Origin of the sequence: Leifsonia sp. Root1293, from assembly GCF_001425325.1 — a bacterium.
Taxonomy (GTDB): domain Bacteria; phylum Actinomycetota; class Actinomycetes; order Actinomycetales; family Microbacteriaceae; genus Orlajensenia.
Genome location: NZ_LMEH01000002.1, coordinates 1021634 through 1079304, shown reverse-complemented (window position 1 = coordinate 1079304; position 57671 = coordinate 1021634). Strand labels below are relative to the sequence as shown.

General features: G+C 68.8%; 53 protein-coding genes and 2 tRNA genes (2 of these 55 running past the window's edge). 11 read left to right on the top strand and 44 right to left on the bottom strand.

Annotated elements, in window-relative coordinates; all coding sequences use genetic code 11:
• The 11 genes from argC to infC form a co-directional block, all read right to left on the bottom strand.
• Positions 1-352, bottom strand: partial view of an N-acetyl-gamma-glutamyl-phosphate reductase gene (argC, locus tag ASC59_RS16835; RefSeq protein WP_055825362.1) — the beginning only. Its footprint begins 692 nt before the window's first position; the window shows 352 of its 1044 coding nt (coding positions 1-352); its start codon is at positions 350-352; the stop codon falls past the left edge of the window.
• A 345-nt stretch (positions 353-697) separates the two neighbouring features.
• Positions 698-3217, bottom strand: coding sequence for a phenylalanine--tRNA ligase subunit beta (gene pheT / locus ASC59_RS16830; protein ID WP_055825359.1), 2520 nt, complete (start codon positions 3215-3217; stop codon positions 698-700).
• A gap of 2 nt (positions 3218-3219) precedes the next feature.
• Entirely contained in the window at positions 3220-4260 is a 1041-nt protein-coding gene (gene pheS, locus ASC59_RS16825) for a phenylalanine--tRNA ligase subunit alpha (RefSeq protein ID WP_055825356.1), read from the bottom strand.
• A gap of 57 nt (positions 4261-4317) precedes the next feature.
• Positions 4318-5241, bottom strand: a complete 924-nt coding sequence (locus ASC59_RS16820; RefSeq protein ID WP_055825353.1) for an amino acid ABC transporter permease — start codon at positions 5239-5241, stop codon at positions 4318-4320.
• The gene (locus ASC59_RS16815; protein WP_055825350.1) at positions 5238-5885 is read right to left on the bottom strand and encodes an amino acid ABC transporter permease; all 648 of its coding nucleotides are present in this window, start codon (positions 5883-5885) and stop codon (positions 5238-5240) included. The genes ASC59_RS16820 and ASC59_RS16815 overlap by 4 nt, the downstream gene beginning before the upstream one ends.
• Positions 5886-5958: 73 nt before the next feature.
• Positions 5959-6831, bottom strand: coding sequence for a glutamate ABC transporter substrate-binding protein (locus tag ASC59_RS16810; protein WP_055825349.1), 873 nt, complete (start codon positions 6829-6831; stop codon positions 5959-5961).
• A gap of 44 nt (positions 6832-6875) precedes the next feature.
• A complete protein-coding gene (locus tag ASC59_RS16805; protein ID WP_055825347.1) occupies positions 6876-7664 on the bottom strand; it encodes an amino acid ABC transporter ATP-binding protein in 789 nt (262 codons plus the stop codon).
• Positions 7665-7745: 81 nt separating this feature from the next.
• Complete coding sequence (locus ASC59_RS16800; RefSeq protein WP_055825344.1) at positions 7746-8546, bottom strand: TrmH family RNA methyltransferase; 801 nt, start codon at positions 8544-8546, stop codon at positions 7746-7748.
• Between the two features lie 85 nt (positions 8547-8631).
• The gene (gene rplT / locus ASC59_RS16795) at positions 8632-9015 is read right to left on the bottom strand and encodes a 50S ribosomal protein L20 (protein ID WP_055825341.1); all 384 of its coding nucleotides are present in this window, start codon (positions 9013-9015) and stop codon (positions 8632-8634) included.
• A 29-nt stretch (positions 9016-9044) separates the two neighbouring features.
• Positions 9045-9239, bottom strand: a complete 195-nt coding sequence (rpmI, locus tag ASC59_RS16790) for a 50S ribosomal protein L35 (RefSeq protein ID WP_055825339.1) — start codon at positions 9237-9239, stop codon at positions 9045-9047.
• Positions 9232-9876 carry a translation initiation factor IF-3 gene (gene infC, locus ASC59_RS16785; protein ID WP_082468220.1) on the bottom strand — a complete coding sequence of 215 codons (645 nt, stop codon included), beginning with the start codon at positions 9874-9876 and terminating at the stop codon, positions 9232-9234. Before infC ends, rpmI begins: the two co-directional genes overlap by 8 nt.
• A gap of 207 nt (positions 9877-10083) precedes the next feature.
• Here infC and ASC59_RS16780 point away from each other — a divergent pair, with 207 nt between their 5' ends.
• Positions 10084-10458, top strand: a complete 375-nt coding sequence (locus tag ASC59_RS16780; protein ID WP_055825335.1) for a DUF1844 domain-containing protein — start codon at positions 10084-10086, stop codon at positions 10456-10458.
• 43 nt (positions 10459-10501) lie between these two features.
• On the opposite strand, the gene ASC59_RS16775 is transcribed toward ASC59_RS16780, so the two are convergent.
• The 8 genes from ASC59_RS16775 to ASC59_RS16740 all read right to left on the bottom strand — a co-directional run bounded on the left by ASC59_RS16775 (position 10502) and on the right by ASC59_RS16740 (position 20320).
• Entirely contained in the window at positions 10502-11290 is a 789-nt protein-coding gene (locus tag ASC59_RS16775; protein ID WP_055825332.1) for a DNA-formamidopyrimidine glycosylase family protein, read from the bottom strand.
• Between the two features lie 15 nt (positions 11291-11305).
• A complete protein-coding gene (locus ASC59_RS16770; RefSeq protein WP_055825330.1) occupies positions 11306-15853 on the bottom strand; it encodes an ATP-dependent helicase in 4548 nt (1515 codons plus the stop codon).
• An 89-nt stretch (positions 15854-15942) separates the two neighbouring features.
• Positions 15943-16767, bottom strand: coding sequence for an SseB family protein (locus tag ASC59_RS16765; RefSeq protein WP_055825326.1), 825 nt, complete (start codon positions 16765-16767; stop codon positions 15943-15945).
• Complete coding sequence (gene priA, locus ASC59_RS16760; protein ID WP_055825323.1) at positions 16751-17497, bottom strand: bifunctional 1-(5-phosphoribosyl)-5-((5-phosphoribosylamino)methylideneamino)imidazole-4-carboxamide isomerase/phosphoribosylanthranilate isomerase PriA; 747 nt, start codon at positions 17495-17497, stop codon at positions 16751-16753. The genes ASC59_RS16765 and priA overlap by 17 nt, the downstream gene beginning before the upstream one ends.
• A gap of 78 nt (positions 17498-17575) precedes the next feature.
• Positions 17576-18208, bottom strand: a complete 633-nt coding sequence (hisH, locus tag ASC59_RS16755) for an imidazole glycerol phosphate synthase subunit HisH (protein ID WP_055825321.1) — start codon at positions 18206-18208, stop codon at positions 17576-17578.
• Positions 18205-18825 (bottom strand): imidazoleglycerol-phosphate dehydratase HisB, encoded by a 621-nt coding sequence (hisB, locus tag ASC59_RS16750; RefSeq protein WP_055825319.1) that lies wholly within the window; start codon positions 18823-18825, stop codon positions 18205-18207. Before hisB ends, hisH begins: the two co-directional genes overlap by 4 nt.
• Complete coding sequence (locus ASC59_RS16745) at positions 18822-19913, bottom strand: histidinol-phosphate transaminase (protein ID WP_055825316.1); 1092 nt, start codon at positions 19911-19913, stop codon at positions 18822-18824. Before ASC59_RS16745 ends, hisB begins: the two co-directional genes overlap by 4 nt.
• Positions 19914-19963: 50 nt before the next feature.
• Positions 19964-20320, bottom strand: a complete 357-nt coding sequence (locus ASC59_RS16740) for a LysM peptidoglycan-binding domain-containing protein (RefSeq protein ID WP_055825313.1) — start codon at positions 20318-20320, stop codon at positions 19964-19966.
• Between the two features lie 266 nt (positions 20321-20586).
• Here ASC59_RS16740 and lexA point away from each other — a divergent pair, with 266 nt between their 5' ends.
• Positions 20587-21300 (top strand): transcriptional repressor LexA, encoded by a 714-nt coding sequence (gene lexA, locus ASC59_RS16735; protein ID WP_055825310.1) that lies wholly within the window; start codon positions 20587-20589, stop codon positions 21298-21300.
• A gap of 117 nt (positions 21301-21417) precedes the next feature.
• On the opposite strand, the gene metE is transcribed toward lexA, so the two are convergent.
• The 3 genes from metE to hflX all read right to left on the bottom strand — a co-directional run bounded on the left by metE (position 21418) and on the right by hflX (position 26473).
• Positions 21418-23754: a 5-methyltetrahydropteroyltriglutamate--homocysteine S-methyltransferase gene (gene metE, locus ASC59_RS16730; RefSeq protein ID WP_055825306.1), complete on the bottom strand. Its 2337-nt coding sequence runs from the start codon at positions 23752-23754 to the stop codon at positions 21418-21420.
• Entirely contained in the window at positions 23751-24725 is a 975-nt protein-coding gene (locus ASC59_RS16725; RefSeq protein ID WP_055825303.1) for a methylenetetrahydrofolate reductase, read from the bottom strand. Before ASC59_RS16725 ends, metE begins: the two co-directional genes overlap by 4 nt.
• Before the next feature lie 182 nt (positions 24726-24907).
• A complete protein-coding gene (gene hflX / locus ASC59_RS16720; RefSeq protein ID WP_055825300.1) occupies positions 24908-26473 on the bottom strand; it encodes a GTPase HflX in 1566 nt (521 codons plus the stop codon).
• A gap of 61 nt (positions 26474-26534) precedes the next feature.
• Between hflX and ASC59_RS16715 the strand changes: the two genes are divergently transcribed.
• Positions 26535-27146, top strand: coding sequence for a class I SAM-dependent methyltransferase (locus tag ASC59_RS16715; protein WP_055825297.1), 612 nt, complete (start codon positions 26535-26537; stop codon positions 27144-27146).
• Between the two features lie 59 nt (positions 27147-27205).
• Here ASC59_RS16715 and ASC59_RS16710 read toward each other — a convergent pair whose 3' ends face one another.
• The 10 genes from ASC59_RS16710 to topA form a co-directional block, all read right to left on the bottom strand.
• Complete coding sequence (locus ASC59_RS16710) at positions 27206-27958, bottom strand: alpha/beta fold hydrolase (RefSeq protein ID WP_055825294.1); 753 nt, start codon at positions 27956-27958, stop codon at positions 27206-27208.
• Complete coding sequence (locus tag ASC59_RS16705; RefSeq protein ID WP_055825292.1) at positions 27955-28590, bottom strand: isochorismatase family protein; 636 nt, start codon at positions 28588-28590, stop codon at positions 27955-27957. The genes ASC59_RS16710 and ASC59_RS16705 overlap by 4 nt, the downstream gene beginning before the upstream one ends.
• A 76-nt stretch (positions 28591-28666) precedes the next feature.
• Entirely contained in the window at positions 28667-29821 is a 1155-nt protein-coding gene (locus ASC59_RS16700) for an ArgE/DapE family deacylase (protein WP_055825288.1), read from the bottom strand.
• A 27-nt stretch (positions 29822-29848) separates the two neighbouring features.
• The gene (locus ASC59_RS16695) at positions 29849-31306 is read right to left on the bottom strand and encodes a D-alanyl-D-alanine carboxypeptidase/D-alanyl-D-alanine-endopeptidase (protein ID WP_082513762.1); all 1458 of its coding nucleotides are present in this window, start codon (positions 31304-31306) and stop codon (positions 29849-29851) included.
• A gap of 52 nt (positions 31307-31358) precedes the next feature.
• Entirely contained in the window at positions 31359-32342 is a 984-nt protein-coding gene (locus ASC59_RS16690; protein WP_055825287.1) for a Gfo/Idh/MocA family protein, read from the bottom strand.
• Positions 32343-32407: 65 nt separating this feature from the next.
• Positions 32408-32483, bottom strand: a tRNA-Thr gene (locus ASC59_RS16685).
• Positions 32484-32616: 133 nt separating this feature from the next.
• The gene (locus ASC59_RS16680) at positions 32617-34131 is read right to left on the bottom strand and encodes an alpha/beta hydrolase (protein ID WP_055825283.1); all 1515 of its coding nucleotides are present in this window, start codon (positions 34129-34131) and stop codon (positions 32617-32619) included.
• Positions 34132-34187: 56 nt separating this feature from the next.
• On the bottom strand, positions 34188-35363 hold the full coding sequence (locus tag ASC59_RS16675) for a DNA polymerase III subunit delta' (RefSeq protein WP_055825280.1): 1176 nt from the start codon (positions 35361-35363) through the stop codon (positions 34188-34190).
• 30 nt (positions 35364-35393) lie between these two features.
• Positions 35394-36053 (bottom strand): dTMP kinase, encoded by a 660-nt coding sequence (gene tmk, locus ASC59_RS16670; RefSeq protein ID WP_055825277.1) that lies wholly within the window; start codon positions 36051-36053, stop codon positions 35394-35396.
• On the bottom strand, positions 36050-38824 hold the full coding sequence (gene topA / locus ASC59_RS16665) for a type I DNA topoisomerase (protein WP_442915106.1): 2775 nt from the start codon (positions 38822-38824) through the stop codon (positions 36050-36052). The genes tmk and topA overlap by 4 nt, the downstream gene beginning before the upstream one ends.
• Positions 38825-39007: 183 nt before the next feature.
• On the opposite strand from topA, the gene ASC59_RS16660 reads away from it, so the two are divergent.
• Entirely contained in the window at positions 39008-39232 is a 225-nt protein-coding gene (locus ASC59_RS16660; RefSeq protein WP_055825273.1) for a hypothetical protein, read from the top strand.
• Between the two features lie 25 nt (positions 39233-39257).
• Here the strand turns inward: ASC59_RS16660 and ASC59_RS16655 are convergent, their stop codons facing one another.
• The 5 genes from ASC59_RS16655 to ASC59_RS16630 form a co-directional block, all read right to left on the bottom strand.
• On the bottom strand, positions 39258-39677 hold the full coding sequence (locus tag ASC59_RS16655) for an Rv3654c family TadE-like protein (protein ID WP_082513760.1): 420 nt from the start codon (positions 39675-39677) through the stop codon (positions 39258-39260).
• 32 nt (positions 39678-39709) lie between these two features.
• Entirely contained in the window at positions 39710-40024 is a 315-nt protein-coding gene (locus tag ASC59_RS16645; RefSeq protein ID WP_235492763.1) for a TadE family type IV pilus minor pilin, read from the bottom strand.
• A 46-nt stretch (positions 40025-40070) separates the two neighbouring features.
• Positions 40071-40262, bottom strand: coding sequence for a DUF4244 domain-containing protein (locus ASC59_RS16640; protein WP_055825261.1), 192 nt, complete (start codon positions 40260-40262; stop codon positions 40071-40073).
• A gap of 104 nt (positions 40263-40366) precedes the next feature.
• Complete coding sequence (locus ASC59_RS16635) at positions 40367-41317, bottom strand: type II secretion system F family protein (RefSeq protein WP_055825258.1); 951 nt, start codon at positions 41315-41317, stop codon at positions 40367-40369.
• Positions 41314-42381 carry a TadA family conjugal transfer-associated ATPase gene (locus ASC59_RS16630; RefSeq protein WP_235492762.1) on the bottom strand — a complete coding sequence of 356 codons (1068 nt, stop codon included), beginning with the start codon at positions 42379-42381 and terminating at the stop codon, positions 41314-41316. The genes ASC59_RS16635 and ASC59_RS16630 overlap by 4 nt, the downstream gene beginning before the upstream one ends.
• A 460-nt stretch (positions 42382-42841) precedes the next feature.
• On the opposite strand from ASC59_RS16630, the gene acs reads away from it, so the two are divergent.
• Entirely contained in the window at positions 42842-44788 is a 1947-nt protein-coding gene (gene acs / locus ASC59_RS16625; protein WP_055825255.1) for an acetate--CoA ligase, read from the top strand.
• 104 nt (positions 44789-44892) lie between these two features.
• Here acs and ASC59_RS16620 read toward each other — a convergent pair whose 3' ends face one another.
• From ASC59_RS16620 to ASC59_RS16610, 3 genes are all read right to left on the bottom strand, one after another.
• Complete coding sequence (locus ASC59_RS16620) at positions 44893-45780, bottom strand: endonuclease domain-containing protein (RefSeq protein WP_055825252.1); 888 nt, start codon at positions 45778-45780, stop codon at positions 44893-44895.
• 243 nt (positions 45781-46023) lie between these two features.
• Positions 46024-46494: a RidA family protein gene (locus ASC59_RS16615; protein WP_055825249.1), complete on the bottom strand. Its 471-nt coding sequence runs from the start codon at positions 46492-46494 to the stop codon at positions 46024-46026.
• Positions 46494-46721, bottom strand: a complete 228-nt coding sequence (locus ASC59_RS16610) for a hypothetical protein (protein ID WP_055825246.1) — start codon at positions 46719-46721, stop codon at positions 46494-46496. Before ASC59_RS16610 ends, ASC59_RS16615 begins: the two co-directional genes overlap by 1 nt.
• 122 nt (positions 46722-46843) lie before the next feature.
• Between ASC59_RS16610 and ASC59_RS16605 the strand changes: the two genes are divergently transcribed.
• The 3 genes from ASC59_RS16605 (at position 46844) to ASC59_RS16595 (ending at position 50563) form a co-directional block, all read left to right on the top strand.
• On the top strand, positions 46844-49426 hold the full coding sequence (locus ASC59_RS16605; protein ID WP_055825244.1) for a transglycosylase domain-containing protein: 2583 nt from the start codon (positions 46844-46846) through the stop codon (positions 49424-49426).
• 2 nt (positions 49427-49428) lie between these two features.
• Positions 49429-50415: a metallophosphoesterase gene (locus ASC59_RS16600; protein WP_055825241.1), complete on the top strand. Its 987-nt coding sequence runs from the start codon at positions 49429-49431 to the stop codon at positions 50413-50415.
• Positions 50416-50489: 74 nt separating this feature from the next.
• Positions 50490-50563: transfer RNA gene (locus ASC59_RS16595), tRNA-Pro, on the top strand.
• A gap of 63 nt (positions 50564-50626) precedes the next feature.
• Here ASC59_RS16595 and ASC59_RS17340 read toward each other — a convergent pair.
• Positions 50627-50797, bottom strand: coding sequence for a hypothetical protein (locus ASC59_RS17340; protein ID WP_157488209.1), 171 nt, complete (start codon positions 50795-50797; stop codon positions 50627-50629).
• A gap of 164 nt (positions 50798-50961) precedes the next feature.
• Entirely contained in the window at positions 50962-52395 is a 1434-nt protein-coding gene (locus tag ASC59_RS16590; RefSeq protein ID WP_235492778.1) for a sugar transferase, read from the bottom strand.
• A gap of 260 nt (positions 52396-52655) precedes the next feature.
• On the opposite strand from ASC59_RS16590, the gene ASC59_RS16585 reads away from it, so the two are divergent.
• The 3 genes from ASC59_RS16585 to ASC59_RS16575 are packed head-to-tail and all read left to right on the top strand — an operon-like array spanning position 52656 to position 56568.
• On the top strand, positions 52656-53618 hold the full coding sequence (locus tag ASC59_RS16585) for an alpha/beta hydrolase (protein WP_055825235.1): 963 nt from the start codon (positions 52656-52658) through the stop codon (positions 53616-53618).
• 57 nt (positions 53619-53675) lie between these two features.
• A complete protein-coding gene (locus ASC59_RS16580; protein ID WP_055825232.1) occupies positions 53676-55001 on the top strand; it encodes a polysaccharide biosynthesis tyrosine autokinase in 1326 nt (441 codons plus the stop codon).
• 16 nt (positions 55002-55017) lie between these two features.
• Entirely contained in the window at positions 55018-56568 is a 1551-nt protein-coding gene (locus ASC59_RS16575; RefSeq protein WP_055825229.1) for a hypothetical protein, read from the top strand.
• Here the strand turns inward: ASC59_RS16575 and ASC59_RS16570 are convergent.
• A complete protein-coding gene (locus ASC59_RS16570; protein ID WP_055825226.1) occupies positions 56517-57569 on the bottom strand; it encodes a glycosyltransferase family 4 protein in 1053 nt (350 codons plus the stop codon). The two genes, ASC59_RS16575 and ASC59_RS16570, sit on opposite strands and share 52 nt — an antisense overlap.
• On the bottom strand, positions 57566-57671 hold the final stretch of the coding sequence (locus ASC59_RS16565; protein WP_055825223.1) for a polysaccharide pyruvyl transferase family protein. The gene runs 1019 nt beyond the window's last position; the window shows 106 of its 1125 coding nt (coding positions 1020-1125); its start codon lies beyond the right edge, outside the window; it ends in the stop codon at positions 57566-57568. Before ASC59_RS16565 ends, ASC59_RS16570 begins: the two co-directional genes overlap by 4 nt.

The following is a 57671-nucleotide window of genomic DNA, read 5'->3' as shown; positions in this document are numbered from 1 at the left end:
GGTGGTCACCGCCGTAGAACGCCGCCCAGTCGGCCTCGCTCTCGAGTCGGTGATCGGCGCCGCAGTCGATGACGAGGGTGTGGGGGTCCAGCTGCGCCGTCACCTCGCCGGACTTGCCGTGCGGGAGCGCGAGGAACACGACTTCATGGCCGGCGAGGACGTCAGCGGTCGTGGGCTGCAGCACCAGGTCGCCGTAGCTGCGCAGGTGCGGCTGGGCCGCGACCAGCTTCTGGCCGGCGTTCTGGTGCGCGGTGACGGTGCGCACCTCGAGATCGGGATGCGAGGCCAGCAGGCGCAGCAGTTCGCCACCTGCATAGCCGGATGCGCCGGAGACGGCGACCGAGAACGTCATGATTCCACCTTAGGGTCGAGAGCTGTCGAGGCTGATGCGGCGACGCTCACGACCAACGGCTACGCCGTCGGTGCGAGGTCGCCTAGAGTCGGCGCTCGACCCGGCGTCGGGGCAGCACGGAACCCACGCGCGCGGTGCGCGAGACTGTGGGCTGTGCGGTGGGCATGCAGTGACCCTACCGGTCGTCGACACAATCCTGCAAATGGCGCAAGAATCTGGCGTCGATCGTCGCCAAGTCGGAGGAACTGCAGCCTCGGACGGAACAGCGGAAGCGACTGCGCTGTCGAAATCGCGTCGCGCCCTCGAAGTTTCGAGGGCGCGACGCGGATTCGACAGCGCGACGGTTCAGTCCCGGAGGTGCGCCCCGTGCAACTCAGCGGCCCGAGCCGCGCCAGCGAGCTTGGCCTCGGAGGCCTCGGCGGCTGTGAGCGTGCGATCGGCGGCGCGGAACCGCAGCGCGAATGTGAGGCTCTTGGTGCCTTCCGGCAGTCCGGCGCCACGATAGTCGTCGACGAGCCTGGCCTCTTCGAGGAGGTCGCCGGCTCCCTCGACGATGGCGGCGCGCACGGCACCGGCAGGGACATCCGTCGCCACGACGAGGGAGAGATCCTGGGTCGCGGCCGGCTTGGTCTGCACGGGTCGGGCGAGGATCTCGGACCGGCCGAGGCGGATGAGCGCATCGAGGTCGAGTTCGACGGCCGCGACGGTGCGTGGGAGGTCGGCGGATGCAGCGAGATCGGGCAGCAGTTCGCCGGCGAAGCCGACGGTCTCACCGGCTGCGACGATGCGCGCGGTGCGGCCGGGGTGGAACGCCGGGTGGGAACCCTGCTCGACGACGAGGTCGACGTCGAGGGCCGTGCCGAGGCGCCGGGCGACACCGATCGCATCCTGCCAGTCCCAGGCCACGGGAGCCTGGCCCGGCTGCCGAACGATGGCGTTGCCGACGAGCAGTGCTGCGACGTTCCGCGGCTGGCTCGGGATCCCGGCGTCGAGGGCTGCGAGCACATCCGCGTCCGGCCGGGCGTCACCGACGGGCAGGGTGGCACTGCCGAAGCTGCCGGATGCCGTGGGCAGGGTGACGAGTCCGGTCTCGAAGATCGCGAGGTCGGTGATGCCGCGCGACAGGTTGCGGTGCGCGATGTCGGCGAGGCCGGGCAGGAGCGACGTGCGCAGCAGCGGTCGAGCCCCATCGAGCGGGTTCGCCACGCGCACGGGCTGCGCGATCTCTCCCTGGAGGCTGGAGAAGGCTGCGGCATCCGCGGCACTGACGAATGGGTAGGCCAGGACCTCGGTGAGGCCGCCGCCGGCGAGCACGTCAGCGGTGATACGCCGCAGGCGCTGAGCGCGGGTGAGGCCGCGTCCAGGAGGGGCGACGGGAAGCACTGCGGGGATGCGGTCGTAGCCGTTGATGCGGGCGACCTCCTCGGCGAGGTCGGCCTTGCCCACGATGTCGGGGCGCCAGCTCGGCGGCGTGACGGCGAGCCCGCCGTCGACCTCTTCGACCCGGGCACCGATCTCGACGAGCACCGTGCGGATCTCCTCGTCGGTGTACTCGACTCCGATGAGCCCGGAGACGAAACCGTCGGGGAGGAAGACCGAGGCCCGGGCCTCCACGTGGGCCGTGCCGGTGGCTGCATCCTCGACGGTCCCGCCGGCCAATTCGGCGAGCAGCTGGGCCGCGCGGGCTGCTGCAGCCTCGGCGACGGCAGGGTCGACTCCCCGCTCGAAGCGCTTGGACGCCTCGCTCGGCAGCTTGTGCCTGCGAGCGCTGCGGGCGATCGACACGGGGTCGAAGTTCGCGGCCTCGATGAGCACGTTGACCGTGTCGCTGCCGATCTCGGTGCGCGCTCCGCCCATGACGCCGGCCAGGCCGATGGGCCCGGCGCCGTCGGTGATGAGGAGATCCTCGACGGAGAGCACGCGCTCCTTCTCGTCGAGGGTGACGATGCTCTCCCCGGCGCGTGCCCGGCGCACGGTGATGCCGTCGACGAGAGTGTCGAGGTCGTAGCCGTGCAGCGGCTGCCCGAGTTCGAGCATCACGTAGTTGGTGATGTCGACGACCAGGGAGATCGAGCGGATGCCGGCCAACTTCAGCCGCGCGATCATCCAAGCGGGAGTGCGGCGGGTCGGGTCGACACCTCGGACGATCCGGGTGACGAAGGTCGTCGCGCCGACGCGACCACGCACGGGGGCGTCGTCGGCGATCGTGACGGGGAAGGCACTCGAGCCGCTTCCGGCGCCGGCGAGAGCAGGGTCGCGGAAGGCGGCGCCGGTCGCGTGGGCGTACTCGCGGGCGACCCCGCGGATGGAGAACGCGTAGCCGCGGTCGGGGGTGACGTTGATCTCCACGGCGGCGTCGTCGAGCGAGAGCAGGCTGATCGCATCGGTTCCCACGGCGGGATCGAGGTCGAGCTCGGCCAGTCGCAGGATGCCGTCGTGCTCCTCGCCGAGACCGAGCTCGCGGGCCGAGGCGATCATGCCGTCGGAGACGTGTCCGTAGGTCTTGCGGGCGGCGATGGGGAACGGACCGGGCAGCACGGAGCCGGGCAGGGTCACGACGACCTTGTCGCCGACGAAGAAGTTGCCTGCACCGCAGACGATGCCGTGCACGGCGTCGCCGCCATCAGCAGCCGTCTCACCCTCGGGGGCGACGCGCACCTGGCACCAGCGGATGGTCTTGCCGTTGGACTGCGGCTCCTCGACGAACTCGAGAACCTCGCCCACGACGATGGGACCGCTCAGCTCGAAGTCGTGCACGTCCTCCTCTTCGAAGCCGACGCGCACGAGTGCCTCATGCAATGAGCCCGTCGTCGTACCGGGAACGAGGTCGACGTATTCGGCCAACCAGCTCAGGGGAACTCTCACGACTAGACCACCATTCCGAACTGCTGGCTGAACCGGACATCGCCCTCGACGATGTCACGCATGTCCTCGACGTCGTTGCGGAACATGAGCGCACGCTCGATGCCCATGCCGAACGCGAAGCCGGAGTAGACCTCGGGGTCGATGCCGGCCGCCTTCAGCACATTGGGGTTGATCATTCCGCACCCGCCCCACTCGATCCACCGGGCCCCGCCGACGAAGGTGGGGTGCCAGACGTCGAGCTCGGCCGACGGTTCGGTGAAGGGGAAGTAGTTCGGACGCAGGCGGATCTTCGCGCCGTCGCCGAAGAGCGTGCGGGCGAAGTGCTCGAGCGTCCCGCGGAGGTGCGCCATGGTGAGGCCCTTGTCGACCGCCAACCCCTCGAACTGCGTGAACACAGGGGTGTGCGTCGCATCGAGCTCGTCGGTACGGAACACCCGGCCCGGAGCCAGAACGTAGATCGGAACCTCGCGCTCGAGCATCGTGCGCACCTGCACCGGGCTGGTGTGGGTGCGGAGCACGAGGTGCGCCTCGGGCGGGTCGATGAAGAAGGTGTCCTGCATGGCCCGTGCCGGGTGGTCGGCGTCGAAGTTCAGCGCGTCGAAGTTGAACCACTCGCTCTCGAGCTCCGGTCCCTCGGCGATCTCCCACCCCATGCCGACGAAGACGTCGATGACCTGATCCTGCAGGAGGGAGAGCGGATGCCGCGCTCCGGCGGCCTGGCGCACAGCGGCGGCCGTGACGTCGACCCGTTCCGCCTCGAGGCGGGCAGTGGCCTCGGCCTCGACGATGGCGGACTCCCGAGCAGCGAACGCCAGGTTGACCCGACCGCGGGCCTGGCCCACGAGCTTGCCGAGGGCAGCCTTCTGGTCGTTGGGAACGCTCCGCAACTGGCCGTTCAGTCGTGCGAGTGGGGAGGACTCCCCCGTGTGCTCGGTGCGGACCGCCTTGAGGGCTGCGGAGTCGGATGCTGCCTCGATGGCTGCGAGCGCGGCCTCGACGGCGGCGCCGACACTCGCCTCGGTGATTTCGGTGGGTTCAGACACGAGGCACAAGTTTACCGGCGCGATGCGGCGCTCGGGGAACGAGCGGCATCCGGAGGGCTACTGCGTCCTCTCGGACGACCGCGCGAGAGCGGTCGCCTCCGCCATGAGCACGGCCTGATCGAGGTCCGGGGGCGGACCGGCGGGCTTGCCCCGGCGCGTCCCCCCGCTCGCCGTGCGTCGTGACAGCCACCGGGCGAACCACGACAGGCTCAGGTTCATGATCAGGTAGATCACCAGGGTGACGACGAACAGCGAGAACAGGTAGCGGTTTCCGAGAAGGCTCGCGAGGTTGTTCATCGTGGTGCGCAGCAATTCGGGGTAACCGACGATGTAGCCGAGCGAGGTGTCCTTCAGGAGGACGACCAGTTGAGCGACGATGATCGGGAGCATCTGTCGGAAGGCCTGTGGGAATTCGACCAGCATGCGCGACTGGAGCGGCCGCATGCCCAGGCTGAGGCCCGCCTCTCGCTGACCTCTCGGCAGCGCCGCGAGTCCGGCTCGCAGCGCCTCTCCGATAAGGGCGCCGTTGTAGATGATCAGGGCGATCACGACGGCCCAGAACGCCCCTGTCGATCCCACCAGCAGGATGAAGAGCATCATGAGCAGCACGGGCATGCCACGGAAGAATTCCAGGAGCACGGTCGTGGGGATGCGGATCCACGCAGTCGTGGCACTGCGCAGCAGCGAGAAGACGATGCCGAGGGCCACCGCGCCGACGGCAGCAACGGCGGCCGCCTGCAAGGTCGCAAGTGCGCCGAGCCAGATGCGATACCAGACCCGGGGGTCCGCGAAGATGTCCCACCGGCTCGGCGCGAACATGCCGGGAACCGTGATGCCGCCGGACTCACGGGGCGCGGCCAGGATGCTCACGATCCATGCTGCGCCAAGAAGGAGGATGACTGCAGCGATGATCGACAGGATGAGCGAGAGACGCCGCCCCCTGGGGCCTTGAACATCGAAAAGTACGTTGGAGCCGCTCATCGTTGCACCGCTACTCTCTTCTCGATCTGGGCGGCCAGCAGGCCCAGGGGAACGGTGATGATGAGATAGAAGGTCGCAACGCCCAGGAGGACGGCGATGACCGCGTTGCCGTTGGCGTTCGCGAGCTCCTTGCCGACGGTGAACAGCTCGGCTACGAAGAATCCTCCGGCGACCGACGTGTTCTTGGTGAGAGCGATGAACACATTGATCAACGGCGGAATGGTCATTCTGAAGGCCTGAGGGAGGATGACGAGACCGACGCTCTGCCCGAAGCCGAACCCCAAGCTGCGCGCCGCCTCAGCCTGCCCGATGGGGACACCGTTGATGCCCGAGCGCAGCGCCTCCGCGACGAACGGCGAGGTGTAGACGCTCAGGCCGATCGCCGCGAACACCAGATAGGAGAAGTCCGCACCGAGATAAGGAAGGATGATCGCGCAGAAGAACAGCACCAGGGTGAGGGGCGTGTTGCGCACGAGCTCGGTGTAGACGGTGGCGAAGCCTCGGAGGGATGCGACTGGCGAGATGCGCATCGCTGCGATGAGCGTGCCGATGATCATGGCAGCGACTGCAGAGACCACGAGCAGGAGCACGGTCAGCCCGAACCCGGAGAGGTAGCGTGGCAGGTTGTCGATGACGACGTCCATCTCTGTCCTCCCTCCTTTCCATTCAGTGCCGCGCGGGCGGGCCAGTCCCCTGGCCCGCCCGCGCGGGATTCACTCAGTAGCGATCGACTGCCGGCGGATCGACGAACGGAAGCACCGTACCGGCCGTTGCATCCCAAGCCGCTTCGTAGGTGCCGTCCTCGTACGACTCCTCCAGGGTGTCGTTGATGAAGTTCCGGAAGTCCGTGTCGTCCTTGGCGAGGCCGATGCCGTACGGCTCCTCGGTGAACGGTTCGCCGACGACCTTGAACTCTCCCTCGTTCTGAGCCGCGAGGCCGGCGAGGATGACGTTGTCGGTGGAGACCGCGACGACGGCACCCGAGCGCAGTGGCTCGAGGCAGTTGGTGTAGGTGTCCGTGAGCACCGGCTCGGCACCGATCTCGGCGAGCTTCGCAGCCGGGGTGGACCCGGTCACCGAGCAGACCTTCTGCCCGACGAGGTCGTCCTCGCTCTTGATGTCGTCGTTGTCGGCGAGAGTCAGGATCGACTGACCGGCCATGTAGTACGGCCCGGCGAACGAGATGACCTCCTTGCGCTTGTCGTTGATCGTGTAGGTCGCCACGACGATGTCGACCTGCCCGTTCTCGATGAACGGCTCGCGGTTCGCGGAGACGGTCTCGGTCCACTTGATCTTGTCCGGCGCGATTCCGAGCTTCGCGGCGATGATCTTGCCGATCTCGACGTCGAAGCCCTCGGGAACACCATCGAGGTTGACCAGTCCGAACAGCGGCTGGTCGAACTTGGTGCCGATGGTGATGGTGCCGGCCTCCGACAGCTTCTCCATGGTGGATCCGGCCGCGAAGGTCGGTGCTGCCTCGGGTGTCACCGTGGCCTCTGATCCGCCGTCACCGGCGCATCCGGCGAGAGCCAGCGCACCCGCTGCTGCGATCGCGACGAGCGACAGTCGTCTTGTGATTCTCATCTTCATCCTCTTCTCTGTGCTGTGATCTGCGTTCGATCGGGGTGGTCGGCTCAGTGCTCCAGGATCTTGGACAGGAAGTCCTGGGCCCTCTCCGACTTCGGGTTGGTGAAGAACTGCTCCGGGGTCGCCTCTTCGACGATCTCTCCGTCGGCCATGAAGAGCACGCGATCGGCGGCCTTGCGGGCGAAGCCCATCTCGTGGGTGACGACGATCATCGTCATCCCGTCTTTCGCGAGGCCGACCATCACGTCGAGGACCTCGTTGATCATCTCGGGGTCGAGAGCGCTCGTCGGCTCGTCGAGCAGGATGAGCTTGGGATTCATCGCCAGCGAGCGGGCGATCGCGACGCGCTGCTGCTGTCCACCGGAGAGCTGGGCGGGCATCTTCTGCGCCTGGTTGGCCACCCCCACCCGCTCGAGCAACTCCATGGCCTTCTCGACGGCCTGGCGCTTCGGGACCTTCTTGACCTTGATCGGCGCGAGGGTCACGTTCTCGAGCACCGACTTGTGGGCGAAGAGGTTGAACGACTGGAACACCATGCCGACGTCGGCACGGAGCCTCGCGAGATCCGCGCCCTCCTCGGGCAGGTTCACCCCATCGATCGAGATGGTTCCGCTGTCGATGGTCTCGAGCCGGTTGATGGCGCGGCAGAGGGTGGACTTGCCGGATCCACTGGGCCCGATGACCACGACGACCTCTCCGCGATTGACCGTCGTGGAGATGTTCTTGAGCACGTGCAGGTCGCCGAAGTGCTTGTCGACGTCTGAGACGACGACCAGTGGCTCACCTCGACGCACACTGATGTTCGACGTCGCCGGTGCCGCTTCGTTGTCCGCCATGTACCCCACTGTAGGGGGCGAGCCGCAGACGCCGCAGACAAAACGGCCGGTCGGTTACGTGATCGTAACCCGAAGCGGGGCTCAGGACCTGTGGGCGAACGCCGACTCGTAGAGGCAGACCGACGCCGCGGTCGCCAGGTTCATCGACTCGGCGCTGCCGTAGATGGGAACGGAGACCGAGCGGTCGGCCAATGCGAGCTTGTCGTCGGTGAGGCCGCGGGCCTCGTTGCCGAACAGCCAGGCGGTGGGGGCGTCGAGGAGGCCCTCGGTGCGAGCGGCCAGCAGATCGTCTCCCTTGATGTCGGCCGCGAGGATCTGGAGGCCGGCGGCGCGAGCGCGATCCCGGACATCCTCGAGCTCGACGTCGACCGCGATCGGGAGGTGGAAGATCGAGCCCGTCGACGAACGCACGACCTTGGGGTTGTAGAGGTCGACGCTGCGCCCGGTGAAGATGACGGCGTCGGCGCCGGCGGCATCCGCTGCCCGCACGATGGTTCCGGCGTTGCCGGGGTCGCGCACCTCCTCGAGGATGGCGATGAGGCGGGGCTCCGACGCGAAGATGTCCTTCACCGAGGTGGGGAACTGGCGGCAGACGGCGATGAAGCCCTGCGGCGTGACAGTGTCGCTCATGGCCTCAAGGACCTGCTCGGTCACGTATTCGATCTCGATGTCGGCGTCTTCCGCCGCCCGGGCGATGTCGTCGTGACGCTCGAGGGCCGTGGGGGTGGCGAAGAGATCGACCACGAGCTCCGGCTTGAAGGTGATGGCCTCGGCGACGGCCTGCGGACCCTCGAGGAGGAACAGTCCGCTGTCGACCCGGGCGGGCTTCTTGGCGAGCTTGGCGACGGCTCGGACACGGGGCGAGCGCGGGTTCTCAAGCATGGCACCGAGTCTATCGAGCGGATGCGAACGGCCCCGTCACCGAGAGGTGACGGGGCCGTTCGAGGAATCGCTGAGCTGCTGGCGACTAGCGCGCGACCGGCGCGTTGACGTCGGCGGGGAGAGCCTTGCGGGCGGTCTCGACCAGAGCGGCGAAGGTGGCGGGCTCGTTCACGGCGAGGTCCGCGAGGATGCGACGGTCGACACCGACACCCGCGAGGCCGAGGCCCTGGATGAGACGGTTGTACGTGAGGCCGTTCGCACGCGAAGCCGCGTTGATGCGCTGGATCCACAGGCGACGGAAGTCACCCTTGCGGGCACGACGGTCGGCGTAGCTGTAGACGAGCGAGTGGGTGACCTGCTCCTTGGCCTTGCGGTACAGGCGCGAACGCTGGCCGCGGTAACCCTGGGCGCGCTCGAGGATGACCCGACGCTTCTTGTGGGCGTTGACCGCCCGCTTTACTCTTGCCATTTCTCTGTCTTCCTAACGTGTTGCGCGGCTCAGCGGCCGAGAAGCTTCTTGATGACCTTGGCGTCGGCCGGAGCCAGCACCTGGTCCTGGTTCAGGCGGCCCTTGCGCTTCGAGGCCTTGACCTCGAGGTTGTGACGCATGCCGGCCTGCTGCTTCATGATCTTGCCGCTGCCAGTGACCTTGAAACGCTTCTTGGACCCGGAGTGGGTCTTCTGCTTAGGCATTGTTTTCCTCCTGCTTGGACGCCGCCTTGGTGGCGGCCTTGTGTGCGTTGGCCTCGGCCTTTGCCTCTGACTTGTTCTTCAGAGGGCCGATGACCATGACCATGTTGCGACCGTCGATCATCGGGGTCGATTCGACAGAACCGAACTCCGCCACATCTTCGGCGAATCTCTGGAGAAGACGCACTCCCTGGTCGGGACGGGACTGCTCGCGGCCGCGGAACAGGATCATGGCTTTGACCTTGTCGCCGGCCTTGAGGAAGCCCACTGCGCGCTTCATCTTGGTTTCGTAGTCGTGCTTGTCGATCTTCAGACGGAAACGAACCTCTTTGAGGATCGTGTTCGCCTGATTGCGTCGGGCCTCTTTGGCCTTCTGCGCCGCTTCGTACTTGAACTTGCCGTAGTCCATGATCTTGGCGACAGGCGGCTTGGAGTTGGGAGCAACCTCCACGAGATCGAGGTCGGCCTCCTGCGCAAGACGCAGTGCTGCCTCGATCTTGACGATGCCGACCTGCTCACCAGCTGGTCCCACGAGGCGGACCTCGGGAACGCGGATGCGGTCGTTTGTACGGGGATCGGTGATGCGAGTCTCCTCTAATCGTGCTTCAACGCTGTCGCGCGACGGGATGCCGCACGGCATCGAGAGGGGAAATCCACATAGTCCTGGCGTGACTTTCCAGCACGCTGTACTACGGCACCCTGCCTACTTCCCCATCGTGGGACGAGGAAGCGGAGTGCAATCAACCCGGTAACCTAGTGAAGCGGTCAAGCGCGGGTGGGAGAATCTCCACTTTCGTTTCCGACCAGAAATGGCCGGAAGCCTGCATCAGTCTAGCAGAGGATTTCAGTGAGTCACAGTTCCGAGCACGTCAGCCCCTACGACGAGGCCGAGGACGCCTCGATCGGGGCCACCCGCGATATCGCGGAGGTTCCCGCCGTCGAGGTCATCACGACAGCGGCCGTGCACCTGATGAGCGCCGCCGCCGTCAAGGTCGGTCTGGCCGACGACCCCGACTCGCAGCTGGATCTCGATGAGGCACGCAAGCTCATCACCGCCCTGGCCGGGCTGATCACGGCGGGCGCGCCCGAGATCAGCGACATGCACGCCCGGAGCCTTCGGGACGGCCTGCGCTCGCTCCAGCTCGCCTTCCGCGAGGCGTCGATCATCCCCGACCCCATCGGCAAGGGTCCGGGCGAGAAGTGGACCGGCCCGGTCAACTAGGCGACGCTTCGGCCGCGGACTCCGTCCGGGCCGCCGCGAACGGCTAGCTCTGGCAGCGGGGACACCACCAGGTCTCGCGCTGCTCGAGCTCCGTGCGGCCGAGCGTGCCGTGCTGGATGCGCGTTCCGCATCGCCGGCACGGCTTTCCGCCCCGCCCGTACACCCAGAGACGCTGGCCGTTGCGGTCGACGCCCGTCGTCGTCCGCGCTGTCCGCTCGGCATTGGCCGTGATGAGGCGATGGGCCAGCGCGACCAGGCCGGCGGCATCCGGGACCTCGCTCATCGGGCGCTGCGGGCGGATGCCGCGGAGGAAGCAGAGCTCGTTCACGAAGACGTTGCCGAGCCCGGCCAGATTGCGCTGGTCGGCCAGGGCCACCGCAACCGGGACGTCGGGCCTCGCCTCGAGGTTCGAGACGGCCGTGCCGGCGGCCGCGGCGTCCCAGTCGGAGCCGAGCAGGTCGGGGCCGAGGTGACCCACGACCGTGTGCTCCTCGGCCGTGGGAACGACCTCGAGAACGCCGAGCTCGAAGCCGACGGCCACCCACTCGGCCGTCTCGATGATGATGCGGGCCTGGTACGCGGGGCGCTGCCATGGCGTTCCGTGCCTGTAGAGGTGCCAGGCGCCCTCCATCTTGAGGTGCGAGTGCACGACGAGGTCACCGGCGTGCAGCAATAGGTGCTTGCCTCGAGCCACGACATCGTCGACGGTGCGACCCGTGAGGTCGACGGTCGCGAAGGCCGGAACCCTGATGTCGCTGCGAGTGATGAGCTCACCGGCCAGTGCCGCATTCAGGGACCGGGCGGTGCGGAAGACGGTGTCACCCTCAGGCATGCAGCGGGCCGCCGATCAGACTCGCGCGCTCAGGCGCAGCCCACGCGGCGTCTCGCTGAAGCCGGCTCCGCGGAGCGCGAGCCCGGCCGGCGCTCCGAGAACGAACAGTCCGTTGACCGTCTCGACGGCGAGCTTGCGCATGCCGCCCCGTGAGACGGCGGCGGCCAGCGAGGTCGCGGCGGCGGTCAGTACCGTCTCGTCGTCGGTGAAGGCCAGCATCGTCTTGCCTCCACGCTCGACGTAGAGGGCGATCGTGCCATCGACGAGCACCACCAGGGCGCCGGCCTTGCGCGCCGGGCGGTGGGCGGTTCCTTCCGGCAGTGCCGGCCAGGCGAGGGCGGCACCGAACGGATTGGCGGGGTCGGTTGCGGCGAGGGTGAACGCGGCCGGCGCCTGCTGAGTCGAGCCGTCGTCGCGGTCGACGTGACTGCGGAGCCTGTCGACGGCGCCGGGAGCGGCGAACTGGGCAGCGCCCAGCTTGTCGACGAAGTAGCCCCGACGGCTGCGGCCGGACTCCTCGAACTCCCGCAGGGTGCGGTAGACGAGGGCGAAGCCGCCGATGACGCCCTCGGCGACGGCGGCGCCGCGGGTGACGACGCCATAGCGCTCGAGCAGGGTCTCGCCGAGCGCGTGTGCCCGCCTGGTGGCCGAGCCGTCGGGCAGCGGCAGGATCGACCAGCGGCCGGCCACCGTGGGCGGGCCTCCGCGGCTGGGCATCTTCGCGCGCGGCAGCGCCCGGCCTCGATGCATGCGGGCGCGGGGAGCAGCGCGTTGCGGTTTGTGGGCGCTGTGACCCCCTGCGACGAGAGCACGGACGGGCGCGAAGGTGTCGTTGGTGACGAGACCCGACCAGGCGAGGTCCCAGAGGGCCTCGACCAGCGCGGAGTCGTCCTCGGACCCCACGGCATCGGCCAGCTGACGGAAGAAGAATGCTCCGCCGGAGCCGAGACTGGCGAGAACCTCGCGCTGCAGCGGCGTCGTCTCGCTCTCGAGGGAGATGGGCAGGGTCAGCGCCGCCGTATCGGCCAGGTGCAGGCTGATCCAGCCGTCGTCGCCGGCCAGCGCTCCGGAGCCGCACCAGACCACCTCGCCGGTCGCCATCAGCTCATCGAGCATGGCCGGGCTGTAGTCCGAGACCCGAGCCGGAAGCACGAGCGACTCCCACGCCGAGGCCGGCAGGCGGGCGCCCTCGAGCTGCTCGATGACGGATGCCACGCCGTCGAGGCCGCGCAGCCTGCCGCCGACGTGCTGCCACACGGGCAGGAACCGGGCCAGAGCACGCTGCTCGACGGGTTCGATCTCGTGCCGCAGGGCGGCGAGAGAGCGCCGGCGGAGGCGCCGCAGCACCTCGGCATCGCACCACTCCGCTGACGTTCCGTTGGGACGGAACTCCCCCTCGACCAGCCGCCGCGCCTCGACCAGCCGACGCAGCGCGGAGCGCGCGACAGCCGTGCCGATGCCGAGTCGTTCGGCCACCTCCTCGGTGGCGAACGGTCCGTGGGTGCGAGCGTAGCGACTGATCAGGTCGCCGAGCGGGTCGGCAACGGCCTCGAGGTAGGCCTCGGGAACGCCCACCTGGATGGGGACTCCCAGGGCGTCGCGCAGCCGGCCGACGTCTTCGATGGCAGCGAGCCGGTCGGCGCCCGCCAGAGCCGTGCGGACGATGCGCTTGGTCCGCAGAAGCTCGTCGATGTGCCCGGCGACGTCGGGAAGCGTCTCAGCGGTGACCCGTGCGCTGATCTCCTCGACCGACAGCGCTCCCAGCCCGCGCAGCAGATCGGCGATACCTTCGATGCCCTTGGCTCGTCTGTCTGGTGCCAGCCGCTGCAGCTCGCGCTCGGTGTCGTCGATGACGGCAGGGTCGAGGAGCTCGCGCAGCTCCACCCTGCCGAGGAGTTCGGCCAGCAGCGTCGAGTCGATCGCGAGCGCCGCGGCCCGTCGTTCGGCGAGCGGGCTGTCGCCCTCGTACATGAAGGCACCGACGTAGCCGAACAGCAGGGTGCTCGCGAAAGGACTGGGAGTGTCGGTCGTGGTCTCGACCAGACGGATGCCGCGCGAGCCGATCTCGCGGGCGAGCGCGAGCAGCGACGGCAGGTCGTAGACGTCTTGAAGGCACTCGCGCAACGTCTCGAGGATGATCGGGAACGTCGGGAAGGTCCGGGCGACGTCGAGGAGCTGCGCCGACTTCTGACGCTGCTGCCAGAGCGGCGACCTCGTGCCTGGACGGTAGTGCGGGAGGAGGAGCGCGCGGGCGGCGCACTCCCGGAAACGCGACGCGAAGAGTGCCGATCCGCCGACCTCGTCGGTGACGAGCTGCTCGAGCTCGTCGGCCTCGAAGACGAAGAGTTCGGCGCCGGGCGGCTCGACACCGGTGTCGGGGATGCGCACGATGATGCCGTCGTCGCTGGCGATGGAGGCCCCGTCGATGCCGTGGCGCTCGCGCACCCGGGCGCTCACGGCGAGGGCCCAGGGAGCGTGCACATTCATGCCGTAGGGGGAATGCAGGATGACGCGCCAGTCGCCCAGCTCGTCGCGCACGCGTTCGACGACGAGGGTGCGGTCGGTCGGTACCTGCCCCGTCGCAGCCCGTTGGTCGGTCAGGAACGCGATGAGGTTGGTCGCCGCCCGATCGTCGAGGCCCCCGGCACGGATGCGGCTCCGGGCGTCGGCATCCGTCGCCGACGAGACGTCGCGCATGAACTGGCCGAGTGCCCGGCCGAGCTCGGCCGGACGGCCCAGCGAGTCGCCCTTCCAGAACGGGAGGCGGCCCGGCTGCCCGAACGCCGGCGTCACGTTCACGCGATCGTGGGTGATCTCCTGGATGCGCCAACTGGTCGCTCCCAGGGCGAACACGTCGCCGACGCGGGACTCGTAGACCATCTCCTCGTCGAGCTCGCCGACGCGACGGCCGGTGAGCTCGTCGCCTCCGACGAGGAAGACTCCGAACATGCCGCGGTCGGGGATGGTGCCACCGCTCGTCACGGCCAGGCGCTGCGCGCCCGGACGGCCGGTGAGAACTCCCGCTTCGCGATCCCATACGATGCGCGGCCGCAGCTCGGCGAACTGGTCGGACGGGTAGCGTCCGGCGAGGAGGTCGAGGGTGGCCTCGTAGGCCGACCGCGGCAGGGCAGAGAACGGGGCGCTGCGACGCACGGTGTCGAACCAGCCGTCGACGCTCTGCTGATCGAGCGCGACGGCGGCAACGGTCTGCTGCGCGAGGATGTCGAGGGGGTTGGCCGGAATGTGGAGCGTCTCGATAGCGCCGGCGAGCATGCGCTCAGCCGTGACCGCGGCGTGCACGAGATCGGCGCGATGCTTCGGGAAGATGACGCCGCGGGACACCTCGCCCACCTGGTGGCCGGCGCGACCGACACGCTGCAGCCCGCTCGCGACCGACGGCGGCGACTCGACCTGCACGACGAGGTCGACGGCTCCCATGTCGATGCCGAGCTCGAGGCTGGAGGTGGCGACGACGCAGCGCAGCCGACCCGACTTGAGGTCGTCTTCGATCTCAGCCCGTTGCTCCTTGCTGACCGAGCCGTGGTGCGCCCGCGCCAGCAGCGGTTCTGCGCCCTGCATCTGCCCCGCCTGCCCCATGAGTGCTGCTGGAGGACCGGCATCCGTCGATACGGCATCACCCGTGCGTTCCGCGTAGATCTCATTCAGTCGCGCCGTCAGCCTCTCGGCGAGACGCCGCGAGTTCGCGAAGACGATCGACGACCGGTTCTCGAGCACGCGGTCGACGATCGCCTCTTCGACGTGCGGCCAGATGGAGCCCGTCTGCGGCGTGGCGCTGGAGGTGGCGCCCTCGCGCTCCGGCGCGGGTGGGAGATCGGCCATGTCGTCGACAGGCACCACGACGCGCAGGTCGAAGCGCTTCTCGGAAGCCGGTGCCACGATCTCGACGGGCGCACTCGCGCAGAGGAATCGGGCGACCTCCTCCGGCGGCCGCACTGTGGCCGACAGCCCGATGCGCTGGGCCGGCTTGTCGAGGAGGTCGTCGAGCCGCTCGAGCGAGACGGCCAGATGGGCGCCCCGCTTGGTGCCGGCGACGGCGTGGATCTCGTCGACGATGACGGTCTCGACAGTGCGCAGGGTGTCGCGCGCTGCCGATGTGAGCATGAGGAAGAGCGACTCGGGCGTCGTGATCAGGATGTCGGGCGGCGACTTCTGCAGGGTGCGGCGATCGGCTGCCGGGGTGTCGCCGGAGCGCACGCCGACGCTGACGTGCGGCGGCTCGATTCCGAGCCGGTCTGCGACGCGCGCGATGCCCACCAGTGGTGCCCGCAGGTTGCGCTCGACGTCGACGCCGAGGGCCTTGAGCGGCGAGATGTAGAGCACCCGGGTGCCCGGCTCGTCATCTGCCGCCTTCGCGTGCAGGGCGTCGAGCGACGACAGGAAAGCCGCGAGCGTCTTCCCGGACCCCGTCGGGGCGACAACGAGGGCGTGCGACCCCCGACCGATCGCATCCCACGCACCCGACTGGGCGAGGGTGGGCGCGCTGAAGGCCTCGTCGAACCACGTACGCGTGGCGGGCGAGAACCTGTCGAGGGCTGAACCCATGCTTCTATCCTGCCCGCACCCGCCGACACATGGGGTGCCCTCGCCATCGCGGAGCGCGCACGATATGGTCTCGCGGCTGCGAAACCGGTTCAGCGGGAGGCGACCAGCCGCACCGTGAGCGAGTCGACGGCGGTCGCGATGCTGTCGTCCGCTGCCCAGCGGCGCGCGAGCCTGCCGAGGATCGTGTCGAGTTCGCCTCGGTCGAGGCCGTCGACGAGTTCGAGCTCGACGACGAGTTCCGGACCGACAAGGCGGGACTGCGGGTCGCCCGACATCAGCCTGACACCGAGCACCGCGAGTTCGGTCTCGATGGAACGCCCGAACGCTGCGGCGACGAGGTCGGACTCGAAGCTCGGCGCCCACGGCTGACCCTGCGCGACGGCCCAGAGCGCCGGGCGACGGATGGCGAACTCGGTCTCCGACGTCGGATCCAGAACGACGAGCTCGGTGTCCTCACTGGCCGCGGCGAGGGCGACCCTGACGCCGTCGGCTGGAACCGGCCGCGCTGTGGGGTTCCACGCGGCCATGGCGGCCACGGAGCTGAAGACGGGAAGGACGTTCCTGCCGTCGGGCCCGGCCACGGTGACGATGGCCAGCTCCTGGCTCTTGTCGACCGTGTGGCCGTGCTCGTTCAGCCCCGACTCGCCCAACTGTGCGACGAGAGGGATGAGCAGGCGGGAGTCGCGTACCGCGTCGACCACGTCGGCCTGCCCGAGTTCACGTGCCTGGAATCGTCGCAGCGCCTCGATCAGGCGCGGAGGTGCAGTACCGTCGTCGGCCGCACTCGTGTTCGGCTCGAACGATCGCCCGGCCCACGGTTGGCCGGCCGAGTCCGCCAGATGGGCGGGGAGAGACGGCGCTGCTTCTGGGACCGACGGATGCCGCTCCGCGGGAGGGTCAGTCGGCTGCGACATCCAGCGCCTCGGCGAGGGTGAAGGCTCCCGCGTACAGGGCCTTGCCGACGATGGCTCCCTCGAGGCCGAGCGGCACCAGGGCACGCAGGGCCGCGATGTCGTCGAGGCTGGAGATGCCGCCGGAGGCGACGACGGGACGATCGGTCTTCTCCATCACGAGCTTGAGCAGCTCGATGTTCGGCCCCTGGAGAGTGCCGTCCTTGGTGACGTCGGTCACCACGTACCGGGCGCATCCTGCCTCCTCGAGGCGCTCCAGAACCTCCCACAGGTCACCGCCCTCGCGGGTCCAGCCACGGGCCGCGAGCGTGGTGCCACGCACATCGAGGCCGACGGCGATCGCTTCGCCGTACTTCGCGATCACGTTCGCCGCCCACTCCGGGTTCTCGAGGGCTGCCGTTCCGAGATTGATGCGCTTGGCGCCGCTGTCGAGGGCAGCCTCCAGCGAGCGGTCGTCGCGGATGCCGCCGGAGAGTTCGACGTTGATGCCGTGCATCTGCCGCATCACGCGGCGCAGCACGTCGAGGTTGTCGCCTCGACCGAATGCCGCATCGAGATCGACGAGGTGGATCCACTCGGCACCCTGCGACACCCAGTCCTCGGCGGCCTGCACCGGGTCGCCGTAGTTGGTCTCGGTGCCGGCCTCGCCCTGCGTCAGCCGCACCGCCTTGCCATCGGCCACGTCGACGGCGGGAAGCAGTACCAGGTCGGGCATGGTGTGGAAGTCGCTCATGTCATCCTCGGTTCTTCGCGGCGACGGCCGCGCGTTGATGGTACGCCCGGGTGGGCGTGGGGATCGGCTCTGGGAGGATCAGTCGCGCAGCGACCCGATCCAGTTGCCGAGCAGCCGGATGCCGGCCTCACCCGACTTCTCGGGGTGGAACTGGGTGGCTGCCAACGGCCCGTTCTCGACTGCCGCCAGGAAGCGACCGCCGTGCTCCGCCCAGGTGAGGCTCGGCTGCGGAAACGGCGGGATGACGTCGAGGGTCCACGCCTGCGCGGCGTAGGAGTGCACGAAGTAGAACCTCTCGTCCGCGATGCCGTCGAAGAGCACCGAGCCCTCGGCGGCATCGACGGTGTTCCAGCCCATGTGCGGCAGCACCGGGGCATCGAGCTGGGTCACGACGCCCGGCCACTCCCCCAGCCCCTCGGCGTCGACGCCGCGCTCGATGCCGCGCTCGAACAGCACCTGCATGCCGACGCAGATGCCGAGGACCTTGCGGCCTCCGGCGAGCCTGCGGTCGATGAGCTCGTCACCGCGCACGGCCTTCAGGGCGTCCATGACAGCCGAGTACGCCCCGACACCGGGAACGAGCAGCCCGTCGGCATCCATCACGGCACGGCGGTCGTGGGTGATCTGGACTTCGGCACCGGCGAGTTCGACGGCCTTCGCCGCCGAGTGCACGTTGCCCGAGCCGTAGTCGAGGACGACGACCTTCGTCACAGTGCTCCCTTGGTGGACGGGATGCCGACGACGCCGGCATCGAGGGCCTTGGCCTGACGGAAGGCGCGCGCGAAGGCCTTGAACTCGGCCTCGGCGATGTGGTGCGGGTCGCGGCCGCGGACCAGTTCGAGGTGGACGGTGAGTCCCGCTGCGAAGGTGATCGCCTCGAAGAAGTGCCGCACCATCGACCCGGTGAAGTGGCCGCCGATGAGGTGGAACTCGAAACCTGCCGGCTCGCCGACGTGCACCAGGTAGGGGCGACCCGAGATGTCGACGACGGCCTGCGCGAGCGACTCGTCGAGAGGCACGAGGGCATCGCCGTAGCGGGCGATGCCGCGCTTGTCGCCGAGAGCCTCGCGAATGGCCTGGCCGAGCACGATGCCCGTGTCCTCGACCGTGTGGTGCACGTCGATGTCGGTATCTCCGCTGGCGCGCACGGTGATGTCGGTGAGCGAGTGCTTCGCGAAGGCTGTGAGCATGTGATTGAAGAACGGGACCGTGGTCTCGATGTCGCTCGTACCCGTTCCGTCGAGGTTGACCGAGAGGTCGATGCTCGATTCGCTCGTGGAGCGCAGCGAGCGCGCCGTGCGTGGGGTGCGTTGGGTGGTCTCGCTCATGCTGGAATCCTATTCGGCGCGTGGTCGGCGATGGCTTCGAGGAAGGCGGAGGTCTCGGCCTCGGTGCCGGCGCTCACGCGCAGCGTGTTCGGGATGCCGACATCACGCACCAGGATGCCACGCGCCAGGAGCGCCTCGAACACGGCATTCGGGTCGTCGACGCCGCCGAAGAGCACGAAGTTGCTCGAACTGCGGAAGGCCTGGAAGCCGAGCTCGCCGAGTCTGGCGACGATCCGGTCGCGCTGCACCCGGATGTCGGCGACCATGGCCAGCAGCTCCGGCGCGTGGGCCACTGCGGCCGCCGCCGCCGCCTGAGTCAGCGCGGACAGGTGATAGGGCAACCGCACCAGGCGGAGTGCATCGATCACGGCAGGATCGGCCGCGAGGTAGCCCAGGCGAACTCCCGCGTAGGCGAAGGCCTTGCTCATGGTGCGCGAGACGAGCAGGCGCGGCCGCCCCTCGAGCAGCGTGAGGGCGCTGTCCTCTCCGTCGTGCGCGAATTCGGCGTAGGCCTCGTCGACGAGCACGATGCCGTCTGTCGCGTCGTAGACCGCCGCGATGGTCTCCAGTGAGAGCGGAGTGCCGGTCGGGTTGTTGGGCGAGCACAGGAACACGATGTCGGGCGCGCTCTCGCGAACGGCAGCGGCGGCGGTGTCGGGCGAGAGCTCGAACTCGGCGTCGCGACGCGCGCCGATCCAGCCCGTGCCGGTGCCGGATGCGAGCAACGGGTACATCGAATAGGTCGGGACGAAGCCGAGCAGGGTGCGGCCCGGCCCGCCGAATGCCTGCAGCACGTGCTGCAGGACCTCGTTGGATCCGTTGGCGGCCCAGATCTCGTCGCGGGTCAGTCCGTGACCGAGGTAGCCGGCCAGAGCGTCGCGAAGAGCGCTGAACTCGCGGTCGGGGTAGCGGTTGACGCCCGGGATCACCTCGCTGATGGCCGCCAGGATGTCGGTGGCCACGGCGTCGGGGATGGGATGCGTGTTCTCGTTGACGTTGAGGGCGACCGGCACGACCTTCTGCGGAGCGCCGTAAGGAGTGCGCCCCCTCAGGTCGTCGCGGAGGGGAAGCTCGTCGAGAGTCGTCACTCCAACAATCGTACCGGCGGGCGCCCTCCTGTTACGCAGGGCGGGTCGACTCAGTACTGAGCGGGGACGGCGAGACGCTGGCCGGGCTGGATGTCGGTACCGTCGAGCTGGTTGAGACTGACGATGTCGGCGATGACGTCGCGAGGATCGGCCGTGGGTGCCAGTGTCTCAGCGAGCTGCCAGAGCGACTGGCCCGACTCGACGGTGACGTAGGCGAAGGTCTGGCCCGCCTGTTCTCCGCCGGCGGATGCGATGCCGCCGTTGAGAGCGAACACGAAGGCGCCGATGACGATCGGCAGCGCCGCGAGGGTGGTGAGAACGGCGCGGCCGCGGCGGGTGAGGTGCAAGCGGGTGCGAACGACAGGCATCGCGGCAGGAGCGGCGGTGGTGTAGGCGTACGTGCTCATGGAGTCCTCCAGATGGTTTTCGCATCTGGCCCTCGGCCGGGAGGGCCATATGCGAAGCTGTGTTCCGAATATATCTTCGAGTCTTCGAATACTCAAGCCCTGTCTTCGTATGTGGAGAGAAATTCTTTCCCGACACACTCGAACAGATGTTTGTCGTACGCGATCCACCCGGATACAGTTCGAATGGCTGGTTGCAAGGCAATCAGCACCCACCGACACTCGTCGGCTGGAGGTTCGGGATCCGTGAAGAGAAGAAGGTGAGCGCAGTGGCCAACGACACCGAGTCGTCGAAGGACCGCGGGGCATCGGAGCGCGGTGGAACCCGCCGGCGCAAGAGTCTCAGCGCCAAGCAGCTCTCGATCCTCGAGGTCATCCAGCGATCGGTGAGCCAGCGAGGCTATCCGCCGAGCATGCGCGAGATCGGCGACGCCGTCGGCCTCTCCTCGCTGTCGAGCGTGACGCACCAGCTCAACCAGCTCGAGCTCAGCGGCTACCTCCGCCGTGACCCGAACCGCCCGCGGGCGCTCGAAGTGCTCATCGAGGTGCCGTCGACCGAGTCGAGCCCCGCCCCGGACGACGGCTACTCCTCCCCCGCTCCCATGGGCGACGCCGCCATGGTGCCCATGGTCGGACGGATCGCCGCCGGAATCCCGATCACGGCCGAGCAGCAGATCGAAGAGGTGTTCCCGCTCCCCCGCCAACTCGTGGGCAAGGGTGAACTGTTCATCCTGAAGGTCGTCGGCGACTCCATGATCGAGGCCGCCATCTGCGACGGCGACTGGGTGGTCGTTCGCCAGCAGAACACCGCCGAGAACGGCGAGATCGTCGCCGCCATGCTCGACAGCGAGGCGACCGTCAAGGTGTTCCGCCAGCGCGACGGTCACACCTGGCTGCTGCCACGGAACTCGGCCTACGAGCCGATCGTCGGCGACTACGCCGAGGTCCTCGGCAAGGTCGTCGCCGTTCTGCGCTCGGTGTAGGGCACCATTCGGCGAGTGGTGGACGGCGCTTCGCTCGCGGAGCGCGTCCGGAGCTCAGCGAGCGGTGCAGTGAACAGGCCCACCTCCCGAGGGAGATGGGCCTGTCGCATGGGTTCGCTAGACCGAGCTGGCCACCGACGCCCGAACACCACGGGTTGCCTCGAGCATGTTGCGCAGCGACGCCACGGTCTCGTCGTAGCCACGCGTCTTGAGCCCGCAGTCCGGATTAATCCAGAGCTGACGTTCCGGGATGCCATCGAGGGCGCGTTCGATGAGCTCGGTCACCTCGGCGACGCTCGGCACCCGAGGAGAGTGGATGTCGTAGACACCGGGGCCGATGCCATGGTCGAAGCCGCTCGCCTCCAGGTCGACGACGACCTCCATGCGGCTGCGCGCCGCCTCGATGCTGGTGACGTCGGCATCGAGTCCCAGGATGGCGTCGATGATGGTGCCGAACTCCGAATAGCAGAGATGGGTGTGGATCTGCGTGGCCGCCGCGACTCCTGCGGTGGCGAGCCTGAACGACCCGACCGACCAGTCGAGGTAGTCGGCCTGGCGATCGCGCTCCAGGGGCAGCAGTTCGCGCAGGGCCGGCTCGTCGACCTGCACGATGCCGATGCCGGCGGCCTCGAGGTCGGCGATCTCGTCGCGCAGGGCGAGGGCGACCTGACGGGCGGTGTCGCCCAGCGGCTGGTCGTCCCGCACGAACGACCACGCGAGGATCGTGACGGGGCCGGTGAGCATGCCCTTCACAGGCTTCGAGGTGAGCGACTGGGTGTACGCCGACCACTCCACGGTGATGGGCTTCGGGCGGGAGACGTCTCCCCAGAGGATGGACGGGCGCGTGCAGCGTGATCCGTAGGACTGCACCCAGCCGTTCTCGGTGACGTCGAAGCCGTCGAGGTTCTCGGCGAAGTACTGCACCATGTCGTTGCGTTCCGGCTCTCCGTGCACGAGCACGTCGAGTCCGATCTCCTCCTGCAGGGCAACGACGCGGGCGATCTCGGCGCGCATCCCGGTCACGTAGTCGGCCTGACTGAGCTCGCCGCGCCCGAGTGCGGCTCTGGCGCGACGGATCTCGCCGGTCTGCGGGAACGAGCCGATGGTCGTCGTCGGCAGCGGCGGCAGGTCGAGCGCCTGCTGCTGCGCGGCGACCCTGACCGCGTACTCGTCGCGGGCGAAGTCGCCGTCCGAGAGTGCAGCGGCGCGGGCCCGAACGGCTCCGTCGCGCACTCCGGGCGCCGACAGTCGCTGCGCGAGGGCGACGGATGCGGCATCCAGCGCATCCGCGATGGCGGAGCGGCCGTCGATCAGCCCGGTCGCCAGGGTGGCGACCTGCCCGACCTTCTGGTCGGCGAAGGCGAGCCACCCGCTCAGGTGGCCGAGCTTCGTCTCGTCGTCGACGTCGTGGGGAACGTGCTGCAGCGAGGTCGAGGTCGACACCGCGACGGACGGCGACAGCTCGAGGGCCGCAACCGCTGCGTCGAAGGCTGCGGCGAGATCGCCACGCCAGATGTTGTGTCCGTCGACGACCCCGGCCACGACGGTCTTGTGAGCGAGTGCCGCCCGGGTGGCATCCGTCAGCCCGGCTGGAAGCTCGCCGCGCACGAGGTCGAGCCCGATCGCCTCGACGGCGGATGCGGCCAGCACATCGAGTGCCTCACCGAGGCTGCCGTACGGTGCGGCGATGAAGAGTGCCGGGCGCGTGGCGAGTTCGCCGAGGAAGCTGTAGGCGCGGGCGAGAGCGTCGAGCTGCACCGGCCGTGCGACGGGAATGGACTCGTTGACGAGTCCGGGCTCGTCGAGCTGCACCCACTGCGCTCCTGCGTCCGACAGTCGATGCAGGAGCTCCGCGTACACGGGGAGCAGGTCGGCCAGGCGGCTGATCGGCTCGAATCCGGCCGGGGCCTCCGGTGCCGCCTTCGACAGCAGGAGGAACGTGACGGGGCCGACGAGCACGGGTCGGGTGATGTAGCCGGCCTCGCGCGCCTCGACGAACTCGCGCACGATGCGATCGCTCGCGAGCGAGAAGGTGGTCTCGGGCGAGATCTCCGGTACGAGGTAGTGGTAGTTGGTGTCGAACCACTTCGTCATCTCGAGGGGGGCACGGTCTCCGGCGCCTCGGGCGAGGGTGAAGTAGCCGGCGAGATCGACGGCACCGTCGGCATCGACGAGCTCCGAGAAGCGTGGAGGGATGGCGCCGACGGTCACGGCGGCATCCAGAACCTGGTCGTAGAACGAGAACGACTCGGGTATGGCGGAATCGGTGCGACCGAGGCCCAGGTGCGCGAGGCGATCACGGGTTGCGGCGCGCAGGTCGGCGGCATTGCTCTCGAGTTCTGCGGCATCGATCCGGCCGGCCCAGAAGGCCTCGACTGCCTTCTTGAGCTCACGACGGCGGCCGATGCGCGGGTAGCCGAGGATGGTGCCTGTCGGGAAGGCTGGCGTCGTCATGCGTTCTCCTTGATGTGTCCGCGCGCTGTGCGGGGAAGACGGTCGAGGCGCTCGAGCACGTCGAGTACCGGGGTGTGTCTGTTGTGGGTGTACAGGTGCAGTCCGGGGGCGCCTTCGGCGATGACCTCAGCCGCGAGATCCGAGAAGAAGGAGGTCGCGATCTCGCTGCGCCCCTCCTCCGTGGGCTCGATCTCGAGGGCGATGAGGAGGTCGTCTGGTGCTTCCTCCTCGGTGAGCTGGGCGATGCGACGCAGTCGCGGGGCGCTGGCCGCCGGCATGATCCCGGGGAGGATGTCGATGGTCACGCCGCCCGCCCTGGCGCGCTCGACGAAGGCGAGGTAGTCGTCGGCCCGGTAGAACAGCTGGGTGATGGCGAGGTTGGCCCCTGACGCCTGCTTGGCCAGCAGGGCGTCGATCTCCTGCTGCGGTCCGCGCGAGGTGGCGTGGCCGTTGGGGAAGGCCGCAACGGCGACCCGCTCGGGGCGGGGACGGGCCCGTAGCCTGGTTCCGCCCGGGGTGCCGCGCACGGCCTCCTGGCTGAACGGCTCGCGCTCCTGCTGCACCCGGTGGATGAGCTGCACCAGTTCCGCGGCGCTCTGCAGGTCGCCGACCGAGAGCGGGGTGCCGTCGAGAGGCGGATCACCGCGAAGCGCGAGGAAGCTGGTGATGCCCGCATCGAGGAACTGCCGCACCAGGCGATTGGCCTCCGCCGCGGACGACCCCACGCAGGTGAGGTGGGCCATCGGCTCCACGCGGGTGTTCTCGAGGATGTAGCTGAGCACTGTGAGCGAACGGTCCCGCGTCGATCCGCCGGCGCCGAAGGTCACGGAGATGAACGCGGGGTCGACCTCGGTGAGCCTGTCGATGGTTCGCCCGAGCGCGATGGCGGCGGCATCGGTCCGCGGCGGATACAGCTCGAACGAGACCGGCAGACGCGCCGCGTCTTCGGTGGAGGGAAGTTCGATGGCCATGCTGCCTCACGAAGGGATCTGTCTTCGGCGAGCGGATGCTCGTCGCTGATGAATCGGATCTGTCGCGGGCGGGTGCCGGGCTCGGCTGTCGCTCCTCGGATGCATGCCTCAGGCGTGCATCACGTGTGCAGCGAGCCTAGCTGCGGCTGGTGCAGCTGGGAAGAGTGTGACGTGCGGTGACGTCAGACGGCTGGCAGTGCGTCGGCAGGCAGCGTGCCGACGGTCAGCGCACCGGCCGGCACGATGAACTCGGCCAGCTGGGCGGCGAACTCGGGGTGCACGAGGGCACGCACGGCTGTTCCGTGCTCGGTGTGCTCCGTGGCGATGACCCGCCCCCGCACGTGCAGGCTGGAGACGAGCTCGCCCCGCGAGTACGGGATGAGCAGCTCGACCTCGACGCTCGGATCCGGAAGCATCTCGGCGATCTTCCGAAGGAGCTCGTCGATGCCTTCACCGGACCGTGCCGACACGAAGACGGCGTTCGGCTCGAGACCACGCAGCACCAGGCGGTCGTCGTCGCTCACCAGGTCGGACTTGTTGAAGACCACGAGCTCGGGGATGTGCCGCGCCTCCACTTCACCGATGACGTCGCGCACGGTCTGGATCTGGCCGGCGGGATCGGGATGCGAGGCGTCGACGACATGCAGGATGAGGTCGGAATCCGCGACCTCCTCGAGCGTCGAGCGGAACGCCTCGACGAGCTGGTGCGGGAGGTTGCGCACGAATCCGACGGTGTCGGCGATCGTGTAGAGCCTGCCGTCCTCCGTGGTGTTCCTGCGCACCGTCGCGTCGAGGGTGGCGAACAGGGCGTTCTCCACCAGGAGCCCGGCCTTGGTGATGCGGTTCACGAGGCTGGACTTGCCTGCGTTCGTGTACCCGGCGATGGCGACCGACGGCACGGTATTGCGCTTGCGGTTCGCCCGCTTCGCCTCGCGTGCCGGCTTCATCGCGGCGATCGACTTGCGCAGCTTGGCCATACGCGTGTGGATGCGGCGGCGATCGAGTTCGATCTTGGTCTCACCGGGACCACGCGAGCCCATGCCGGCTCCGGCACCACCGACCTGGCCACCGGCCTGGCGGGACATCGACTCACCCCAGCCGCGCAGGCGCGGGAGGAGGTATTCGAGCTGTGCGAGCTCGACCTGGGCCTTGCCCTCACGGCTGGTGGCGTGCTGGCTGAAGATGTCGAGGATGACGGCGGTGCGGTCGATGACCTTGACCTTGACGATGTCCTCGAGCGCACGGCGCTGGCTGGGCGCGAGTTCGGTGTCGGCGATGACCGTGTCGGCGCCGAGCGAGGCGACGATGCCGGCGAGCTCACGCGCCTTGCCGCTGCCGAGGTAGGTGCTGGGGTCCGGATGCGGCCGCCGCTGCAGCAGGCCGTCGAGCACCGTGGCGCCCGCGGTCTCGGCAAGCGCTGCGAGTTCGCGGATGGAGTTCTCGGCCTCGGTCTGGGACCCCTGAGGGTAGACGCCGATGAGGACGACGTTCTCCAGGCGCAACTGCCGGTACTCGACCTCGGTGACGTCTTCGAGCTCGGTCGAGAGACCGGCGACGCGGCGCAGGGCCTGGCGGTCTTCGCGGTCGAACTGATCGCCGTCGGAGTCGACGCGGTGGGCACGACCCTCGTCGTCCTGCAGTGCCTGTGCGGAGCCGGCGAAGATGGTGTAGCCGGCGCGCTGCTCGGCGCTGGCGAGGACGCGGGCGACGACGTCGTCGTCCGGCATCGTGGTATCGGGTTCAGTCATTGCATCAATCCTATCGTTGCCTCATTGGCCTCACTCAGCCCGGTCGGGTAGTTTCCCTCTCATGGCTTCAGAGCATTACTTCACGAATGACCCGTCGACCGAACTGAAGCCGAGGCAGATCTCCGTTCAGCTGAGCGGGCGCGAGTTCACCCTGACGACGGCTGGCGGGGTGTTCAGCCCCGACCACATCGACGACGGCACCGCCGTGCTCCTCGACAACGTTCCGACTCCTCCCCAGACCGGTGACCTGCTGGACATCGGCTCGGGCTGGGGGCCGATCGCGCTGACGATGGCCCTCGAGGCTCCTGACGCCACCGTCTGGGCCGTCGATGTGAACGATCGTGCCCTCGAGCTGGTGCGTCGGAACGCCGCTGCCGTCGGCGTCACCAATGTCAACGCCGTGAGGCCCGAGGATGTTCCCGCCGGGCTGTCGTTCTCGACCATCTGGTCCAACCCGCCCATCCGCATCGGGAAGGCAGAGCTCCACGCCCTGCTCCAGACCTGGATGCCCCGACTCGCCCCGGATGCCGAAGCCTGGCTCGTCGTGCAGAAGAACCTCGGAGCCGACTCCCTGCACCGATGGATGAAGGACGAGTTCCCCGACCTCGACATCGCCCGCGAGGCCGTCGGCATGGGCTACAGGGTGCTCAAGGCGACCACCGCGGTTCGCTGAGACCGGGCGAACTGCGCCGGGAGTTCTGCGCCGGACGAACGACCGAAGCGGGTGCCGCCTCAGGTGAGGAACGCCACTGCGGCATCCTTGAACGCCCGGGCGGTGAGCACATTGATGTGGTCGCGTCCTGGGACCGCGAGGTAGGCCGCTCCCCATTCGGACGCGAGGTCCTCGGTGCCCGATGCGACGGGGTCGAGTTCGCCGACGACGAGAAGGACGGGGACGCCATCCGGTCGGAGGAGTGGGGCAGCGCTCATCCCCCGGATGCAGGCCGCCAGCACTGCAGGGTCGGCTCCCGCCGCAAGCGCCGGCCCCACGACGGCGCTCGCTATGGCGTTTCCGGTGAAGTCGCCCGTCCGCAGCATCCGTTCGACGTCGGCGCCCCGCCATGTCGAGAAGACCTCCAGCGGCCCCGCTCCGCCGAGGACGAGGCGACGGATGCGTCGGGGTGCGAGCTGCGCGAACGCCGATGCGATGCGGCTGCCCATCGAGTAGGCGACGATGTCGGCGATCTCGACCTCCGCCGCGTCGAGCACGGCCAGCAGGTCGGCCGCCTGCACCTCGGGCGCGTAGCTGTCAGCCTGGACCGGAAGGTCGCTGCGCCCATGCCCGCGGAGGTCGATCGTGACGACGTCCCGGCCCGCGCGCTGGAGGAAGCGCACCCAGCCCGTGCCCTCCCACGTCACGCGCGGATCGGACGCGAAGCCGTGCACCAGCAGGATCGGCCGGTGGCCGGGCTCGGTGGTCGCGTCGCGCGGGTGGATGTCGTAGGCAATCCTGACGCCGTCGGCCGCCCCGGCGAACAGGGTCACGCGTCGGGCGATCCCGGGGAATCCGATGACGGGTCCGCCGGCGCCACAGCCGGCTCGGACTCCGTGATCTCGACACCGGCATGGGCCAGCTCGGCCAGGGCCGCCTCACTGGACTCGGGGGCGACGCCAGCCACGAGGTCGGTGAGCACGCGGACGTGCTGCCCATGCTCAACGGCGTCGAGCGCACTCGCCCGCACGCAGTAGTCCGTGGCGATCCCGACGACGTCGACGGCCGTCACTCCGCGGGCCGTCAGCAGCTCCGCGACGGTCTCGCCCTGCTCGGTCGTCCCCTCGAAGATCGAGTACGCCGGGACGCCCTGGCCCTTGCGCACGTGCACGTCGATCCCGTCGGTGCGCAGGTCGGGGTGGTACTCGGCTCCCGTCGTGCCCGATACGCAGTGCGACGGCCAGGTGTCGACGAAGTCGGGGGCGGCAGCGGTGGCGAAATGGCCCCCGTTGTCGTTGTCGGCGTCGTGCCAGTCGCGGGAGGCGAACACCACATCGTAGGCATCCGGATGCCGCTCGAGAAGCGTGCTCACTCCGGCCGCGACGGCGGCGCCGCCGTCGACGCCCAGGGCGCCGCCCTCTGTGAAGTCGTTCTGCACGTCGATGATGAACAGTGCACGTGTCACGTGGGCCTCCCGATGCTCGTCCCTCGATTATCGCGCGACAGCGGGAGACGGTACAGCCACCAGAGGGTCGGGCGCCTCACGAACAGAATTCGGTCATCGAGCGCTCCAGGACGGCCGCGAGCCGCCGCACCGATGCCAGGTCGACCCACTCGTCGGGTGCGTGGGCTCCGCCCCCATCGACACCGAACACCACGGCCGAGATCCCTGCCTCGGCGATGAGCCCGGCGTCGGTCCACCACGGAGCGCCTTGGAGCTCGACGTCGGATCCCGTCACCTGCCGCACGGCGCCCTGCACGACTCCCTGGATGGCGGCATCCGTCGGCGTCTCGAATGCCGCACGGGACACCAGCTCGGTCAGCTCGGACCGGATGCCATCGGCGGGATCCACGCCCGCGATCACGGTCTCGAGCTCACGGCGCACCTGGGCCGGGCTCTCGCCGGGGAGGGTGCGGCGTTCTATGGTCATGCTCGCGTGCGCCGCGACCGTCGCGGCATCGCTTCCGCCCTCGATCGTCGCAATGCGCACGGTCGATCGGGGAAGCAGCGGATGGGCCGGGCGGGCGGCGAGAGCGGCGTCGAATGCGCGCAGCGCGACGAGCACCTCGGTGGCGTGGGCGATGGCGTCGACGCCCCGTTCGGGCTGGGAACCGTGCGCCGGAGCTCCGGTGACCGTCAGGCTGAACCAGGCGAAGCCTCGATGAGCGATCGTGAGCCCGGAATCCGTCGGTTCGGCGATGACGGCACCGTCGGGGCGGATGCCGCGCTCGTCGAGGGCGGCGAGCACGTCTTCCGTTCCGGTCGAGCCGAACTCCTCGTCGGCCACGAGGGCGAGCACGACGTCGCCTCGGAGTCCGGATGTGCTCGCACGACTCGCGGCGACCATCGCCGCAGCGACGCCGCTCTTCATGTCGTAGACGCCGCGGCCGAGCATCCGCCCCTCGTCGACCCGGACGTCGAACGGGGCTCCGGCGAACCCATCGACGCCGACGGTGTCGAGGTGACCGTTGATGAGCAGCGTGCGCCCGTCACCAGTGCCCGCGGAGACGGCGAGCACGCTCGGACGACGGGCGTCACGGCCCACCATCCACACCTCGAACCCTCGCGCGGCCAACCAGGCGGCGGCGAATCGCGCGACGGCGGCCTCGCCGGTTCCCCTGTCGTCGAGTGACGGATTGACCGAAGGAATCCCGACGAGCTCCCCCACCAGGTCGATCAGCTCGTCATCGCCCACGGTTCAGCCCCCGATCGTTGCGGATGCTCAGTTGTTGGAGAGGTTGTCGCCGCAGCTGTAGAAGCCGGCCGTGAGCAGGTCGATTGCGGTCTTGGCGTCTTCCGTCACATCGCCGAGCGCGTAGACGGCGAAGGTGAGCGGGGTCCCGTCAGCCGCCGCGATGATCCCGGAGAGGGTGTACCCGGTGTCGATCCAGCCGGTCTTGGCGAACACGGAGCCATCGGCGACGGATGCCTCGCCCGTGAACCTGTCGCTGTAGGAGAGGGAACCCGAGCGACCGGCGACGGGCAGGCCGTCGGCGATGACGCCGAGGTTCGCTTCGCGGGCATTGATCTTCACGAACAGGCGCGTGAGGTACGACGGCGGGATCGCGTTGTCGTCGGACAGCCCGGAGCCGTCGACGACGACGATCCCGGCGGTGTCGACGCCGTAGCTGTCGAGTGCCGCGACGACAGCCGGCTGGATGGCCGAGAAATCGCTTCCCGTCCCGGCCGTGACGGCGGTGAGCCGCGCGAGCATCTCAGCGATGGTGTTGTCGGAGACGATGAGCGACTGCTGCACCAGGGTGGACACGGGAGCGGACTGCACGCTTCCGAGGGCCGCTGCACCGGCCGGCGCCGTTCCGAGCTCGATGGTCTGGATGCCGCCGAGCTGGTCGGCGAATGCCTGGCCGGCTCGGCCGATGGGGTCGTCGCTGCGTGCCGAGGTGTTGCTGTACGGGTCGTCACGGTCGCCGTCGACCTGCAGAGCGGTGACGCGCGACATGTAGCCGTCGTACTGCTCCTTGGTGTCCCAGCTCGGCTGCCAGTCGGGGCCCGTGAACAACGTCGAGTCCAGGATGAGGGTGGTGAGGGGCGGGTTGGACGGGTCGGCAGCCCAGGCCGTGCGCACCTGGTTCGCGAGGTCGTCCAGATGCGCGGCGCCCTCGTAGGCCGACGTCTCGCCCGACGGCAACCGTGAGAGGGTGAGGTCGCCGCCTCCGACGAGCACGGCCGAACCGGGCTCGGCGCCCTTCACGACGGTGGTCGTCGCCCTGTAGTCGGGACCGAGCACCTTGAGCGCTGCGGCGGTCGTGAGCACCTTCATGACACTCGCCGCGCGGGAGGGAGTGGTGCCGCCGCGGTCGAACAGCACCTCGCCCGTCGCGGCGTTCAGCACCTGGGCCTGCATCGAGGCGAGGCGGCCGTCGGAGGCGAGATCGGTCACCGAGCAGGTGCGCAACCGGCTGGCCGGTACGGCAGCGGCAGGCGTGGCTCGCGGATCCGGGGTCGGCGTCGGCGTGGCGGACGGGGTCGCGGATGCCGCTGCCTTCTGAGTCGCCGAGGGCGCCGGGCTGCCCGCTGCAGCGCCGGAGGCGAGGGCGGTGCCTGCGAGCAGAGCGATCGCGACGGCACTGCCTGCGATCGTCCACCCGCGTCGGTGGGATCGGAAGAGCCCACCCCTGGCCGGAGTGGCCGGTGTGCTCGGTGCATCCGTTTCAGTCATCCGCGGAAGCCTACGCTGTCGCGCCTGAGAGAATCCGAAGAGAGGGTGCCGTTCATTCGCCGGGGTAGCGCAGGCCGATCTGCGCCCGGATGGCGTCGAGGGTCTCGAGCACTGTCACGGTCTCCTCGGTCGGAAGCACGTCGCCCGATGTGACGCCGGCGGCCACCAGGCGCTCGAGTTCGGCGGCTTGGAACTGCATCCCCCGGCCTGTCACGTCGGACGTGAACGCCTCGGTCTCGGTGCCGTCGGCGTCGTAGACGCGGAACGACGTCGGCGTGTACCAGACGGTGTCGATGTCGATGCGGCCTTCGGTTCCGAGGATCGTGGCGATGTTGCGGCCGCGGGTGTCGCTGGCGGAGAGGGTCGTGGCGATCTGCCCGCCGGCGTAGCGGAAGATCGTGGCGACCTGGGCGTCGGCCCCCGTGCTCTTGAAGGTCGCAGAGGCCTGGACAGTCTCGGGGGTGCCGAAGAGGTCGGAGGCGAAGGAGATCGGGTAGATGCCGAGGTCGAGGAGGGCACCGCCGCCGAGCTCGAGCGCGTTGAGGCGGTGACCGGGGTCGTCGGGCAGGTCCTGGGTGTGGTCGGCGATGAGGGTGTGCACCTCGCCGAGCGTGCCGGCCGCGATGATCTCGCGCACCCGCACCATGTGCGGCAGCCAGCGGGTCCACATGGCCTCGAGCACGACGAGACCCTTCTCGGCAGCGAGGTCGACGACCTGGCGTGCCTCGGCGGCGTTCAGCGTGAACGGCTTCTCGACGAGCACGTGCTTGCCGGCCTCGAGGGCGAGGGTGGCGTGCTCGGCATGGAACGGATGCGGCGTCGACACGTAGATGACGTCGACCTCGGGATCGGCCACGAGCGCGGCGTAGCTGGGGTGGGCGTTGGGAATGCCGAACTCGGCTGCGAACGCATCCGCCGACTCCTGGGAACGGGATCCGACGGCCTGCACGGTGAAGCCGTTCAGGACGAGGTCGTTGGCCATGGCGTGGGCGATTCCGCCCGTGGCGAGGATTCCCCAGCGCAGTGCATCAGTCATGCTTCGAGGCTAGGGCATGCCGGTGCGCCTCTCGAATCCCCAGGGATGCGAGGCGATGGCCAGGATGGGGCCGCCTGTGGGAATCGAACCCACGACCTTCTCATTACGAGTGAGACGCTCTGCCGACTGAGCTAAGGCGGCGTGGCACTCGGCGATCATCCCGCGATGGGAGATGCCGCTTGGCACAGTAGGAAAGCATACCGTCTCCGACCGGCGTTCACGAACACGGTCGCCAGCCGACGAGCCCCGACACCGTGGGGACGGCGCCCGCTCGTCAGCAGTCGGGGTCGCTGGTCGGCGCGATTCCCTCGATGAGGAAGGTGTCCACGGCGTCATTCACGCAGGAGTTGGACTTGTTGTATGCCGTGTGACCCTCGCCGTTGTAGGTGACGAGACGCCCGTCGTCGAGCTGGGCGGCGAGCGATTGCGCCCACACGTACGGCGTCGCCGGATCGTTCGTCGTTCCGATGACGACGATGAGCGGTGACCCCTCGGCGCTGATCGTCGTGCGATCCGTCCGGGAGGTGTACGGCCAGGTGGTGCAGGTGATGTCGCCGAACCCGAAGTAGGCGCCGATGACGGGCGCGGCCGCATCGAGTTCCTGCTCCTGCTCGCGCATCGCTGCGGCATCCGTCACGTAGGAGTAGTCCATGCAGTTGACGGCAGTGAACGCCTCGGTGGAGTTGTCGCTGTAGTTGCCGGACTCGTCGCGCCCGTTGTACTGGTCGGCGAAGGACATCGCCTGGTCGGCTGACCCGCTGAGCACCGAGTCGAACATGGTGCTGAGCGCCGGCCATCCCTGCTGGGAGTACAGCGGGTAGATGATGGCGGTGACGAGCGAGTCTCCCCCGAGCATGCGACCGTCGGTCGCGCGGATCGGGGCGGCGTCGACGGAATCGAGCAGGGCCTTGACCGTGCCCATAGCGTCGTCGACCGTGCCGTCGAACGGGCAGTCAGCGCCGTCGAGGCAGTCGGTGAGGTAGGCACGCAGCGCGCTCTCGAAGCCCTTCGCCTGCTCGATGTTCACGTCGAGATTGGTGGCGGACGGGTCGATGGCGCCGTCGAGGACGAGGCGACCGGCCTTGGTGGGGAACAGGCCGGCGTAGACGGCTCCGAGGTAGGTGCCGTAGGAGTAGCCGAGGTAGTTCAGGGTGCTGTCGCCGAGCGCCGCACGCAGCAGGTCGAGGTCGCGGGCCGCGCTCTCGGTGTCGACGTTGTCGAGGAGGGGTCCGGTGTTCGAATCGCAGGCCTCGGCGAAGGCCTCGCCCCTCGCGGTCTTCGCGGCGAGCCAGGCGTCGCTGCCGCGCTCGCCCGGGGTGATGTCGTAGAGGTAGGCGTCCATCTGCGCCGGCTCGTAGCAGGTGACCGGGGTCGACCGGCTGACCCCGCGGGGGTCGAAGCCGATGATGTCGTAGTGCTTCTGGAGGTCGGCACTGACCGCGAAGTCGAGTGAATCCCGCACCATCTCATAGCCGCTCCCGCCGGGACCGCCGGGGTTGACCAGCAGGGATCCGAGCCGATCCCCTGTCGCCGGATGCCGCACCAGGGCGAGGTCGATGCTCTCATCGCCCGGCGCCCGATAGTCGAGGGGCGCCGTGGCGGTCGTGCACTGGAAGCCGTCGCCGCAGTCCTCCCACTCGAGCTGCTGGCCGTAGTACGACTCGAGGCCGGCCGGTGCGGTCTCGCCCGTCGGTGTCGACGTGTGCGGTCCTGCCCCGCCGCCGGCCCACGGCACGCAGCCGGTCAAGGCCAGCGCGAGGAGCGTGGCGCCGGCGACGGCAGCCCTCACACGCGCAGCGTGCCCTGCCCGGCGGGGAGCTGGTGTCGAACTTCTGGGTCGTCGGGTCACGCGGCGGCTCTCTCGGATCGGCGGAAGGTCATGAGCATGGCCTCGAGGGCCAGGAGCGGGGCGACATTGGCCTCGATGCGGGTGCGCGCGAGGGCGATGGCATCGAGGGAACGCAGGGTCTCGGCGGCAGTACCCGCCGTTGCGGCGCGTTCGATCCTCGGCAGGAGTTCGCGATTGATGATCGCGGAATCCCCGTGCAGCTGCAGCATCAACACGTCGCGGTGCAGGGAGGAGAAGTCGACGAGGATGCGGTCGATGCCGTCGCGGAGGCTCCGGGTGGCACGTCGCTTCTGGTCGTCCTCGAGCGCCTTGATCTGGCTGCGGAGCGCCGGAGGCAGAGTCTGGCCGGGCGCCACACCCAGCGAGCGCAGGGCCTTCTCGCGCTCGTCGGCGTCGCGCTCGAGGGTGATCGCCTTGGCATCGTCGCCGGCGATCTCGATCATGCGGGCGGCCGCAGCCACGGCATCCGACACCGTGCGGATGCCGAGGGCCGAGATCAACGTGGCCTCGCGGCGTTCGCGCGCCTCGCTCGACGTGGCCAGGCGCCGCGCCATGCCGATATGGCTCTGGGCTTCGCGCGCGGCCCGCTCGGCGACCTCGGGGCTGACGCCGTCGCGTGCGACCAGCAGGGCCGCCACGTCGTCGATGCTCGGAACGCGCAGCCGCACGGAGCGCACTCGGGACCGGATGGTGGGGATGAGATCGGCCTCGCTCGGAGCGCAGAGGATCCACACCGTGCGCTCGGGGGGTTCCTCGAGCGCCTTGAGCAGCACGTTCGAGGTGCGCTCGGGCATGCGATCGGCATCCTCGATCACGAGCACGCGGTGCCGCCCGACCGACGGCGAGTACGACGACGATCGCACGATGGCGCGCACGTCGTCGACCTTGATCGACACCCCCTCGGTGCTGAGCACGGTGAGGTCGGGATGACTGCGGGCGGCGACCTGGGCGACAGTCGCGTCGTCTCCGTCGGGGTGACCCGAGATCAACGCGGTCGCGAAGGCGTAGGCGAGATTCGACCGGCCCGATCCCGGAGGGCCCGTGATGAGCCAGGCGTGCGACATGGCCTGCTCGGCCGCCCCCTCGGTGGGAGTGGCGGATGCGGCTGCCGCCGCGGCCCGGAACACCGCGATGGCGTCGGCCTGGCCCGTCAGCTCGTCCCACACCGTCATGCTCCAACAGTAGGCGATGCCGCCGACGCGCTAGCCCAGGAGCCCCTCGACCCGTGAACGCACCGACGCGGCGATCTCGTCGACCGGTCTTGCGGCATCGACGACCAGGAAGCGAGCGGGCTCCGCCGCCGCGAGGTCGAGGAAGGCGTGGCGCACGCGGGCATGGAACTCCCCCGCCTCGGCCTCCAGCCTGTCGAACCGTTTCTGGGCGGCATCGAGCCGACCGCGCGCGACCCCCTCGTCGAGGTCGAGCAGGATCGTGAGGTCGGGGAGGAGTCCCTGCGCCGCCCAGAGCGAGAGGTCGCGCACCTCCGTGCCCCCGAGCACCCGACCGGCGCCCTGGTAGGCGACCGAGGAGTCGAGATAGCGGTCCTGAATGACGACGTCGCCGCGCTCGAGCGCCGGGCGCACCTTGGTCGCGATGTGGTGGGCGCGGTCGGCTGCGTAGAGCAGGGCCTCGGCGCGGGGCGCGATGTCTCCGCGGTGGTGCAGCACGATCTCGCGGATCTCGACGCCGACGTCGGTGCCGCCGGGCTCCCGGGTGCGCAGCACCGACCGCCCGCGGCCGACGAGCCACTCCTCGAGCAGGCGTGCCTGGGTCGTCTTGCCCGACCCGTCGCCGCCCTCGAGCGTGATGAAGAGGCCGCGCCCCGTCTCAGACGGGGCCGCGGCGGCGCTTCCGGCGCTCACTTCTTCTTCGGCGCGGCCTTGCGCGCTGCGGGCTTCTTGGCGGTGGACCGAGTCGTGGCCCGCGGCTTCGCCGGGCCCTTTGCGCGCTTCTCGGCGAGCAGCTCGACGGCGCGGGCGAACTCGATGTCGTCGACGGACTCGCTCTTGGGGATGGTCGCGTTCGTCTCACCGTCGGTGACGTAGGGACCGAAGCGGCCGTCCTTCAGCTTGATCGGCTTGCCGCTGACAGGGTCCGCCTCGAATTCCTTCAGCGCGCTCGGCGCCCGGCGTGCTCCGTACTTGGGCTGCGCGAACAGCTCGAGAGCGGCAGGAAGGTCGACCTCGAAGATCTGGTCCTCGCTCGTCAGGGAGCGGGAGTCGGTCCCCTTCTTGAGGTAGGGGCCGAACTTGCCGTTCTGCGCCGTGATCTCGACACCGGCCTCGGGGTCGACACCGACGACGCGCGGAAGCGAGAGCAGCTTGAGCGCGGTGTCGAGATCGATGGTCGCGAGATCCATCGTCTTGAAGATGGACGCCGTGCGCGGCTTCTCGACCACCGGCTTCTTGGCTGCCCGCTTCTTCGGCGGCTCGACGACCTCACCCGTCGCGGCGTCGACGACGGGCTCCGGTGCCGGTGCCTCGGGTGCGGGCGGGTCCAGCTCGGTCACGTAGGGGCCGAACCGGCCGTCCTTCGCGACGATCTGCTTGCCGTTATCGGGGTTGATGCCGATGACGCGATCGGTGACGATGGGCGCGTCGATGAGTTCACGCGCCTTCTCGGGCGTGAGCTCGTCGGGGGCCAGCTGCGGCGGGATGTTGATGCGACGCGGGGTGGCGTCAGGACCGGCATCCGGATCGGGAACCTCCAGGTAGGGCCCGAATTTTCCGATGCGCAGGGTGATGCCGTCTGCGATGCGGATGGAGTTGATCTCCTTGGCGTCGATGTCGCCCAGGTTGTCGATGACCTGACGCAGGCCCCGCTGACGGTCGTCGCCGAAGTAGAACTGCGTGAGCCAGCCGACGCGATCGGCGTCGCCGTTGGCGATCTCGTCGAGGTCGTTCTCCATCTCGGCCGTGAAGTCGTACTCGACGAGCTCGGCGAAGTGCTCTTCGAGCAGGCGAACGACGGAGAACGCGATCCAGCTCGGCACCAGGGACTGCCCGCGGTGCTCGACGTATCCGCGGTTCGAGATGGTGTCGATGATCGACGCGAAGGTCGACGGACGCCCGATGCCCTTGGCCTCGAGCTCCTTCACGAGGCTCGCCTCGGTGTAGCGCGGCGGCGGCGTGGTCTCGTGGCCGCTCGGCTCGATCTCGACGAAGGCGAGTTTCTGGCCCTCGGTGAGCGGCGGCAGCTTCGACTCCGCGGGCTCGGCCGATGCGTTGCGCTCCTCGTCGCGGCTCTCCTCGTAGGCGTTCAGGAACCCGCGGAAGGTGATCACGGTTCCACTGGCCGAGAACTCGGCGATGGTCTTCGTCGCCAGCGGGTGGGCGGCTTCGCCCGTGGGTCCGGCTGCGATGGTGACGGATGCCGTCACACCCTTGGCATCGGCCATCTGCGAGGCGACGGTGCGCTTCCAGATGAGGTCGTAGAGCTTGAAGTCGTTGCCGTGCAGGCTCGAGGCGAGCGACGACGGGGTGCGGAAGTTCTCACCCGACGGGCGGATCGCCTCGTGAGCCTCCTGCGCGTTCTTCGACTTGCCGGTGTAGACGCGGGGCTTCTCGGGGATGCTGTCGGCACCGTAGAGGTCGGTGGCCTGGCGGCGTGCCGCGGTGATCGCCTGCTGCGAGAGCGACACGGAGTCGGTTCGCATATAGGTGATGTAGCCGTTCTCGTACAGCGACTGCGCGACGCTCATGGTCTGGCGGGCGGAGAAGCGGAGCTTGCGCGCCGCCTCCTGCTGCAGCGTCGACGTCGTGAACGGCGCGGCGGGCTTGCGGGAGTACGGGCGCGACTCCACCTTCGTGACGGTGACGTCGACGCCGGCCTCGAGGGCCGCGGCCAGTGCACGGGCCGAATCCTCGGACAGCACCGTGGCCTTCGACGTGAGCGACCCCGTGTCGTCGAAGTCGCGGCCGGATGCGATGCGTTCTCCGCCGATGCGGACGAGGCGGGCGCTGAACGCGTCGGCTCCTGCTGCATCCGTTCCCAGAGTCGGGCTCAGGCGGGCTGCGAGATCCCAGTAGGACGCCGCCGTGAATGCCAGGCGCTCGCGCTCACGATCGACGACGAGCCTGGTCGCGGCCGACTGCACACGGCCGGCCGAGAGGCCGGGTCCGACCTTGCGCCAGAGCACGGGTGAGACCTCGTAGCCGTAGAGGCGGTCGAGGATGCGCCGGGTCTCCTGCGCGTCGACCAGCGCGGTGTCGAGGTCGCGGGTCTTCTTGGTGGCCTCGAGGATGGCGTCCTTGGTGATCTCGTGGAAGACCATGCGCTTGACGGGGACCTTGGGCTTGAGTTCCTGCAGCAGGTGCCACGCGATGGCCTCGCCCTCGCGGTCCTCATCAGTGGCGAGCAGGAGTTCGTCGGCGTCCTTCAGGGCGCGCTTCAGTTCCGCGACGGTCTTCTTCTTCGCCGTCGAGACGACGTAGTAGGGCTCGAAACCGTTGTCGACGTCGACGGAGAACTTGCCGAGGGAGCCCTTCTTCAGCTCGGCGGGAAGGTACTTGGGTTCGATGAGGTCACGGATGTGACCAACGCTCGAGAGGACTTCGTAACCGTCGCCCAGATAGGCGGCGATCGACTTCATCTTCGTGGGCGACTCGACGATGACCAGCTTCTTGCCTGGCACCAGACTCCTTTATATAGAGGTGAATACGGCGCTGCTCGATCACTCGGGTGAGAGCGGCACCCTCAACGGCACACCATACACACTTCGAACGAGTGATCGCTCGACGCGCCCGGAACTGAGCATTCATCGACATCACCCCTTCTGGCGCTTGAAACTCCTCCGAGGCGGAGGAAAATGAGTGGCATGGATACAACGACGTACACCGCCAAACTCACCGACGGCCCGCTCGAGGGACGCACCATCACGACGGAATTCCTCGAGGGCGGCGACCCGCGCCCTCGCCTCGAGATCCCGGGCGCAGGCAAGCACTACCTCTATGTGCGTGGCAGCGGACTCGAGTTCGACGGTGACGGCACGCAGCGGCCGACCGCGGTCGAGTACCGCTACCTCGAGGCCGTCTTCGCCTGAGTCCCCTGTCCCCGAGACCGCCCCGTCACCCGGGCGCCGGCCCGGCCCTCGATCGAGCGATCACCGGGACGCCCATCCACGATGTCGACACGGCGACGGTGACGGTCTCGCCGTCGACGCTGCAGTCATCGATGGCTGCATCGTTGGCTGCGGCTGCCCGCGCCGCGGCGTCGCAGATCACGCCGGGGACGGCGCCCATCGCCACGTCGCCTCCGGCGAGAGCTGCAGCGTCGGCCGCGGCAGACAACCGCTGGTGCACGACGAGTCCGCCGAGCGCCGATGCCGCCACCAGTGCCATCGCGACGACAGCACCGATGATGGCGATCGCCAGCACGGTTCCGGCGCCGCGCTCGTCACCGAGCGCGCACGCTCTCGTCGCCGGCGTCGCCGGCGTCGCCGGCGTCACCGGCGTCACCGGCGGCGCGTGCGTCACTTGCGTCGTCATCCCGTCGCTCTCCGTCGGCCCGGCCATCGGCGTCACAGCCCACCGCCCAGCGCGCACGACCGAGCAGACACCGTGAGCGCAGCGAGCACCGCATGAGAGCCTGCCGGGGCGCCCGCGGCGACGCAGACGAGGTCGCCGGAGCTGTCGACGGAGAGGGTCGCGCCGGGCACGGCAGCCGACAACCGGGCGGCAGCCAGGTCGACCCCGTCGCCACGTGCGAGAGTGCGGGCGGCATCGGCAGCGGCATCCGTCAACCGCACCTGGATCGAGACCGCCTGCACGCCGGCGAGGCAGACCGCGAGCACGAGCGCGACAGCGGGGAGGGCGACGGCGAACTCCGCCGTCACACTCCCCCGGTCGCCGCCGAACGCCGAACGCCCCCTGGTCGACCGCTCAGAGCGTGAGCGCATCGCGCACGAGGTCGGTGAGGATTCCGCGCACCTCGTTGCCCCGCAGGATGACGACGAGGAGGCCGGCGAAGCCGACGGCCGCCATGGTGGCCACAGCGTATTCGGCCGTTGCCGAACCGCGTTCGGCGCGGAGCCCGGTGGCCCGGGAGCGCAGGAATCGTCGAAATGTGCTCATGGTGATCTCCTTCTGGCGTCGAGTGGACGCGATCGCGGCACGGGCAGGACCAGCATCGGGCCCGGGCTCGCGCCGCGGGCCGATCCGAACGGATCAGAGGTGTCTCACCCGAGACCGTCGAATGTGGAGGAGACCACCGAGAGGATCATCGGAGCCACGCCGAGCAGCATGAAGGCGGGCAGCACGCACAGCGCCAGGGGGATCATGAGGCTGACGCCCAATCGCGCTGCGCGCTCCTGCCCGTCGGTCTGCGCGGCGAGGCGGAGGTCACCGGCCTCCGCTCGCAGCAGTTCCGCCGCTGGCACTCCCGCGGCACGGGCGAGCGCGATGACGGAATCGGCCTGGCCTGCCTGCTGGGCCGCTGTGGCGGCATCCACCACCCCGAACCTCGTCACGACAGCACCGGCCGAGCTGCGAGCACTGTCGAGGGAGGCCCCACCGGCGAGCGCGATGGCGATCAGGTCGATCATCAGCCCCGGACAGGGATCGCCGACTCCGGCCCGACGCACGAGACGAGCGCTCCATCGGGATCCGGCGAGCATGAGGATCCCGCCGGCGGTCAGGCAGGCGAGACCGGGCACTGTCGTGAACAGCACGCCGAGGGTGTCCATGCCGAGGACCGCTCCGAAGGCGACGGCCACCACGGGCAGCAGCGCCACGAGTCTCGAGGTGGCTCGAGGTCCGGCGAGCGCCACCCGCGCTTCCCTCTGGAGCCTCCCGGTGGCGCGGAACGCCTCGGCCATCTCGCGGAGTGCACCCGCCAGTGGTGCCCCTGTCTCTATCGCCAACGACCACACGGCAGCGAGCGCACGCCAGGCTCGCGCGGTCTCCGGAGATGCCGCGGCTCCCCCGGCGTCGGCGACCGCCTGCGCGACGTCGGTACCCTGATCGCCAGCTCGCGCCGCGGCATCGACCACCCGACCGGTCACCCCCGTGCGCCCGGCGGCGGCCAGGTAGCGCCAAGTGGTGGTCGGCGGTACACCGGCGGCGAGCAGAACGGCGAGCCGCTGAGCCGTGGTGGCCACGGCCTCGATGGCGGGGCGCGGCGCGCTCATCCGATCGCGGCGATCGTGAGGCGGCCGTCGTCCGCGAGCGCGAAGCGACCGAGCTGCGCGAGACGCCGCACGCCGTCGGTGCGCTCGAGATGGAGCACGAGGCCGATGGCGCTGACAGTCTGCCTGGCCACGGCCCGATCGCCCATGCCGGCGAGCGCTCCGAGGGCCTCGATGCGGGCTGGGACATCGGCGAGGGAGTTCGCGTGCAGGGTGCCCGCTCCGCCGTCGTGACCGGTGTTGAGGGCGGTCAGGAGCTCACGGAGTTCGGCTCCGCGGCATTCCCCGAGGATCAACCTGTCGGGCCGCATCCGCAGGGCTTCGCGCACGAGCGAATCGAGGCCGACGTGACCGGCGCCCTCCACATTGGCCTGGCGTGCCTCGAGACCGACGACATGCTGATGCCGCACCCGCAGCTCGGCGACGTCTTCGACCACCACGATGCGCTCGTCGGCTGGCGCCGATGCCAGCAGTGCGGCGAGCAGCGTTGTCTTGCCCACGCCCGCAGCGCCCGTGATGAGCACGTTCTCGCGCCGCCGCACCACGGCCGCCAGTTCGCGTTCCTGACCGGCGTCGATCATGCCCGTTCGACGCAGGGCGGCGAGGTCGGCATGCTCACCGCGCGGGATGCGCACCGAGATCAATGTGCCCGTCGTCGAGATCGGCGGGAGAGCGACATGCACCCTGATGCCGCCTCCGAGCCTCACATCGACGCACGGATGAGCCTCGTCGACGTGGCGACCACCGCTGGCGACCAGCCGAACGGCCAGCTCGCGCACCTCGCGTTCGCCGAGCTCCCAGTCGGGATCACGCCGGAGTCCTCGACCCGCGTCGACCCAGAGACCGGCCGCTCCGTTCACGAGCAGGTCGCTCACCTCCTCGGTCGCGAAGCGTTCGAGAAGCCCGAGAGCGGCACGGTCGACCGGAACGAGTGGGGGACCATGCTCGCCCTCGATGAATCGGTGACGGCCACGACCCGGCTCCCCGTCATCGACGACCTCTCCCCCGATTTCCGCGCCGATGCGCGCCGCCTGCAGCATCGGCACTGCGACGAACGGCTCATCCACCCGGTCGAATCTAGGTGGCCGGAACACACCGAACGGGGTACAAACTGCGATTGGGGGAACGTCGGGGTACACGTGCCACCGGGGAGGAGACCGGAGCGTGTACCTCGGTTAAAAAGAAGGGGCGGCACCTATTGGGGGGAACAGGTGCCGCCTCAGTGATGCGGGGATTGGGGGGAATCACTCCGCACCACGAACCCGAAAAAGCTTTCAGGCGCATGGAAAGTGTACGGCACAGAACGGATTGCGCAAAGCGTCCGTATCCTCATTTCTGCGGACATGGCGAAATTGTCACGTCCAACGCTCCTCCCGTGCTCATCCGAGCAGACCCTTGCGAGGCCGTCCGCCCGCTCATCGAGGGCGCGGCCCAGCATCCGTCGAACGCGGTATCGTTGCGAATCCGCAGCCGGTGCAGCACCGAGCAGGATCAGGCAGCCACTCGCAAAGGAGCGACACAGAAGCAATGAACGCGCAGATCGATCACAACCTCGAAGAGATCCGCCGATTCCGCCCGAGTCCCGAGTTCGCCGCGCAGGCCGTGGCGCAGCAGAGCCTCTACACGGATGCCGCCGCCGACCGACTCGCATTCTGGGCTGACCGCGCCCGAGAACTGCACTGGCACACGCCGTTCACGAAGACCCTGGACTGGAGCAATCCGCCCTTCGCGACCTGGTTCGAGGACGGAGAGCTCAACGTCGCATACAACTGCCTGGACCGCCATGTGCTCGCCGGTCACGGCGATCGCATCGCCATCCACTGGGAGGGAGAGCCCGGCGACAGCCGCGACATCAGTTACGCCGAGCTCACCGCCGAGGTGAAGCGGGCGGCGAATCTGCTCACCAGCCTCGGCATCGAGGCTGGCGACCGCGTCGCCATCTACCTGCCGATGATCCCCGAGGCCGTCGTGGCCATGCTCGCGATCGCGCGCATCGGTGCCGTGCACTCCGTCGTCTTCGGCGGCTTCAGCCCCGACAGCCTGCACTCGCGCATCCTCGACGCCGAGGCGAAGCTCGTGATCACCGCTGACGGCGGCTACCGCAAGGGGCGCGTGTTCGGGTTGAAGGACACCGTCGACGCCGCGCTCGGCAAGGGCGCCCCCAGCATCGAGCACGTGCTCGTCGTGAAGCGGACCGGCAACGATGTGGCCTGGGAGGACGGACGCGACCTGTGGTGGGGCGACGAGATCGCCCAGGTCGACGCCGACCACGTGGCGAAGGCCTTCCCCGCCGAGCAGCCGCTGTTCATCCTCTACACCTCGGGCACGACGGGAAAGCCCAAGGGCATCCTGCACACCTCGGGCGGCTACCTGACACAGGCCGCCTTCACCCACCGCAACGTCTTCGACCTGCATCCGGAGTCCGATGTCTACTGGTGCACGGCCGATGTCGGCTGGATCACCGGGCACTCCTACGTCGTCTACGGTCCCCTCGCCAACGGCGCCACCCAGGTGCTCTACGAGGGCACCCCCGACACCCCTCACCCCGGGCGCTGGTGGGAGATCATCGAGAAGTACAAGGTGTCGATCCTCTACACGGCACCGACGGCGATCCGTTCGTTCATGAAGGTTGGGCGCCAGATCCCGCAGAAGTACAACCTGCGCTCACTGCGGGTGCTCGGCTCGGTGGGAGAGCCCATCAACCCCGAGGCGTGGATCTGGTACCGGCACGTGATCGGCGGCGGCTCGATCCCCGTCGTCGACACCTGGTGGCAGACGGAGACCGGCGCCATCATGATCTCCGCCCTCCCCGGCATCACGGACCTCAAGCCCGGGTCTGCGCAGATCCCCGTCCCCGGCATCTCTCTGGACATCGTCACGGATGAGGGCGAGCCGGTCTCCGGAACGGATGGCGGGCTGCTCGTGATCACCGAGCCGTGGCCGGCCATGCTCCGCGGCATCTGGGGCGACCCCGAGCGCTTCAAGGAGACGTACTGGGAGAAGTTCGGCGACAAGTACTTCGCCGGCGACGGAGCCCGCCGCGACGAGGACGGCGACATCTGGCTGCTCGGTCGCGTCGACGACGTGATGAACGTGTCCGGCCACCGCCTGTCGACGGCCGAGATCGAATCGTCGCTCGTCGCCCATGACATGACGGCGGAGGCCGCCGTCGTCGGGGCGGCCGACGAGACCACCGGCCAGGCCGTCGTGGCCTTCGTCATCCTCAAGGAGCGCCAGACCGTCTCGATGACGAACGAGGAGGCCAGCGAACAGCTGCGAGCCCACGTCGCCCGGCAGATCGGTGCGATCGCGCGCCCCCGCCAAGTCTTCATCGTCAACGAACTGCCGAAGACCCGTTCCGGCAAGATCATGCGGCGACTCCTGCGCGACCTCGCCGAGGGACGCGAGATAGGCGACACCACGACGCTGGCCGACACCGCAGTGATGCAGTCGATCACGGATCAGGTGCGCTGACCTCTCCGGCGGGAACGGGAGGACATCCTCCGATGGGGAGGCCTCCCGACGAGACGGGAGGCCTCCCCATCGGCATTCGTCCTCCCAGCTGAGAGATGCCGCCATCAGGCATGGGCGGCGTCGGCCGCCCAGAGGTGGCGACCCTGCGCGAGGACGGCGAGGATCTCGGACAGCACTCCCGGCCAATCGTCACGGATGCGGCGAGCCGAGAACCGCAGCACCACGTAGCCCTGGATCTCGAGTCGTGAGTCCTGTCGCAGGTCCCTGTCGTGCTGGTCGGGAGTGCTGTGAGCGTCGAAGCCGTCGAGCTGGAGGACGAGCCGCTCTCCGATCAGCCCGTCGACGCGATGCCCATCGATCACCACTTGTTGACGCATCTCGATGCCGACCGCGGCCAGGCCGGCCTTGGTGATCGACTCGACCCCGCTGTCCGACAGCGCTGTCGTTGCGGCCACCACACGTCGGAAGGCTTCGCGTCTGGTCGGAGCGAGCAGCTGCAACTCGGTGAGGCTCACGAGCCGCTTCGTCACCGCCGACTCGAACACAGCCAACGCGTTCGTTTCCGACTGGCAGGAAGCGATGCACGTCAGCATCCCCTGCACGCTGTCGAGCGACGGACGCGGCGCGTTGGCGAGGCGAGGTGACGACGTCCAGTGCCTCGTGACGGGCCTCAGGCCCTCCCGGATCCACGGATGGTCCTCGGTGTCCACGTGACCGCTGTGCCGCGGCACGACGACATGCAGGGCACCGTCGTCGACCACCCACAACTCCCGGACGACTGCCGCCGAAATGCAGCTGAGGGTGCCGCCGATCGCCACTGCCCGGACGATGAACGGATGACAGCTCGCCACGGCGAGCCAGTCGCGGCGGATGCGGGTCACAGTGCCGGACGCCAGAGCCGCTGCGACGGCGGGGCGGGAATACCGGGCCGCCATCACCTGCCTGCGGTGGACGATGCCTCCGACGGCCGATATGTACTCATCGATGCGCATGCTCCATCGTCCGCGAACGGCGAGCACGCGACTGGACCGCGTCTGTGCCTGAGGAACGCGCAGTTCGATCCGCCCTTGGGGAGGAGCTTCCGCCGATGGGGAGGCCTCCGCACCGGAGGCGAGACCTCCCGACCGGAAGGGAGGCATTCATTCGATGGGGAGGCCTCCCGACCATGCGGGAGGCCTCCCCATCGGCACTTTGCCTCCGAAACCCCGACCGAGCTACGCGCTAGGCGCTACTGGCTACGCGAAGGAGAGGACGAGCTCCACCTCGACCGGAGCGTCCAGCGGAAGAACCGCGACTCCGACCGCCGAACGTGCATGCCTGCCGGCTTCGCCGAAGATCTCGCCGAGGAGCTCGGAAGCTCCGTTGATCACTCCGGGCTGGCCCGTGAACGACGGGTCCGAGGCCACGAAGCCGGTGACCTTCACGACCTGGGTGACGCGGTCGAGGGACCCGATGACAGACTCGGCTGCCGCGAGCGCGTTCAGGATGCAGGTGGCGGCGTAGGCCTTCGCATCCGTCGCCGGAACGAGACCTTCGCCGTCGCCCACCTTGCCGGTGGCCGGCAGCGCGCCGTCCGTGAAGGGCAACTGGCCGGAGGTGAAGACCAGGTTGCCGCTGATCATCGCCGGAACGTAGGCGGCGACGGGCGCTGCGACGCTCGGCAGGGTGATGCCGAGCTCGGCGAGACGGTCCGCGATCTGCGACATCAGTTGCCGCCCTCGAACGCCGTGGCGGCGGATGCTGCAGCGGAGGCACCGGCCGCTGCCGCACCGGATGCCTCTCCGCCGACGGGGCGCTTCAGGTAGGCGACGAGGCCGCCTTCGGGGCCACTGACGACCTGGACGAGTTCCCAGCCCTCCGATCCCCAGTTGTTGAGGATCGCAGCCGTGCTGTGGATCATGAGCGGGGTGGTGACGTATTCCCAGGCGGGCATGGTGCTCCTTCGTCGAGGCGGGAGAGTGGAGTGGAGACCAGCCGCCGGAGCCGCGTGGCCTCGAGAGCGGCGCACAGCGCCGACTGAGCACTTTGTCAGCTTGCTCCCTTAAGCTCCACTATATGTCTGCCCAAAAACGATCGACCAGTGGCGTGCTCGGAGGCTTCCTGGCCTTCGTCGGCATGAGTGTCGCGGCCGGTGTCCTCGTGACGGCCGCAGTGACCCCCGCCATCGCGGTGAGCGGCATGGCCGCCACCAATGGAATCAACATGTTCGAGAACCTGCCGAGCTATCTCGAGATCGACGAGCTCGCGCAGAAGACGAACGTCTACGCGACCAAGAGCGACGGTACTCCTCAGCTTCTCGCGTCGTTCTTCGACCAGGACCGCGAAGAGGTCACCTGGGAGAACATCTCGCAGTACGCGAAGGATGCCGCCGTCGCCGGTGAGGATCCCCGCTTCTACGAGCACGGCGGGATCGACGTGCAGGGCACCGCCCGCGCGATGCTGACCACCTACGTGCTCAAGGGCGACACCCAGGGTGGATCGAGCATCACCCAGCAGTACGTGAAGAACGTGCTGGTGCAGAAGGCCGAACTCGAGGCGAAGACCGAGAAGGAGAAGGAGGCCGCCTACGCCGAGGCGACCGACCCGACCCCCGACCGCAAGCTCAAGGAGATGCGGCTCGCGATCGGCCTGGAGAAGAAGTACTCCAAGGACGACATCCTCAAGGGCTACCTCAACATCGCCGGCTTCGGCGGCCGGGTCTACGGCATCCAGGCCGCATCGCAGTACTACTTCGGCGGCGTGAGCGCCAAGGACCTGAAACTGGAGCAGGCGGCCGCGTTGCTCGCGATCGTGAACAACCCCGAGAAGTTCCGCCTCGACCGGCCCGACAGCGAGACCAACGGTGCCGCCACGAAGGTCAAGGGCGAAGTCGTCCCGTACGCCGCGACCAAGGAGCGTCGCGACTACATCCTCGACAGCATGCTCAAGTACAAGAAGATCACCCAGAAGGAGCACGACGCGGCGATCAAGACGCCGGTCGCTCCTGCTATCACCGAGCCGAGCACCGGCTGCTCGACCGCCGCGGATGCGGCGTTCTTCTGCGACTACGTCTACTGGACCATCCTCAACAACGAGGCCTTCGGCAAGACGCAGGACGAGCGCAAGAAGCTGCTCAGCCAGGGCGGCCTCGACGTCTACACCACCCTCGACCTCGACCTGCAGCACGCGGCAGCGGACGCCATGTTCCGGTTCGTGCCGCAGTCCGACCCGAACATCGATGTGGGAGCCACCGCCGTCTCGGTGCAGCCGGGTACCGGACGGGTGCTCGCGATGTCGCAGAACAAGTCGTTCTCGAACGACTCCGACGTGCTCGCCTTGGGCAACAACTACACGGCGGTCAACTACAACACTGACCTGGACTATGGCGGATCCAGCGGCTTCCAGCCCGGATCGACGTACAAGATCTTCACCTTGGCGGAGTGGATCAAGGAGGGGCACTCCCTCAATGAGTACGTGAACGCCTACAAGCGCTCGGACTGGGGACAGTTCAACGACAGCTGCGACGGACCGCAGAACTACGGCGGCGGGTTCGCACCCAACAACGACGAGGGCGGCAACGGTGGATCCTGGTCGGCGCTGTTCAACACCGTCAACTCGGAGAACACCGGCTTCGTGGCCATGGCCAAGCAGCTCGACCTGTGCGGCATCCGGAAGACCGCCGAGTCCTTCGGTGTGCACCGTGCTGACGGGGACCCGCTGCAGCAGGGAGCCAGCTCGATCCTCGGCACCAACGAGGTCGCACCCGTGACGATGGCCGAGGCCTTCGCGGGAGTCGCCGCCAGTGGCGTCGTCTGCAAGCCGATCGTGATCGACAAGATCGTCAAGCAGGACGGCACGGAGCTCACGCCGCCCTCCGCGGAGTGCGCGCAGAGCGTCGACCCGAAGGTGACCTCCGCCATGGCCTATGCCATGCAGCGCGTGATGTGGGAGGGAACCGGCTCGACCTCCAACGGTCGCACCGACCCTCAGGTTCCCATGATCGGCAAGACCGGAACGACAGACAACAACGAGGCCACCTGGATGAGCGGCGCCAGCACGAAGGTCGCAACGACCGTCGGTGTCTTCAACGTCACCGGCCACGTGAACCTGCGCGACACCTACTTCAACGGCACGCAGGCGGCCGTCATCCGTCACCAGATCTGGCCGGCCATCATGTCGGCCGCCAACGCCAAGTACGGCGGAGACGGATTCCCGGATGCCGACCCGTCGTCGCTGAAGACCGTCTACGCCACCGTGCCCGACGTGCGCGGCAAGTCGATCCAGGAGGCCCAGGACCTCATCGAGGCTGCTGGATTCGCCTTCGCCGATGGCGGCGCGCAGGACTCGGAGCTGCCGGCAGGTCAGGTCAGCAGCACGAACCCCTCCGGCGATGCGCCGCGTGGGTCGTTGGTGACCGTCTACACCTCGAACGGCGCGATGGTGCTGATGCCCGACGTCGTCGGACGCACCGAGGGCGACGCGAAGGGCCAGCTCAAGGGCACCTTCTCGGTGAAGAGCATCGACGTCGCTGTGACGGATCCGAAGCAGGACGGCATCGTGCAGTCCACCGACCCGGCCGCCGGAACCGGGGTCAAGCCCGGTTCGCAGGTCACGATCAGCGTCGGCAAGCTCAAGTCCGACAAGCCGGGAAAGGGCTAGCGGTGGCATCGTCCTCCGCTCGCTCGGGAGCCGCCGCGGCCGTCACTCTGACGGCCGCGGCGGCTCTCGCCGCACTGGCATGGGGCACTCTGGTGGAGCGCACGATGTGGACCCTGCGCGAGGTGCGGGTGCCGGTGCTTCCGGTCGGATCGAAGCCGATCCGAGTGCTGCACCTCTCCGACCTGCACATGGCGCCCTGGCAGCGTGACAAGCAGGAGTGGGTGCGTTCCCTCGCGGACCTGCGGCCCGACCTCATCGTCGACACCGGCGACAACCTCGGCCACCGTGACGGCATCGAGGGCATCAGGCACGCGTTCGAGCGCTTCGCCGGGATCCCGGGAGTCTTCGTCAATGGCTCGAACGATTACTACGGGCCCGTCGCCAAGAATCCGCTGCGCTACTTCGCCGGTCCGTCGAAGCACACGGGGCGGGCAGAGAAGCTCGACACCGCGGCGCTGCTCGAATTCTTCGACAGCCTGGGCTGGGTGGATCTCAACAATGCAGCGGGTTCGGCCGATATCGCCGGGACCCACTTCGAGTTCTTCGGCGTCGACGACCCCCACAAGAAGCTCGACCGCACTGAGCTCATCGCACGAGCCATCGACGAGCTGCGCGCCGACGACCCGCTCGGCGACGAGACCTGGCCCGACCGCGGCGAGGCTCCGGCCCCCCGCGCGACGGTCTCGGTCGGAGTCACGCACGCCCCGTACCAGCGCGTGCTCAACTCCTTCGTCAACCATGGAGCCCAGCTCATCCTCGCCGGCCACACCCACGGCGGCCAGGTCTGCGTGCCCGGCTTCGGTGCGTTGGTGACCAACTGCGACATCCCGCGCAAGCAGGTGAAGGGCCTGAGCCTCTGGTGGCACGGCATGCGCAACGCGTACCTCAACGTGTCGGCCGGCCTCGGCACCTCCATCTTCGCCCCCGCGCGTTTCGCCTGCCCGCCCGAGGCGACCTTGCTGACGCTGGTACCTGAGAACGAGCGCTGACTCGCAGCCGAGCGGCATCCGCTGGTCAACCCGATGCTTTTTATCGGCTATTCTTAGTGAGGCCTTCGGGCCATCGGGGTGTGGCGCAGCTTGGTAGCGCGCCTCGTTCGGGACGAGGAGGTCGTGGGTTCGAATCCCGCCACCCCGACAGATGAGCCCCCTTCCACTGGAAGGGGGCTTCGCTGTATCCGAGGGTGCTCGCGGATGGCGCTCAGCGCACGCGCGGGTCGACTCCTGCACCGACGAGGGTGGAGCCGTCGGGCTCGACCACGATGCGGCGTTCGCGATCGGCGCGACGGATCACAGCGCCGACGACGATGGCGGCGGCGAAGGCCACGACCGTCCACACGACGATGATCCCCACAACGACTGCTGTCGCCATTCTCGACTCCTCCTCGAGTCGTTCCCCTCGAGCACTTCCCCGGTCGTGCCGGGACACCCGCTAGGATACGGGGCTGCTCTGAACAGACACTGAATGTCGCGAGATCGCGTGATCGAGCCGCGACGGTGCGGACAGGAACCCGGATGGAGCCAGAACGTGAGCGGTCAGTACGCCCCGTCGCTGCCGAGAACGGCGCGCGCGGTCTTCCAGAGGATGAGCAGATCGCCCGTGAGGTTCCAGTTCTCGACGTAGTAGAGGTCGAGACGCACGGTCTCCTCCCAGTTCAGGTTCGAGCGGCCGCTGACCTGCCACAACCCGGTGATGCCGGGCTTCACCAGGAAGCGACGGTGAACGTGCTGGTCGTACTGCTCGACCTCACGCTCGAGCGGGGGCCGGGGCCCGACGATCGACATCGTGCCCCGGAACACGTTGAACAGCTGCGGCAGCTCGTCGAGGCTGAAGCGTCGCAGGAAGCCGCCGATCGGCGTCACGCGCGGGTCGTTCTTCATCTTGAACATGACCGAGTTGCCCTCGCTCCGTGCGACGCTCTCGAGCTCGGCGAGCCGGTCCTCTGCATCCATGTACATCGACCGGAACTTCAGCATGTCGAACTTCTCGCCCCGCAGCCCGATGCGCTGCTGCCTGAAGATGACGGATCCGGAGGTGCTGAGGCGCACGGCGACCGTGACGGCGAGCAGGAACGGCGCCAGGAGCACGATGAGAGCCCCCGAGCCGAGGATGTCGAAGAGACGCTTGATGTAGAGCTTGCCGCCGTAATACCGCGGGGTCTCCACGTGGATGAGGGGCAGCCCGGCGACAGGCCGCGTGTGCAGACGCGGTCCGCCGATGTCGGTCAGGCTGGGCGCGACCACGAGGTGCTGCCGACCCGGTTCGAGTTGCCAGCTGAGCTCTCGCACCAGGGATGGCGACATCTCGTTCGCGCTCGTGATGACGACGGTGTCCGCGTCCACGGCATCGAGGGATTCGATCAGGTTGGAGAGCGACCCGGACACGGGGATCTCGGTGCCCTCGATGACCCCGGCGACGGCCCCGCTCGGAGTGCACGCACCCACGACCTTGAGGCCGGACTCCGGAGCTCGGGCCAGGTCTCGCGCCATGGCGGCGACGGATGCCTCGGAGCCGACGAGCAGCACGCGGTGCGACATGCGCCCCTCGCGTCGACGCGCCGCCAGCCAGTTGCGCCAGAGATAGCGCTCGAGGACGATGCCGGGAAGGCCGAGGAGGAAGGCGAAAGCGAAGTACCGCTGCAGGCCGCCGATGTCGAGGAAGTAGGCGGCCATGCCACCGGCGCCGAAGACGATCAACGTCGAATTGATGACCCGGCGGTACTCGATCGAGCCCGCACCGATGTGCCGGGTCGACCGCGATCCCGCTGCCGTCAGCGCGAACATCCAGACGAGGACGACCACCACGGACACCAGTGTCGGTGCCGTCAGGGTCATCATCTCGCCGATGCCGGCGATCTGCGCCGGCAGTCCGCCGACGTACTGCGCCACGACGACGCAGAGTGCGATCACGACGAGGTCCGAGAAGAAGAGAAGCTGACCGTATTTCTGGTTCCAGTCGGTCTGCTTCATCACCCTCGAGCTCGTCGCCATGGTGTTTTCAATGGCTTGAGTCAAAAGTCCGTCCCCGTCGAGTTGGCTCTACCTAAGCATCGAGCCGTCGCGCCGTGCCATCTACGGGGGTCAGATTTAACACACCCGACATATCCTCGACACCGCTGAGTCCACAGAGCGCTATGGAATGGAAATCACGACGCGAGGGTGCGAACCACCGGTTCCCCGACGAGAGCACGATTTCGACGGGGCCGACCAGACAAGGACTGTGAGCCCCGATGAGAGAAGCGTCGATCAGCCGTATCGGCGCATCGTCGCGCCACGGCGTCGCCTCCCGCGGGGTGCGCGCCCGCCGCGGTCTCGCCCTCGTCGTCTGCGCCGTGCTCGCGCTCCCACTTGTCTCGTGCGCGAGCACGTCTTCAGCCGCTGACCCCGAACCCACCGACTCGGCCGTCGAGGTCATGCCCGGGCTCGTGTACTCCTCCCCTGACGGCGGCGACCTCAAGCTCGACGCCTGCATCCCCCAAGATGTCGCGGAGCCGACGGCGGCCATCGTCCTCCTGCACGGCGGTGGATTCACTGAAGGCGAACGCACCGGCGGTGGCATGCGGGCCGTGTGCGAGCTGTTCGCCGCCCACGGCTTCGCCGGCTTCTCCATCGACTACAGGCTGGCCCCCGACTTCGTCTATCCGAGCCAGGTCGACGACGTCGAGGCGGCCATCAGCTGGCTCCGCGAGCCGGAGCAGGTCGAGCGCTTCGGCATCGACCCCGCTCGCGTCGGGCTGTTCGGCAGCTCGGCCGGCGCCATCCTCACGCAGACCGTCGCCACCCTCGGCACGGGCTCCCTGCAGGAGGGCGGTCGCGTCGCTGCCGCTGTCTCGCTGTCCGGCGTCTCGCTGATGACGGAGGAGGCACTCACCATGGGCAACCCGTCCGACGAGGCCGCCGCGATGATCCTCAACTACCTCGGATGCCCGACTGTGGTCGCCGCCGACTGCCCGCAGGCGGCTGAAGCGTCGGCCGAGCTCTCGGTCGACGCATCCGACCCTCCGATGATCCTCGTGAACGGCTCGGACGAACTCGTTCCCGTCGAGCAGGCCGAATCGATGGCGGCAGCCCTCAAGGCTGCGAAGGTCCCCGTGCAGCTGAGCGTGCAGGACGGATCGAAGCACGGCATCCAGCTGCTCGGCCCGCGTCTTCGAGCCCGCGTGCTCGAGTTCTTCACCGAGCGGCTCTCATGACCCGCTCCCCGTCCGTGGGCTCGCGCCCGATCGACCGTCAACCCCGGAGGTAAGTCAGTGGACTTCAAGCAGACGATCCGCGTCATCCGACGCCATTGGGTTCCCGTCGTCGTCACGATCCTGGCCGGAATCCTCGCCGCGATCGCCTACGTCGCCGTCGCCCCGGCGCAGTACACGACGCAGACGAAGCTGCTGCTCGAGCCGACAGGCGGAACGGGCACCGCCCAGGAGCTCGTCGCCGGGAACAACCTGCTCGTGCAGCAGGTGGGCACCTTCACCCAGCTCGCCTCCACCCCGGTGGTGCTGCAGCCCGTCATCGACGAGCTCGGCCTCGACACGACGGCCGACAAGCTCGCCACCAAGGTGAGCGTCGCCTCGGTGGGCCTGTCTGCGCTCATCGCGATCGAGGCGACGGCCGACACCCCGCAGGGCGCCGTCGACCTGGGCAATGCCGTCGCGGCGAGCCTCAGCGACCAGATCGAGAGCTCGGGATCCACGACGTCGCCCGCGGCGATCAGCACCTCCGTCGTACAGGAGCCGGTGGCACCGAGCTCGCCGTCGTCGCCCAACACGATCCTGGCCATCCTCATCGGTCTCTTCGGCGGCCTCGCCGTGGCCTTCATCATCGTGGTCGTGGCCGAACTGCTGAACACGCGGGTGCGCAACGGTCGTGACATCGCCAAGGCGACGGATGCCGTCTACCTGGGCCGCGTACCGGCGGAGCGCTCGCTCTCCCGCAAGCCCGTGCCGGCGATGACAGCGCCGTCTGGTCGTTTCGCCGAGGCCGTGCGCATCATCCGCACCAAGATCGTCGCGTCGATCTCGGCATCCACAGCTCCGGTGGTGGTCGTCAGCTCGCCCGGACTCGGCGACGGCAAGAGCACGATCGCTGCCAACCTCGCCGTCGCGCTGGCCGAAGGCGGCCTGCGAGTCGCCCTCATCGACGGCGATCTGCGCTCCCCGTCGACGGCCCGCCTGTTCGGCCTCACGTCGAAGACGGGCCTGTCGTACGCCCTCCTCGCCGGCGCCGCTCCCGAGGCCATCACTCGATCCGAGGTGGCGACAGGGCTCACCGTCATCACGACGGATGCCGTCCCGGCCGGTGCCAGCGACGTGCTCTCCTCCGAGCGCACCACCGCCGTCATCTCGGCCCTCGCGGCCGATGTCGACATCGTCATCCTCGACGCCGGTCCCCTCCTCGCGAACTCCGACGGACTCGCCCTCTCCGAGGTCGCCGACGGGTACGTCGTCGTCGCCCGCTCCGGCCGCACCCGTTCCGATGAGCTGCGCCAGGCCGTCGACTCGCTGGACGAGGTCGGCGCCGAGGTCTACGGGGTCGTGCTGACCGCGGCTCCCGTGCGCGGCGCGGACGCCCGGGACTGATCGGCAGGTCGGCTTCATGACACTGCAGGCGACGCGGCAGAGGCCGCCCGACGGAAGCACGCCGGCCGGGCGAGCTTCCCGCCTGAGCCCGCGCCTGCGAGCGGACGTGCTGCTCTCGGTCGCCGGAGCCGTGGTCGCCGTCGCGCTCGTCGTGGCGTCGCTGCTCGTCCAACCGGCGCTCTTCATCATCGTCATCGCCGGAGCGGCGCTCGTGTACCTCGCGGCATTCCACCCGAAGGTCTTCGCGCTCGTCGGCGTCTCGGCCATCATCCTGTCGAACGTGCTGCAGCAGGTCGTCGGACCCCTGGCGTCGAACATCGACGAAGCCGTCATCGGACTGTCGGTCGTCGCCTTCACGACGCGAAGGCTGCTCACCGAGCACCGCATCGTGCTCCTGCCCGGCACGACCTGGTTCCTGCTGTTCTTCGTGTTCGGTGTTCTGAGCGGCGTCGCCCTGCACGTGCCCTATTCGCTGATGATGCAGTCGCTGATCCTCATCGCCAAGGGACTGCTGTTCGCCTTCGCTCTCGCCCAGCTGCGCTGGACCGATCGCGACTTCGCGGCACTGCTGCGTGCCGGGATCGTGGCGATCGGCGTCATCGCCGTGTCGGGACTCGCGAACCTCGCCTTCCCCGATGCGTGGCGTGGCATCGTCGGCGGCACCATCACCCACCTCGGCGGTGTCACGGCGCTGCAGGGCCTGTTCCAGCATCCGGCGGCGTTCGGCCGTTTCACCGCAGTGCTGGCCGTCGGGGCCCTCGCCTACGCCTGCGTGGTGCGCACCTCGCTCGGCAACGCCATCCTCATCGGCGTGACAGTGGTGCTCACCACCCTCACGCTCGAGGTGAAGTCGATCGTCGGCCTGCTCGCCGCCCTCGGCATCCTCACCGTCCGCTACGGCCGGCCGATCCTCATCGTCGTCGCCCTCTGCTTCGGTCCCTTCGCCATCGCGCTGATCGTGCCGCCGCTCATCGCACTCGTCGGAGACGCCGTGCAGATGTACATCATCCAGGACTCCGCGCGCTCGACGATGACCTGGGGGTCACTGGCTGTCGCCACCGCGTACTTCCCGTTCGGCGCCGGCTTCGGTCGGTTCGGCAGCTTTCCCGCCGGAGTGAACTACAGCCCGGAGTACTACGCCCTCGGCTTCGACCACGTCTACGGCCTCGGCCCGGGCGAGAAGGGCATGTTCCTGAACGACACGCAGTGGCCGGCCATCATCGGGGAGAGCGGATGGCTCGGAGCCGCCGCCTTCTCCGTCGGCATCGTCTGCGTGCTGGTCAGCCTGCTGCGCGCGAGCTCCCCGACGGAGTCGGTGCTCGCGCGGTGGGTGCGCATCACCGGCGTCGGCTGGCTGGTGCTCCTCGTGATCGAGTCGGCAGCCGCTCCGGTCTTCGTCTCGGCGCCGTCGTTCCCGTTCGTGTTCGCCGTCGCGGGCATCGTGGCGTCGCTGCGCTCGGCTGCACGTGATGAGCAGCTCGCGACCGGGCTCCTGCCCGCGCGGAGTCTGCTCTCTCAGCGGCTCCCGCGGAGCACCGCGCGCCAGCGCGCCGCGACCCGGGGATAGACGGCGGCAGCCGAGTAGTCGCGCTGGAACCTGGCCGTACCGGCGGCGCGCAGTTCGTCGCGGGCGGCATCCGACACCATCAGACGCTCGAGTGCGTCGGCCAGGGCTGCTGCATCGCCGGCATCGACCAGGATGCCGGCGCCATCGGCCAGCACCGCGGGAACCCCGCCGACCCGGGTCGCCACGACGCAGTCCTGCCGGGCCAGCGCCTCGAGGATGAACATCGGCATGGCCTCGTCGCGCGACGGGAGCACGGCGATCTCGGCCGCCTCCAGCATCTCCATGAGTTCGGCGTGCGGGAGCCCGCCGTGGAAGACCGCGTCGGCCAGCTCCGACGGAACGACCTCGGGGTCGGCGACGGGACCGACGACATGCAGGGTCCACCCGCGGTGGTCGGTGATCCTCCGCCAGGCGTCGACGAGGACGTCGACCCCCTTCCGGCGCGAGACGCTGCCGCCGAACACGACGCTCCTGCCCTTCTCGCGCTGCGTTCCCGCGGGAACGGCGTTCGGAATGAGTTCCGTCGGTGCTCCCGGCAGCACGGCGAGCACCGCGGCCCGGGTCTCGGTGCTCAGAACGAAGACGCTGTCGGCTGCACGCAGCACTGTCGCGACTCTGGCGGGCTCGCGTGCCGCGTACTCGGGGAAGCTGCTGCCGTGCAGGTGCGCGACAGTGCCGAAGCCGCGAGCGTGGGCGAGGCGAAGCAGGAGCCCCTCGCGCACGAAGGATCCGCCCTGCGAGAGGTGCACCACGACCACGCGTCGGTCGCGACCGCGCAGTGTGGCGAGTCGCCAGGCGGCTGCGAGGAAGATCGCGACGGCTCGCGGACCTGTCGATCCGTCGCGCGACACGACCACCCGCAGGTCGCAGTCGTCGAAGGGATAGGAGAGGTAGCCGTTGACCACCTGGGTCATGCCCCCGGCGACCTCGCCCCGACGGCCGACGTGGAGCACCTCGATGCGGTCGAGCATCGTGCGGGGCACGTCGACGGCCACGCTCATGCGTCGACCAGTTCCGTGCGCGACGGAACGCCGGCAATGAGGCTCTCGACCCGCACGCGCATGAGCTCGAGCTCCCCTCTCGCGTTCGCGAGGGAGGCGCGT

Coding starts and splice junctions, on each gene's coding strand:
- ASC59_RS16740 (WP_055825313.1), bottom strand. CDS start 20,320: ATGAGCACGTACGCCTACACCACCGCCGCTCCTGCCGCGATGCCTGTC.
- ASC59_RS16715 (WP_055825297.1), top strand. CDS start 26,535: ATGGCTTCAGAGCATTACTTCACGAATGACCCGTCGACCGAACTGAAG.
- ASC59_RS16660 (WP_055825273.1), top strand. CDS start 39,008: ATGGATACAACGACGTACACCGCCAAACTCACCGACGGCCCGCTCGAG.
- infC (WP_082468220.1), bottom strand. CDS start 9,876: ATGCCGTGCGGCATCCCGTCGCGCGACAGCGTTGAAGCACGATTAGAG.
- ASC59_RS16585 (WP_055825235.1), top strand. CDS start 52,656: ATGAGAGAAGCGTCGATCAGCCGTATCGGCGCATCGTCGCGCCACGGC.
- ASC59_RS16810 (WP_055825349.1), bottom strand. CDS start 6,831: ATGAAGATGAGAATCACAAGACGACTGTCGCTCGTCGCGATCGCAGCA.
- ASC59_RS16695 (WP_082513762.1), bottom strand. CDS start 31,306: ATGACTGAAACGGATGCACCGAGCACACCGGCCACTCCGGCCAGGGGT.
- ASC59_RS16800 (WP_055825344.1), bottom strand. CDS start 8,546: ATGCTTGAGAACCCGCGCTCGCCCCGTGTCCGAGCCGTCGCCAAGCTC.
- ASC59_RS16635 (WP_055825258.1), bottom strand. CDS start 41,317: ATGAGCGCGCCGCGCCCCGCCATCGAGGCCGTGGCCACCACGGCTCAG.
- ASC59_RS17340 (WP_157488209.1), bottom strand. CDS start 50,797: ATGGCGACAGCAGTCGTTGTGGGGATCATCGTCGTGTGGACGGTCGTG.
- ASC59_RS16570 (WP_055825226.1), bottom strand. CDS start 57,569: ATGAGCGTGGCCGTCGACGTGCCCCGCACGATGCTCGACCGCATCGAG.
- ASC59_RS16765 (WP_055825326.1), bottom strand. CDS start 16,767: ATGTCGCAGCCGACTGACCCTCCCGCGGAGCGGCATCCGTCGGTCCCA.
- ASC59_RS16610 (WP_055825246.1), bottom strand. CDS start 46,721: ATGCCCGCCTGGGAATACGTCACCACCCCGCTCATGATCCACAGCACG.
- ASC59_RS16605 (WP_055825244.1), top strand. CDS start 46,844: ATGTCTGCCCAAAAACGATCGACCAGTGGCGTGCTCGGAGGCTTCCTG.
- ASC59_RS16690 (WP_055825287.1), bottom strand. CDS start 32,342: ATGACTGATGCACTGCGCTGGGGAATCCTCGCCACGGGCGGAATCGCC.
- priA (WP_055825323.1), bottom strand. CDS start 17,497: ATGAGCGACTTCCACACCATGCCCGACCTGGTACTGCTTCCCGCCGTC.
- ASC59_RS16775 (WP_055825332.1), bottom strand. CDS start 11,290: ATGCCTGAGGGTGACACCGTCTTCCGCACCGCCCGGTCCCTGAATGCG.
- ASC59_RS16805 (WP_055825347.1), bottom strand. CDS start 7,664: ATGGCGGACAACGAAGCGGCACCGGCGACGTCGAACATCAGTGTGCGT.
- ASC59_RS16815 (WP_055825350.1), bottom strand. CDS start 5,885: ATGGACGTCGTCATCGACAACCTGCCACGCTACCTCTCCGGGTTCGGG.
- ASC59_RS16770 (WP_055825330.1), bottom strand. CDS start 15,853: ATGGGTTCAGCCCTCGACAGGTTCTCGCCCGCCACGCGTACGTGGTTC.
- rplT (WP_055825341.1), bottom strand. CDS start 9,015: ATGGCAAGAGTAAAGCGGGCGGTCAACGCCCACAAGAAGCGTCGGGTC.
- ASC59_RS16725 (WP_055825303.1), bottom strand. CDS start 24,725: ATGGCCATCGAACTTCCCTCCACCGAAGACGCGGCGCGTCTGCCGGTC.
- ASC59_RS16655 (WP_082513760.1), bottom strand. CDS start 39,677: ATGACGACGCAAGTGACGCACGCGCCGCCGGTGACGCCGGTGACGCCG.
- ASC59_RS16615 (WP_055825249.1), bottom strand. CDS start 46,494: ATGTCGCAGATCGCGGACCGTCTCGCCGAGCTCGGCATCACCCTGCCG.
- ASC59_RS16640 (WP_055825261.1), bottom strand. CDS start 40,262: ATGAGCACATTTCGACGATTCCTGCGCTCCCGGGCCACCGGGCTCCGC.
- ASC59_RS16675 (WP_055825280.1), bottom strand. CDS start 35,363: ATGACGGTGTGGGACGAGCTGACGGGCCAGGCCGACGCCATCGCGGTG.
- ASC59_RS16820 (WP_055825353.1), bottom strand. CDS start 5,241: ATGAGCGGCTCCAACGTACTTTTCGATGTTCAAGGCCCCAGGGGGCGG.
- ASC59_RS16575 (WP_055825229.1), top strand. CDS start 55,018: ATGACACTGCAGGCGACGCGGCAGAGGCCGCCCGACGGAAGCACGCCG.
- hflX (WP_055825300.1), bottom strand. CDS start 26,473: ATGACTGAACCCGATACCACGATGCCGGACGACGACGTCGTCGCCCGC.
- ASC59_RS16620 (WP_055825252.1), bottom strand. CDS start 45,780: ATGCGCATCGATGAGTACATATCGGCCGTCGGAGGCATCGTCCACCGC.
- ASC59_RS16590 (WP_235492778.1), bottom strand. CDS start 52,395: ATGAAGCAGACCGACTGGAACCAGAAATACGGTCAGCTTCTCTTCTTC.
- hisB (WP_055825319.1), bottom strand. CDS start 18,825: ATGAGCGAGACCACCCAACGCACCCCACGCACGGCGCGCTCGCTGCGC.
- metE (WP_055825306.1), bottom strand. CDS start 23,754: ATGACGACGCCAGCCTTCCCGACAGGCACCATCCTCGGCTACCCGCGC.
- acs (WP_055825255.1), top strand. CDS start 42,842: ATGAACGCGCAGATCGATCACAACCTCGAAGAGATCCGCCGATTCCGC.
- rpmI (WP_055825339.1), bottom strand. CDS start 9,239: ATGCCTAAGCAGAAGACCCACTCCGGGTCCAAGAAGCGTTTCAAGGTC.